Here is a 57,671-nt window from a genome sequence, read left to right as displayed (position 1 = left end):
TATTAATGCGCAAGAATCAGCATTAAAAGCAACTGTTAGTAAAAACAAACTAGGTGTTAACCAACGTTTACGTGTTGAGTTTTCGACCAACAAACAAGGAGCGGATAATTTTAAAGCGCCTAACTTTAAAAACTTCAAAATAGTTGGTGGCCCAAGTCAATCTGTTAGTCAATCTTGGATAAACGGAAAAGTTACCTTCTCTAAATCTTACACTTATATTATTCAGCCCAAACGAAAAGGTGAATTTAATATTCCACCAGCAACTATAGAAATTGGTGGGGAAATTATAAAATCGAATACCGTAAAAGTTATTGTTTTAGGCGCTGTTGATATTCCTAAAAACCCTAACGACCCGAATTATATAGCACAACAAAACATCCATTTAGTTGCAGAACTTTCTAAGTCGCAACCTTATGTTGGAGAAAGTGTTTATGTCGAATATCGCCTTTATTTTAGTGATAACGTTGGTATTTATGACAATGCAATTACTGAGGCTCCGCAATATAACGGCTTTTGGAATCAAGAAATAAAAAGAAACGGAACTCCTGTAAAAACAGGAATGTATAATGGTGAACGTTATAGATATGCGGTACTTCATAAAGCTTTATTAGTACCAACCAAAAACGGAAGATTAACAATAGATCCTATGAAAATGGATATTATTGTTGCCGTTCCTACAGGGCGTGCAGATTTTTTTGGGAATGTAATTACAAAACAAGTTAGAAGAGAATTTTCTTCTGCTAAAAAAGTAGTTCGCGCAAAAGCCTTACCTCTTAACAATAAACCTGAGAATTTTACAGGCGCAGTTGGTGATTTTTCTTTTGATGTTTCACTTAACAAAGGCTCTTTAAAAGCAAACGAATCTTCGTTAATAAAAGTAGAAGTTAACGGAAAAGGAAACTTAAAACTATTTGAGCTTCCTAAAATAGAAACACCTGAAGAGCTTGAAATTTATCAACCAGAAAGAAAAGAAAGAATTAGCGTTACTTCTAGCGGAATAAGCGGATCTGTTAGCGACACATACACTGTTGTACCTGAATTTAAAGGGAAATACAAGATTCCGAAAACGAGCTTTTCTTATTTTGACCCGAAGGAAAAAACGTATAAAACCATAGTTACAGATGATTTATATGTTGATGTATTAGAGGGTAAACCATTGCCAAAAAACCAGTCTGATATTGTTATAAAACAAGATGTAAAAATTACTGGAGATGATTTTAAGTACTTACAAACTACTACAAGTTTTGAACCTGTAAAAACAACTATCTTTTTTAATTCTATCTTATTTTATATTTTATTATTCCTACCAATAATTTCGATTCCTGTTGCTATTTTTATCAATAAGAAAAAAGAAGAACGAGATGTTGATATTGTTGGGAATAAAAAACGAAAAGCAGATAGATTGGCTAAAAAGTATTTATCAGAAGCACAAAAAGAATTAGGAAATAAAGAAGCATTTTATGAAGCTTTAGAAAGAGCATTACATAATTATTTAAAGGCTAAATTAGGTATAGAAACCTTGGATATAAGCACTGAAAAAATCACCTTTTTATTACAAGATAAAAAAATTGAAAACACAACTATAACTAATTTTATAGATGTTTTAAACGATTGTGATTTTGCTAGGTATACACCAATTACAAACCTACAAATGGAGCAAGAGTATGAAAAGGCAAAAGAAATAATAACACAATTAGACAAACAATTATAATGAGACAGGCTATTGTATTAATATTGTTTTTTATATCAACCGTTGTATTAGCGCAAAACGCTAATGAATTGTTTGTAACTGCAAATACGCTATATAAAGACGGAAAATACCAGGAAGCTATTAAATTATATGAAAAAATAGAAGCTTCTAAAAAGGTGTCGTCTGAATTGTATTATAATTTGGGAAATGCTTATTATAAATTAAATAAAGTCGCACCTTCTATTTACAATTACGAAAAAGCAATTCTTTTAAACCCTTTAAATGAAGACGCTAAAAATAATTTAGTTATAGCAAAAAAGTTAACTTTAGATAGAATTGAAGAATTACCTAAATCTGTTTTTCAAAGGATAAATGAAAATTTCTTACAAAAAATCACTTATAATACTTGGGCTATAATCGTTCTTTTACTTTCTTTTTCAGCGGCAATTTTATACTTGTTTTTTTACTTTTCGGATACTCCGAATAAAAAAAGGTTCTTTTTTACAACTAGTATTTTATCTTTTATACTATTAATTGCTGCTTTCGCAATTACGTATTCACAATATAATCAATCTAAAAATACCATAAACGCAATTGTTTTTTCAGAAGAAGTTGATGTAAAGAATGCGCCAACTAAAGATGCTGATGAAATTTTTATGTTGCATGAAGGTACCAAGGTTAAAGTATTAGATACGGTTGATAAATGGAACAAAATTAAACTAGTCGATGGAAAAATAGGTTGGTTACTCTCCGAAAATTTAAAGGAATTATAACATTTTAAGTCTATAAAATTGGTTAATTTTGCTTTTCATAAAAGAAACTAGTTTCATTTGAAATCTAAAATAGCATTTTTCTTTATCATTTTATTCGCAGGTATTATTATTATACCTACGGTTATATCTTTGGTTGATAAAAATCAAGACATTACTATTTTTTTAGAATTAAATGAAGAAGAGGAGAATAAAAGTCATAAAGTACTAAAGGTTTTAGATTTAAAAACCTCTTTATTGGCGAACAATACTTCTGTTTTCTTTAATGATGTTCAAAAAAAGAAAAATGTCCGTTTTAAATCAAAAAACTACATTTCTCAACATCCTAAAATATTAACTCCACCTCCGGAGCTAATATAACTTACTACATTTTTAAAAGTAACTCTCATTTATTTTGAGATTACAAACACATTTCACTATCTTTTTTATTTTAAAAAAGATTAACAATCGATTATATTTAATTTATGAAAAAATTATTCTCAAATTTCAAAGGAGATTTATTTGGTGGTATTACTGCCGGAATTGTAGCTCTACCTTTAGCATTAGCCTTTGGTGTTAGTTCTGGTTTAGGTCCGGCTGCAGGTTTATACGGAGCTATTTTTATAGCTTTTTTTGCTGCCTTATTTGGTGGTACAGACACACAAATATCAGGACCAACTGCACCGATGACGGCTGTAAGTATGGTAGTTATTGCTGGTATACTTGCCACAAATGATGGTGATGTAACAAAAGCATTACCTACAATTTTAATGGTTTTCTTACTTGCTGGTCTATTTCAAATAGCGCTAGGAGTTTTAGGCTTGGGTAAATATATCCGTTACATTCCTTATCCTGTAGTATCTGGATTTATGACTGCTATTGGAGTTATTATTTTGGTTACTCAAATTTTACCTGCAATAGGTTACTATGCAAAGGAAGACGCTAAATTTGTTGAGCAATTTAAACCCCAAGCGGAAGAGCTAATCTTAGAAAACATTTTAAAAGAAGAAGCTGGTCAGGGAATTTTAGTACTAGAAGATTTTAGAGAAACTATAAAAAGATCTGAAGCTACAACTCAAGCTGACATTTTAAAGGAAAGTGAAACTTTAGCAGGAAAAGAAGCTTCTGGTGTACTAGGTACATTAAAAGTATTGCCAAGAGCTTTAAAAAACATTAACTGGTTACAATTAGCTTTAGCGCTAGGAACCATTTTTATTATCTATGGTTTTAAACGTATTACTACTGCTGTGCCAAGTACATTAGTAGCACTAGTTGTAATGACGGGAGTTGCTTTACTGTTTTTCCCAACAAGTTATCGTCCTATACAAGAAATACCAGGCGGATTTCCGGTTCCTAACCTAGGTATTTTTACCGATTTTAGTATTGGAAATATAACACCTTATATTTTTACAGCTTTAACACTTTCTTTATTAGGAGCTATCGATTCATTGTTAACATCAGTTGTTGCTGATAATATGACTAAAACAAAGCACAAACCAAATAAAGAATTAATAGGACAAGGAATTGGTAATAGTATTGCTGCTGTTTTTGGTGGAATACCTGGTGCCGGAGCAACAATCCGTACCGTTGTAAATATTAATTCTGGTGGTAAAACCAAATTATCTGGTATGATAGCTGGTCTTATGTTATTGGTAATTTTATTAGGATTAGGTCCAATAGCTTCTTTAATACCAGCAGGTGTTTTAGCCGGTATATTAATTACAGTAGGTATTGGTGTTATGGATTATAAAGGTTTAAAAGCAATTCCTGCTTTGCCTAAAGATGCTAAAATCGGACCTTTTAAAGTAAGTTCTGAGGTTATTATTATGCTAGTTGTAATGTTATTATCTACTTTTTGGAACTTAGTATACGCAGTAGGTATTGGTTTAGTAATTGCTTCTTTAATGTTTATGAAAAAAATTGGGGATTTAACAGCCGAACGATCAGATTTAAAATCATTAGATGAAGAGGCTTGGCCAGATGAAATAAATTTCCCTAAAGAATTAAAACAAGAAATTTTTATAAAACATATAAAAGGCCCATTGTTTTTTGGTTCTACAAGCGATTTCCAAGCACTTGCAAAACAAATACCCGATACAGCTTCTACAGTAATTATGCGTTTAGGTAGAATGCAATATATGGATCAATCTGGTTTATATGCCATGGAAGATATGTTGCAGGATTTAAAGAAAAAAAATATTGACGTCTTGTTTGTTAACTTACTAAAACAACCAAGATATATGATGGAACGAATAGGTATCATTCCAAATTTTATTCCCAAAGAACACATCTTTAAAAATTTTAACACTTGTGTTAAATGGATAAAAGAAAACGTAAAAGACGAATTTAAAAATTAAAAAAAATGAGAAATACAGCAATAACTAAAAATGTGCAAAGTGCTTTAACACCTAAAGGCGTTTTACAAAACCTTTTAGAAGGTAATGAACGTTATGTTGCAAATAACTTAACCGCAAGTAATGTACCTGAATTAGTAAAGCAAACTATAGATGGGCAATTTCCAAAAGCAGTAATTTTATCTTGTATAGATTCACGTGTACCGGTAGAAATGGTTTTCGACCAAACAATTGGTGATGTTTTCGTAGCTCGTGTAGCTGGAAATTTCGAAAATGTTGACATTTTAGGATCGATGGAATATTCTTGTGCAGTTGCAGGAAGTAAATTGGTATTTGTTTTAGGTCACGAAAGTTGTGGGGCTGTAAAAGCAGCTTGTGATGGTGTAGAACTTGGTAATATTACTGCAATGTTAGATAATATTGTACCAGCTGCAAAAATGGCTTCTGAACAAGTTGATGGCGAAGCAAACTCAACAAACAGTGCGTTTGTTGCTAAAACGGTTGAAAACAATGTAAAATTAACTATGGAGCGTATTCGCGAAAAAAGTAAAATTTTACAAGAAATGGAAGATAACGGAGAAATTACCATCGTTGGTGGTGTATACTCTTTACATACAGGTAAAGTTACCATGTTGTAATACTACCTACTTTATAAAATTAAAAAATCCGAAGCTAATAACTTCGGATTTTTTTATATCTACAATTAGAATTATAGATATTATAAAACACAAATGTTAAAGAAAAGTTAACAAAAATAGGGTTACCCCTATTTAACTACCCAATACCCCTAACAAACAAATAGGGATATTGGGTATTGTATACTGTATGCTGGGACTGTATGTTTGTATAAGTAATAATTATATTTATTAAAACAAATTTACTAGCAACAACTAGTTACCTAGTAAACCAATACTTAAGCGTAATTAATTTATTGTCCGGTCTTAAACTAATCATTCAAGATCTTAAGGAGATATAAATAGTGTGAAAAAAGTAATTTTTATTTTAGCTTTTATGCTAATGGTAACCTATGCAAATAACAAAGCGAACTGTAAAGCTGCAGCTGATGCGGCAGAAGAAAACGCACGTTTAAAAGCTGCCGTTTTAGAATAGGCAGTACATAAACAAGCTCACTTTGTGAGCTTGTTTATCAAAATATGAAAAAGAATTATTACTATAAGATTAACAAATTGAACATCGTAAATGAAAAAAATAATTATACTAATATCATTATACTTTATAACCTCAACTATTTTTGGACAGAATTCTATAGAAGCGACCTACCAAGTAATTAGCAATACTAGTTACAAAGCAGTAGCTATTTTAAAAATAGATAATGATAAGTCTCATTATACTGTTTTGAAAAACAAAAATGGGTTAAAAAAAATTAAAGAAAGAGTTATAGATGGTCAATTAAATCTTTTAATTCCTGATTCTGATAGAAGACCTCAAGTTTTTACAGACATTAGCACTAAAATACTTATTAGTTCAGTACCAATGTTTAGAAAAAACAACATTCTAAAGGAACAATTACCAAAAATTAATTGGAAAATAGTTGATGAATTTAAAAAGATAGGTGACTATAACTGCCAAAAAGCAATAGGATACTTTAGAGGCAGAACCTATACTACATATTTTACAACTAAAATACCTGTACCATTTGGCCCATGGAAACTACAAGGTTTACCAGGTTTAATTATAGAAGCTACAGATGAAAAAGCACAATTTTCATTTAATGTTACTTCTATTCGTTTTAAAGAACATGAACTTACTATTAATATACCTAGTAAAGAAAAAGCAATACCATTTAGAAAATTTTTTGAAGTTATTGTACCAAATAAATTTAAAGCTCTAGATTCAAAATTTAATTCAAGAAATGGTGATAGAAATACAACTGTAACTTCAAAAATTCATAGAGATACAGATAAAGAAATGATATACGAATGGGAAGAAAAACAAAATTAAGGGCGATAACCAAATAATTTCACATCGAGTAAAAAAAGGTACAAAAATTGCAGCAATTCAATTAACAAAATTGAATAATGAACTTATATCTAATTGAAAAAGTAAAATTTCTTTAAAAAAATGAAAAACATAACTCTAAATCTATTTTTATTTTTAATAACAGCAACTGTTATGGGGCAAAACTCATTAGAGGTACAATATGATGTTATTACAAATATTAGTCACTTGTATAAAACCACTGGAGTTTTAAAAATAGATAATAATAAATCGCATTATATTGTATTAAAAACAAGTAATGGATTTAAAAAAGAGACTAAAAAAAGGGTAAATGGAAATCTTAATATTACCCTACCCGACTCTGATAATAGACCGCAAGTTTTTACTGATATTAATAAGAACCTATTATTATCTGGTTATACCAAAACAAAGTCGTCTCTTAAAGAACAATTGCCTAAAATTAATTGGAAAATAACAAATGAGTTTAAAAAGATAGGTGAATATAAATGCCAAAAAGCAACTGGGTATTTTAGAGGTAGAACCTATACTACTTGGTTTACAAATAAAATACCGGTACCATTTGGCCCGTGGAAATTACAAGGATTACCAGGTTTAATAATTGAAGTAAAAGATGATAAAAAAGAAGTGTATTTTAGGGTTACTAAAGTGAGTTTTAAAGATACTATAACTATTAACAACTTCCCTAATGAAGAAAAAGCAATACCTTTAAGAAAGTATATTGAGGTTATTGTTCCTAATAGAGATAAAGAAAGAACCGCAAAAATAAATGCAAAAAATAGCGATAGAGGCACTACTGTAATAAAATCGTCTACAGATAGAAATTCTGCTAAAGAGATTATATACGAATGGGAAGAAAAACAAAAGTAAATACTTTATTTTTTTTCTTAATATGTACTTATAGTTTTTCACAAACTATAATTTCAGGTACTTTAAAAGATAGCAAGAATAACATAATAGCAGGAAATGTAATTTTAAAAGATAGTTTACTTAAAGAATATATTTCATATACTTATTCAAACAACAAAGGTTATTATCAACTTAAAACAAATAAAACAGGAAGTTTTAATTTAGTTTTTTCATCCTTAGGATTTAAGCCTAAAACAACCCCAATAGGAGTTAATAAAAACCAAGCTAAAATTACTATTAATGCAGTTTTACAAGAGGATGCTATAAGTTTAGATGAAGTAATTATAAAGGCAGAGAAAGCTGTTTTTATACAAAAAGATACCATTCGTTTCAGAACAAAAGCATTTACCAATGGTACCGAGCAAACGGTAGAAGATTTACTTAAAAAAATACCTGGTTTAAATATTGATAGTGAAGGAAGAATAAAAGTAGGAAATCAAGAAATAGAAAAACTAATGGTTGATGGTGATGATTTTTTTGAAAAAGGCTATCAAATACTATCTAAAAACATGCCTGCACATCCTATTGAAGAAGTAGAGGTATTAAAAAGATATTCTAATAACCATCTTTTAAAAGGCATAGAAAATAGTGATAAAGTTGCTTTAAATTTAAAATTAAACGAAAAAGCAAAACGTATTTGGTTTGGTAACATCAGTTTAGGCTATGGTTTGTTTTCTGAAAATCGTTACGAAACAAAGGCCAACCTAATGAACTTCGGAAAAAAGAATAAATACTTTTTTCTAACAAGCCTTAACAATACAGGTATCGATGTTACGGGTAACATAAACCATTTAATAAACCCCACTAGTTATAACGAACCAGGTAGTATTGGTGATAATCAATCTACCAGAAACTTATTAAACTTATCTATTTTTAATTCATTTTTCGATAAAGAAAGAACCAATTTTAACAATACCGAATTGGCTTCTTTAAACGCTATTTTTAACCCATCAAAAAAACTAAAAATAAAAGCCTTAAGTTTTTTAAATTGGGATGAAAATAGTGATACCGAAACAAGTATTGATAATATAAATACTGCCAACACCAATTTTACAAACACTGAAAACACTGAGTTAAACAATGAAAATACCATTGCTTTTGGTAAAGTTGATGTAATTTATAACATCGATAAAAATAAAATGCTAACAAATACTACCAAATATAAGTTTGGTGATTTTAACGATACTTCTAATTTAACTTTTAACGGTAATAGTACTATCGAAAATTTAAAACATCAAAATAATATTTTTGATCAAAAAATAATATTTACAAATAAGCTCAATCAAAAAAACGTTTATGTAACAACAGCACGTTTTATTACTGAAAAATCACCTCAAAATTATCAAACAAATCAATTTTTATTTCAAGATTTATTTCCAAGTTCTACTAATGCAAATAACATACAACAATTAAGCGATAGCGAAATGACATTTGCTGGTTTTAATACACATTTACTAACCAGAAAAGAAAACGGTGATTTATTAGAGCTGCAATTAGGTAATGAATATAGAGCCGATAAATTAAACACACAACTTACTTTATTAGAAAATAATACAATTGTAAATACTCCAGCTGCTTATAAAAACACAACTGAGTACAAGGTTAATGATGCGTATTTAAAAAGTAAATATCATTTAAAAATTAAAAATTTGAGTCTTATTGGTAAATTAAACTTTCACAACCTTACTAACAGTTTAAATGACAATACTCTTAGTAAAAGTGAAAACTACTTTTATATAAATCCAAGTATTGGTATTAATTGGAAAATAAATGATAGCAATAAAATAACCTCTTCAATTTCTTACAATACTACAAATGCAAAAATAGTAGATGTTTATAACAATTTTGCATTAACAAGTTTCCGGTCTTTTTCTAAAGGTACCGGTAATTTTAATCAATTAAATTCATCAACTGCAAATTTAAACTACTCGCTAGGTAATTATAGTGATCGCTTTTTTGCTTATTTTAGCTTAATGTATACCAAAAATTACGATTTCTTTTCGAGCAATAGTTTAATACAACAAAACTATAATCAAGCTGAAAAAATTGTAGTAAAAGATAGAGAATATGTAAGCTTAAACTCTAAAATAGATTATTATTTTAAATCGATTTCTTCTAACCTTAAATTAGATGTTGGCTATACTAAAAGCGAGTTTAAAAATAGTGTAAACAATACTGGCTTAAGAAAAGTAACTTCTAACAATTATAATTATGGTGTAAACTTACGCTCTGGCTTTAGAAGTTTTTTTAATTATCACTTTGGTACAAAGTGGAACACTTCTAAAATACAACAATCTGGTTTTAAGAATTCATTTACAAATAATAAAAGCTTCTTAGATTTATCTTTTATTTTTAGCAAGAAATTTAATGCTGATATACAATCTGAACGCTATTATTTCGGAAACTTAGAAAAAGATGCTACTTATAATTTTATAGATGTTAGCCTTACTTACAACCTTATAGAGAATAAATTAACACTTTACCTAACGGGTAAAAACTTATTAAATACTAAAACATTTAAGAGTTTTTCTATTAGTGATATCGGAACATCAACAACAGAATACAGGCTTTTACCTAGGTTTGCATTGCTAAAATTAAAATATAGATTTTAAACAAAAAATCCGAAGTTAATAACTTCGGATTTTTTTTATACCTCAACTTCTAAAGTTTCTTCAATCTCAGGAATTGTTACTTCTCCATCATCTTTAATTATTGATGGAAAAATTGTTGGTGCTATCTTTTTAACAGGAGCATATAAAATAGATTCCTCTAAATTTTCTTTGTTTACAAACGGAATCGTATCATTCATCTTTCCGAAGAAAATAAAAACAACACTTAAAATCAAACCTATTTTTAAGGCGCCAAAAACACCGCCTAAAATTTTATTAATTATTCCTAAAGAAGCAAAATCGGCTATTTTAGTTAATATTTTACCCAATAGAGAAATTGTAATTATAATAACAATAAATGTTGCAGCAAAAGCAGCTAATGAAATATACTTCTCGTCCCAAGAAACGCTATCTTTTAACCAATCGGCAATAAAATACGAAAAATGTATTGCACCATAAACCCCAGCTACCAAAGCAACCAAAGAAGCAACCTCAACAAATAACCCCTTCATTAATCCTCTTATAAAACCGAAAAGAAGTAAAGCTGCAATAATAATATCAAACGTATTCATAAATATAAAATAATAGCATTTTAATGAAAATATACACACTAAATAATTATGTGTGCACATTCTGCACCAAATATACACAACTCATTTGTATCTTTGCTAACTCAAAAAAAACAGATGGAGAAAGAAGTTAACTTAAAGGAAAAATGGGATTTTCTGGTAAAAAATTTATCAGATCAATTTGCAGACGGTGATGAGTTAAATGTAGATGCGGTTATTTATTTAATTGGTGTACAAGAATTAGGACAAGGGCAACGTAAATTTAAAAAAGACGAAAAAGTAAATCTAATGCATATTGCTATTTGCAAGCTTTTAGAACCTTACGGATATTATGAATTTGATTTCTTTGATGAAGACGGATGGCCACATTATAAAACCTTAACAGAATTGCCAAACTTAAAACCCGGTGAACAATCCGTTTTAATAAAAGAAGCAATTATTAATTATTTTGAATTGATTGACTTTTTTAAGTAGTTTTTATAAACTCGTCATTACGAGGAAGAATAACGAAGTAATCTTTATCTCAATTAAAAAGATTGCTTCATTTTCTTAGCAATAAATTATATACCTTTTATTTAAGTAACACTTAGTTTACGAATCATTTTTGATAAAATTTTAGGAAAAAAACGTTTTACATATACGGCTAACCTTTCTTTGGCTCCGCCGATATATACTTCTTCTCGTTTATTTTTAATAGCTTTTAGCATTAGTTTAGCAAAACGGTCAGGATCAATTCCGTTTGCCGTTGCGCTGTCCATTTTATTTTGCGGAGTTCCATCTCCTGTAAGTGCATTTTTAGAAACATTGGTCGTTACAAAGCCAGGGCAAACCAACGTTACCGAAATAGTATCGTTGTGATGTTCGGCTCGTAAACTATCAAAAAAACCATGTAATGCATGTTTTGTTGCCGCATAAGATGATCGTAACGGAGTACCAATTTTACCAACAATACTTGTAGTTACCACAAAATGACCAGATTTATTTTTAATAAAATAAGGTAATAATGCTTTTGTTAACGCCACGGTTCCTAAATAATTAACATCCATTAAGCGTTTATCTACAGAAATATCAGTGTTTACAACCAATGAACGTTGACTTAAACCTCCGTTATTTACTAGAACATTAATCGCTCCAAAGCACAATAATGCCTCTTTAACTTTAGAATTCATATTTTCATATTTCTCTAAATCAAGCGTAACTATTTTTACTTTCGATATGTTTTTACACTTATTTTTAACCTCTTCCAACGCATTTTTATTTCTTGATGATAAAATTAAATTCACATCGTAGTTAGATAATTCTATTGCTAGAGATTTACCAATGCCCGATGAAGCTCCGGTAATCCAAAACACTTTGTTTTTCAGCTGCATATTTCTATTTTATAAATAAACTTTTCTAAAAATAAGCAAGAAAAAATAAAATTGGTACACTTCTTGGAAAGAAGTTAGCAAATGATTAGTTTTAAATCCTATTTACAAACCTTTAAATTATAATGATGAAAAAATTACTGGCGCTATTAATACTTGCCACTTCTATAGCTAACGCTCAATATACAGTTAAAGGAACCTTAACTCCACCTGAGAAAACCGACTGGGTTATTCTTTATAAAATAGAAGGAGCTAAGCAAAAATTCGTAGCAAATACGACTATAGAATTTGATACTATTGCAGTTGGTGGAGAAAATCAAGTGTTAGGTAGGTTTCAATTCGAGTTAAAAGACGATGCTAAACCTGGTGCATATAGAGCTACTTACAGAAATAAAGGTGCTGGTTTTGTAGATTTTTATTTTAATAAAGAAAATGTAGAATTTATATTCAACCCTAAATACCCAGATCAATCTGTTGTATTTACTGCTTCTAGAGAGAACAAATTATTAAACGAATACTCAATAGCTTACGCAGAAATTCAAAATAAAGTTGACCTAAACCAAGCAACTTTTATAACTGAAGAAAATAAAGATGCCAAAAAAGCTTACAAAAAAGCATTAGATGAGCTTGAGGATTTACAAGACATGTATGAGAATAAATCGGAAGGTATGCTAGTAAATCACTTTATTAAAGCCTCTCAAAGATACAATGAGTCTAATCCGTTTGATAATATGGAAGAGTATTTAGCTGCTACAAATGAGAACTTTTTTAAATATATTGATTTTAAAAGTGATGCTCTTTACAATTCTTCTTTTTTAGTTGATCGTATTTCTGATTTTGTTTTTTACCTAAATTCATCTGAAGATAGCCAAATGCAAAGAAAGTTATTAAGACGATCTATTCTTAAAGTTATGGATGAAGTTCCTAATGGTAAATTAAGAAAAGCTGTTACCGAATTTTTAATTACTTCTTTAACAGATAAACGTAATGGTGAAGCTGTAGATTGGTTATTTGAAAAATACTATGATGTTTTACCAGCCGATCAGTTTGATGCTGAATTTAAAAAAGAAAAAGTACAGTTATTAAGTGCAACTGTTGGTAGAATTGCTCCTGATTTTTCTTGGAAAGAAGGTGATAAAGAAATGAAATTATCTACTTTAAATGATGGTGAAAAATACTTATTAGTATTTTGGAGTACCGGTTGCCCTCATTGTGTTGATGAAGTTCCTGAACTACATGATTATATGAATGCAAACCATGAAAATGTTTCAGTAATTACATTCGGAATTGAAAATGACGAAGCAGATTGGACAGCGTTTATTAAGAAATTACCACATTCTCATAACGCAATAGGAACGCATCCTGATTATAAGTTTGATAATGAAACAGTGCAAAAATATAATTTATTAGGTACGCCTTCTTATTTTATATTAGATGCCAACAAAAAAATAATTGCAATGCCTAACTTGTTAGATGATGTAAAAAATTATTTAAATAAGTAATCCTACTTAACAAAAACAAAAAGCCCAACAATTTAATTGTTGGGCTTTTTTGTGTTTAAAAATATAAGAAAGCGTCTTCTATATGATGTATCTTATAAGTATCTTTATTTTTTAATACAGCAATAATATCAAACCGAACCTCTATATCCAAATCTTTTTCGATTACATAATTATCTATCGCCATAACTAGTAATTTTATTTTCTTTGGGTGTACAAAATCTTGTGGATTTCCGAAATAAGTACTCGATCGTGTTTTAACTTCTATCGCTACTAAAACACCTTCTTTTTGTGCAATAATATCAACCTCAGCTTTTTTAAATCGGTAGTTTTTTTCAATAATAGCATAGCCATTATCCTGCAAATAAGTAATTGCTAACTCCTCCCCTTTTTTACCAAGATCGTTATGCTGTGCCACTATTTAAAAATTTACCGTTGCTGTTTTTTCTTTGATGTTTAACGTAATATTTCTTCCCATAATTAAAGCTCTATTATCAGGTTCATGACCTGCAGGGAAATTAAATAATACTGGTACATCATTCGGAATCACATCTAAAATTAATTGCTCTATTGAAGTTCCCCAAAGCGTAGTATTTTTCTTAACCTTAGTCATATCACCAACAATAATTCCTTTTACTTTCGTAAAATAGCCTGCACGCTTTAAGCTTTGCAGCATACGATCAATAGAATATTTATATTCGCCTATTTCTTCAATAAATAAAATTTTACCATCCGTAGACATTTGACTCGTTGATCCTAACATAGATGCTAAAATGGCAATATTCCCTCCTACTAATTCTCCATTTATTCTTCCTAATCGATTGTGTTTTGAATTCGAAATTTCATACGCTAAACTCTCTCCAAACAATGCTCTTTTAAGCGATTCAACACTTTTTGCTATTACTTCAGGCGCATCTTGCATGCTTGTTCCCATAATTCCGTGAATGGTTTCTACACCCACATTATGAATATGATTATGAAAAGCTGTTATATCAGAATAACCAATCACCCATTTCGGCTTTTCTTTAAACTTCGTGAAATCTAATTTATCTAATATCCGAACAGAACCATAACCTCCTCGAGCCGCCCAAATTGCTTTTATATTCGGATTATCTAAAGCTTTTTGAAAATCTTCACAACGCTCTTCATCAGTTCCTGCAAAATGATGCGCTTGGTTAAACAAATGCTTTCCGTACACAACTTCTAAACCCCAACTTTGCGCTAATTTCTTTGCTTTATCTATAACATGCTTTCTGTTTTTTAATATTCCTGCAGGTGCTACAATCGCAATTGTATCTCCTTTTTGTAAAGAAGGCGGCGTTATTAATTTCATAGTTTTTGTTTGCGAAAAAGCTATTAAAGCTGTTAAGAAAAAAGATAATACTAGTACACTTCTCTTCAAAATAGTGTCTTATTTTTTTATGCTATTAATATATAAAGTCTAATCTATCAAATGTACCCATTTTATAACAGTTTAAAAAATTGCTTTTTCGTACTTTTGCACTTTAATTTTAGCAGAAGAAAATGAGTACACCAAAAAGATATACAATTACAGCAGCATTACCTTATACAAACGGACCAATTCATATTGGTCATTTAGCAGGTGTGTATGTTCCTGGAGATATTTATACACGTTTTTTACGTCAAAAAGGTAAAGATGTAATTTACATTTGTGGTTCTGATGAACACGGTGTAGCGATACCGATGCGTGCAAAAAAAGAAGGTGTTACTCCGCAAAATATTATTGATAAATACCACGGAATCATCAAAAAATCTTTTGTTGATTTCGGAATTTCATTTGACAACTATTCTCGTACATCATCTGAAATTCATCATAAAACAGCCTCTGATTTTTTTATAAAGATGTACAATGATGGTGAGTTTATCGAAGAAGTTACAGAGCAGTTATACGATGCCGAAGCGAACCAATATTTAGCAGATCGTTTTGTTGTTGGTACGTGTCCGAAATGCGGAAACGAAGAAAGCTACGGTGATCAATGTGAAAAATGTGGTACAAGTCATAATGCCACTGATTTAATCAACCCTAAATCGGCAATTACAGGAAATGTTCCTTCTTTAAAAGAAACAAAACACTGGTTTTTACCTTTAGATAAACACGAAGATTTTTTACGTAAATGGATCGTTGAAGGTCATAAACATGATTGGAAACCTAATGTTTTAGGACAATGTAAATCTTGGATTGATGACGGATTACGCCCAAGAGCTGTAACACGCGATTTAGATTGGGGAATTCCGGTGCCTATTGAAGGAGCAGACGGAAAAGTACTATATGTTTGGTTTGATGCGCCTATCGGATATATTTCTGCCACCAAAGAATGGGCAGCTCGCGAAGGCAAAAACTGGGAGGATTATTGGAAAAAAGACGACACGAAATTAGTACACTTTATTGGTAAAGATAATATTGTATTTCACTGTTTAATTTTTCCATCGATGTTAAAAGCACATGGCGATTTTATTTTACCAGAAAATGTGCCAGCAAACGAGTTTTTAAATTTAGAAGGAAATAAATTATCAACGTCTAAAAACTGGGCGGTTTGGTTACACGAATATTTAGAAGATTTTCCGAATCAGCAAGATGTTTTACGTTATACTTTAACGGCAAATGCTCCAGAAAGCAAAGACAACGATTTTACTTGGAAAGATTTTCAAGCAAAAAATAATAACGAATTAGTAGCTATCTTCGGTAACTTTATAAACCGTGTAGTTGTTTTAACGAATAAATATTACAACGGGCAAGTTCCTGCTGCAGGAGAATTTTCTGAAGTTGATGAAGATACTTTAGCGAGCTTAAAAGAATTTCCGAATGTAATTGCAAAATCTATTGAGCGTTATCGTTTTAGAGAAGCATCTCAAGAATTAATGAATTTAGCGCGTTTAGGTAACAAATATTTAGCTGATGAAGAGCCTTGGAAAATGATTAAGGTTGATGCAGAACGTACTAAAACGATTATGAATGTAGCTTTACAAATTGCTGCTGGATTAGCAGTTTTATCAGAACCTTTTTTACCGTTTACTTCTGCTAAATTGAAAAACATCTTAAATATTCGTCATAACGAGGAGTTTTCCGACGAAGTTATCTCTTCTGATAATGAGATTGCCACATCAAGCAGAAAAAACTTGACTCGCAATGACGAATTAACTTGGTCAGCTATTTCTGAAAAAAATATTTTAATTGCTGATAATCATCAAATAAATAAAGCTGAATTATTATTCGCTAAAATTGAAGATACTGAAATTCAGGCGCAATTAGATAAGTTAGAAGCTACCAAAAAAGCAAACGAAGCTGAAAACAGAGTTTTAGAGCCTCAAAAAGAAACCATTGAATTTGATGATTATACAAAAATAGACATTCGTGTTGGTACAATTATCGAAGCTGAAAAAGTAGCCAAGACTAAAAAGCTTTTAAAACTTACAGTTGATGTTGGCTTAGATACAAGAACCATCGTTTCTGGTATTGCCGAAAGCTTCAAACCTGCCGATATTATTGGACAACAAGTTAGTGTAGTTTGTAATTTAGCACCACGTAAATTAAAAGGTATAGAAAGTCAAGGAATGATTTTAATGACCGATACTCCTGATGGTAAATTAGCCTTTGTACAACCTTCTGAAAAGGTAACGAACGGTGAATTTATTTCTTAGATAAAAACAACATTTTAGTATATTCGTAACCTCGCAAATTATTGCGAGGTTTTTTTATTTTTCAAACATTACGCTATGCAACTCCTCAATTATATAATTTCTCATACAACTATTTCACAAAAATCAATTCAAAGTACTATTGAATTGTTAAATGAAGATTGTACCATTCCGTTTATTGCGCGTTACCGAAAAGAAAAAACTGAGAATTTAAACGAAGTTGAAATCGGACAAATAGTACAGTTAAAAGAACAATTTGAAGCTTTAGAAAAAAGAAAAGCTACAATTCTTAAAGCACTGGAAGAACAAGATGTTTTAACCAATGAGTTAAAAGCTAAAATCGAAAAAACTAGCGATCTTACTGCGTTAGAAGATATTTATCTCCCATATAAAAAGAAACGTAAAACCAAAGCCGAAACTGCACGTAAAAACGGGTTAGAACCGTTGGCTAAGATGATTATGAGTCAGCGCGTAAATGATTTAGAATTTACCGCTTCGAAATATATAAATGATGCAGTAGATTCGGAAGACAAAGTTTTAGAAGGTGCTCGCCATATTATTGCTGAATGGATTAATGAACGTACTGATATTCGTAACAATATCCGTCATCAATTAGAACGTTATGCTTCCATTTCTACAAAGATCATCAAAACTAAAATAACCGAAGAGAAAGCACAGAAATTCAAAGATTATTTTGAGTGGGAAGAAAATCTAAATCGCATTCCGTCTCACCGATTATTAGCCATTCTTCGTGCCGAAAAAGAAGGCTTTATCCGTGTAAAAATCGCTATTGATAATGAAAGAACGCTTCAGAAAATTGAAAATAGAATTATAAACTCTCAAAACGATTGTGCTACTCAAATTGAGTTAGCAGTTGCAGATGCTTATAAGCGATTACTATTACCTTCTTTAACCAACGAAGCAATGACGCTTGCAAAGGATAAAGCGGATGAAAACGCGATAACCGTATTCGCTAAAAATTTACAACAATTGTTATTAGGTTCTCCTTTAGGTGAAAAACGAATTTTAGCAATAGATCCTGGTTTTAGATCGGGTTGTAAAGTGGTTTGCTTAAACCAACAAGGTGATTTATTACATAACGAAAATATTTACCCACATGCACCTCAAAATCAATCTACAGAGGCTAAAAATAAAATTAATTCACTAGTTGATAAACATCAAATAGAAGCAATTGCTATTGGTAACGGAACCGCATCAAGAGAAACTGAACAATTAATAAAAAGTATTCCGTTTAAAAACAATGTTGATATTTTTGTGATAAGTGAAGCCGGAGCTTCTATTTATTCAGCCTCTGAAATTGCAAGAGATGAGTTTCCTGATTATGATGTTACCGTTCGTGGAGCAATTTCTATCGGAAGAAGATTAGCAGATCCTTTAGCTGAATTGGTAAAGATTGATGCAAAATCAATCGGAGTTGGGCAGTATCAACACGATGTAGAACAATCAAAATTAAATAAATCGTTAGATACCGTTGTAGAGCATTGTGTAAATAAAGTAGGTGTTAATATAAATACAGCAAGTGCTTCGTTGTTAAGTTATGTTTCTGGTATTGGTCCGAAATTAGCAGAAAACATTGTGAATTATCGAAACGAGAATGGCGCATTTAAAAATAGAATTGGCATTAAAAAAGTGCCACGTTTAGGCGGAAAAGCATTTGAGCAATCTGCCGGATTTTTACGTATTAAAAACAGCGATAATCCTCTAGATAATTCTGCCGTACACCCAGAACGTTATACTTTAATAAAACAAATGGCAAAAGATACTGGTTGTAAATTAGCAGATTTAATAGGCAATACAACTGCTTTAAAACAATTAAAACTACAACACTATATTACTGACTCTTTCGGCTTACCTACGTTACAAGATATTGTAAAAGAATTAGAAAAACCCGGACTAGATCCGCGGGAAAAAGCAAAAGCATTTAGTTTTAACGAACATATTAAAACCATCGATGATGTAAGATCTGGAATGATACTTCCGGGAATCGTAAACAACATTACTAACTTTGGTTGTTTTGTAGATATTGGCGTTAAAGAAAGTGGCTTAGTACACGTTTCTAACCTTTCTAATACATTTGTTAAAGATGTTAGTGAGCATGTAAGCTTGCAACAACATGTAGAAGTAAAAGTGATAGAAGTTGATGTTCAAAGAAAAAGAATACAGCTTTCTATGAGTTATAGCCATTCTTAAAAAACTGTTTTATCTCTCTAAATAACCTTAACACCTCAATTTATTATAAAAAAATAAGCTCAGCGTTAAAATTAACGCTGAGCTTATTTATATAAAAATATTACTTTCTTGTTACCTTAGTTATTAATTATCCATGAAAAATAATATAATTTACCAATTTGTCCAGTTCCTGGAGCAACAAAGTATTCTTTACCAAACAAGTTCGTTCCACCTATTTTAAATTTAGATTTCATTGATGGTATTTTATAATTTAATTGTGCATCTATAACTGTTCTTGCATCTACTTGACCTTTTACAAAAGTTGAAACCCATCTAAATTCGTCTTGCCATCTTGCATTTACATTAAATCCAAAATTTTTAAAAAGCTTCTCATTTCCAAATTGAGCTTTTACAGTGTGCTTAGGTGTATTAAAATTTGGCTCAAATGATCCAAAATCTAAATCCTCTTTCATTTCATAATTTGCGAAATTATAGTTGAAACCTAAACTGTAATTTTTAAACATTTTTGTTTGCACACCTAAACCTAATCCATATGAGTGCACTTGTGATTTAGCATTTGTAATTAAATTAAACTCACTTACATTACCAATTAATACTGCATTATTTGCATCAGCATCTAATTGTCCTGTTGCTATAACTTCACCAATATTAGGAACAGTAATATCTTGATAAAATACAAAATCGTTATGAAAACTATAATAAGTATTAAAATCTAAATATAAATTTGACCCTGCAACATTTAAAAGCCCTCTATAACCTAGCTCAAAAGTTTTAACTTCTTCTGCCACTATACTATTGTATTCTGACTTAATTAAGAACTGGTTATTTGTTATAAACTCTTGGTCATAAATTGATCTTGTTAACAATGCGTTATTAATTAAATCACCCCCCGTTACAGCTGTTGTAGTTCCATCAATTCTTCTTAGATTGTCATAAACAGAACCTACAGTAGTTTTCCTTGCTGAAGGAGCGAACATATATTGCTCTTGAATAGTAGGGTTTCTAAATCCCGTCTGAAAAGAAGCTCTTACAATTTGATCATTGCTTTCTCCTAATGCATAATTAAGTGCAACTCTTGGTGAATAATTGGCTTTAAAATTTTCAGACTTATCATAACGAATAGACCCTGTGAACTTTAATTTATCATCTAAAAATTTCTTTTGAATTTGCGTGTAAAAACCATACTCTTCAATACTAATTTCTTCTACGGCATCATTAAAAATAGTTCCTTTAGAATCAGGATTGTAATTTCTATAAGATCCTCCTAACTGAACGTCAGCCCAATCATCCAATAAACTTTTAAGGTTGTAATTACCATCAACATGCGAATAAGAACTTCTGTCATAAATCTTACTTCCTCCTTCAGTTACCAATGTTGAAGTAACTGAATTAAATCCATTATTAAACTCTTGCGTACCTGGGTTTAATCTATATTGATCTGCTGATGCTCTAGCTAATATCCTTACACTCTGGTCCACATCACTCACATTAAATGGATTACCTGAAGGTCCAATAAGTCCTGAGTAATTAGAAACTAAAGCATCTATATAGTTAACCGCATAATTATCACCCCAAGTTGGTATGTAACCTGTTGTACCAGCTAAAACTGGTATTTTAGCATCTGCTAATCTATTTAATCCTTGAGCTGTTCTTGTTAAATCATAAGTATCTCCTGCATCATTACGAGTGTAATATCCTCTAACAAAAAAGTTATCTCCTTTTATTTCTAACTTAGATTGGCCTATATAATAATTACGTTGTGCAAATCTTGATGTTATTCCTTGAAACATATTATCTCCCTTAGCCAATCTCGTTGCTAAAATAACCTCTAATGATTCATCTTTAAAAGGACGGTAATGTAAAGATGTTGAAAACTTCAAATTCTTAGATTTATAATCTCTTAGTAGCTCTCTTTCTGTATATCCTTTTCTACTTACATGAGTTCCTGTAGGGAAATTAAACGTTGAGTCTGGATCTGATGATGAAGCTGGTAAATAACCTAAAAAAACAAGTATTGGAGTCGAGCTTGCTAAATCAGCAAAATCTTCATCGCCATAAGTATTAATCCCGTCATAATCCACTGGAGTATCAAGACGTCCATCAATCATTTCATTAGTATCAATCTTCTTATTTCTAGAATCCGTAGCATGCCATTCTTCAGCCTCGTAATATGAAAAATTTACTTTAGCTGCAAAAGCATCACTAAACTTATATGCCATACGAACTGTAGCGTCATAAAAAGGGTTATTACCTGCTGCTTTCTGACTAGTAGTACCACTTTTTAACAAGAAACTTATTCCTGAATAATCAAAAGGGTTCTTAGTATTCATTAGCATAATACCATTATAAGCATTTGCACCATATAATGCTGAAGATGCTCCTGGTAATACTTCTACACTCTTAATATCTAGCTCTGAAATACCTGATAAGTTACCTGCACTAAAGTTTAAAGCAGGTGCTGCCGTATCCATACCATCAACTAATTGCACAAATCTTGAGTTACCAAAATCTGCGAAACCTCTAGTGTTTATAGATTTGTATCCATAACTAATTTCTCTAGCATCTACTCCTTTTAAATTGGCTAATCCGTCGTAAAAAGAATTTGAACTACTCTTTTTTATATCTGTTAAACCTAATCGTTCAATTGTAACCGGAGATTCTATAATTCTCTCTGGCACTCTTGATGCAGATATAACTACTTGATCTAATAAAAGATTTTCTTTAAGAATTACATTTACACTATTTTCTGATGTAACCACAATAGTCTCTGTTCTATAACCAAAAGCAGAAACATTTATTGTTTGAGGAAATTTACCATCTAATAAAATTGTAAACACACCCTCTTCATCTGATGTTGTACCTTTATTACCTCCTACAATTTCAGCACCGTAAAATGGCTCTAAATACTCATCATATACTATTCCTTTTATTTTTACTTGTGAATACATTGTTGCAATGCACAAAGTAAAAACAATAATCATTAATTGTTTTTTTAACATTTTTTAAATTATTATAAAGTTTTGAAAAATTATTCTTCTAATGAAAAGTTTATAGGAAAACCATATTTAACAGATACTGTTTTTCCATTGTTTTTGGCTGGTTTGAAATTAGGTAATTCAAACACAACTCTCTTTGCTTCTTCGTTTAATATCTCCCCATTATTTGGGCCAATAGCTTTTACGTTTCTTACATAACCGTTTTTATCGATTATAAAACGAACCCAAACCTCACCTTGTATTTGGCTTCTAATTGCCTCACTAGGATAAACAAAATACTTGTTAATATGTTTAATCATCTCTGCATTAAAGCAATCTAACTCCTCACTTTTTTTAGTATTTAAACACCCTTTAAATGTAGGAATATTATCTACGTAATAAAGTTTTGATGCTTTCATAACCTCTTCCTTCGATAACTTCTCTTTTAAGCTATTAATACTTTTTTTCAGAGTATAAATAGCTTTTTGACCATTATTCTTATTGATACTTTCAGAAACATTTACCGCTGTTTTTTTAGCTTCTATTATTTCTGTTGGCTCAACAGGAACATTAGCCTTTATTCCATTCTCTAGTAATTTTACTGGCTTTGCAATTTGTGCTATTTTTACAACCTTTCTTTTCTTTAAAAATCGTCTGTTTGCTGATATTTTAACTTTTATCTGCCTATTTTTATTTTTATTTGAATCTTTAACAGGCTCAATAGAACATTTTGTTACAGATATACTGTTCATATCTATAGAAGATTCATCTGGAGTTAAACAGACCTCGTTTTGGCCATAGAAGTTTAAAATAGTGAACATAAACACTATAAGGGAAAATTGTTTTTTCATTTTTTTATATGTAATGTTAATTCATTTATTAAAGGGGGTGCAAATTTACATTTAAATAAATTCATAAAAAATAAAATAAAACACTATTAATCATCGACTTACTAAAAGCGTCTATTTTTAAAAACCTACTTATTACCTAACATTAAAAGTTCGCTTACCACAACTTCGGTTATATAACGTTTTTCACCTGCTGAAGTTTCATAAGACCTTGATGTTAGTTTACCTTCAATCATTATTTCTCTTCCTTTGGTTAAATACTTTTCTACAATATCTGCTGTTTTATTCCAAGCAACTAAATTATGCCATTGTGTATCGGTAATTTTTTCTCCTGCAGCGTTTTTATAAGTTTCATTCGTTGCTATTGATAGTTTTGCTACTTTTTTCCCGCTTTCTAAAGTAATAATTTCTGGGTCATTACCTAAGTTTCCTATTAACTGTACTTTGTTTCTTAACGTATTCATAAGATAAGTTTTAAATGGTTATTATTTGCCAATTCGTTTTGACACTGCAAAGATGAAGTACCATGCTAATTAAAAACGGTTAGTAATCATTTGTTTTCGTTTGTAAATGAATGTAAATGTTTAATTAGATTTAATATCTTTGTTTATCAAACACTTAACTTATGGAATTTCATTTAGAAACTGATCGATTAATTTTAAGAGAAATACGAAAAACAGATACTAACGGAATGTTCGAGTTAGATTCTAATGAAAAAGTGTACGAATATTTAGGCAAAAACCCCATAAATACAATTCTACAAGCTGAAGAGAATATTCAGTTTATTCATCAGCAATATCAAGAGTTAGGTATCGGGCGATTTGCCTGTATTGAAAAAGAAACTGGAGAATTTATAGGTTGGTCTGGCTTAAAATTAAATACAGGCACAAAAGAAGCGTTAAACGGTTATCAAGATTTTGTGGATATCGGTTATCGTTTTATTCCGCGTTTTTGGGGTAAAGGATATGCCTCTGAAACTGCTTTTGCTTCTTTAGAATTCGGATTTAAAAAAATGAATTATGATGTTATTTACGGTGCCGCAGACACCAATAATATTGGGTCGAATAAAATTTTAAACAAAATCGGATTGCAGTTTGTAAATCAATTTAATTACAAAGAAGTAAAAGTAAATTGGTATGAACTTAAAAAAGCTAACTATGGAAAATAAAAAATGTTTAGAGTGCGAAGAAAAAGTAATTGGGAGAGTTGATAAAAAATTCTGCTCAGATTATTGCCGAAATTCTTACAATAACAAAGTAAATAAAGACAGTAAAAACCTTATTAGAAATACCAATAATCGCTTACGAAAAAACTATAAAATTCTTACAGATTTAAATATTTCTGGTAAAACAAAAGTAAGCAGACGTAAGTTGTTTGATAAGGGTTTCGACTTTAAATTTATTACCTCTATTTATCACACAAAAACAGGCAACACTTATTACTATGTCTATGATCAAGGTTATTTAGAACTCGAAAGTGAATTGTTTTTATTGGTAAAACAAGATTAACTTCCCCAAGTATTTCCTTTAATTTTTAATGCTGCTTTTAACACATCCTTCTGGCTAATTTGCCCAACTAATTTTCCGTTTTCCACAATAGGAAAACGCCTTCTCTTAGATTCTAAGAACTTATTTGCAGCATCAAATATGTTCATATTACCATCAATGGTTTCTACTTTTTTAACCATTGCTTTTTCAACTGTATTATTTTTATCAATAGGTAAATTATGATACCTACTATCTGATATTTGTTTTAAACAGTCTCCTTCAGAGATAATACCAATCAATTCATTATTTTCATTTACTACCGGACCACCAGAAATTTTATTTTTAATTAATAAATCAATAACTTGCTCTATAGATTCATTTTCTTTAAACGTTATTAAATCTTTGGTCATATAGTCTGAAACCAAAAATGGTTCTGTTTTATTTCCTGATTGATTTGTTCGTTTTCCTTGAAAATTTTTAATTGCCATAAATATTATTTTTTTACACTTTAAATATACTGATTTTTAGTCGGTTAATTATTCAACCACTTAAAAGATAATTTTCCTTATTTTTATACTCACATAAAATCTACTATGAAATCATCAAACAATTTTATTGCAGTAATAATTATTCTTTTAACTGTTTATTGGAGTTTTAGCGATATAACACCTACAGTTATGGCTGCTGATGAAGAATTAAAAACAACTGATTTCTCATTAGTTAATGCGCTTTATCATTTAAAAAACATCTCTCAAAAAACACACCATACAGGTTCTCCTGAACATAAAGTAGTACAAGATTATATTGTAAACGAACTTCATAAATTAGGATTAGAAACCGAAATTCAGCAAAAAACAGTAATTAATAAAAAATGGAGAGCAAGTACAACTCCCCAAAATATTATTGCCAAAATTAAAGGTACCGAAAACGGAAAATCATTGTTGCTTTTAACACATTACGATTCGAATCCGCATTCTTCCTTAGGTGCTAGCGATGCTGGTTCTGGCGTTGTAACCATTTTAGAAGGTCTTCGTGCTTTTTTAGCTAAAAAAGAGCAACCTAAAAACGATATTATTATCCTTTTTTCTGATGCTGAAGAATTAGGATTACTCGGTGCTCAGGCTTTTGTGGAAAACCATCCTCTTGCAAAAAATATTGGATTGGTTTTAAATTTTGAAGCCAGAGGTAGTGGTGGTGCTAGTTATATGCTAATGGAAACAAACGGTAAGAATAAAACAATATTAACCGAATTTTTAAACTCTAACCCTAAGTATCCTGCTGCAAATTCTTTAATGTACAGCATCTATAAAAAATTGCCAAACGATACAGATTTAACGGTTTTTAGAGAAAACGGAAACATAAACGGCTTTAATTTTGCCTTTATTGATGATCACTTTGATTATCATACAGCGCAAGATTCTTATGAAAGACTCGATAGGGAAACACTACAGCATCAAGCAGAATACTTTACAACATCGTTAAATTATTTTTCGAATTCTGATTTAACAAATACCAATAGTGATGAAGATTATATATATGTAAATTTTCCTTTTACAAAGCTTTTAACGTATCCGTTTTCTTGGGTTTTACCCATGTTTATAATCGCTTTATTAATTTTTATAGCTTTAATTTTCTTCGGATTAAAAAGAGAAAAAATAACTATTAACGGATTATTAAAAGGTTTTATTCCCTATACAATAGCGCTAATTATTTGCATTGGTTTATCATATGGATTATGGTTATTAATTTTAATGATACATCCCCAATATGCCGATATGCTACATGGTTTTACCTATAATGGATATCAATATATAATGGCATTTGTATGTTTAAATAGTTGGATTTTGTTTAAAATATATAACACCTGTAAAGAAGCTAAAACTACCGATTTATTTATCGCTCCGATTTTTATGGGGCTTGTTTTAAATTATTTAATAACACAATATTTACCAGGTGCAGGATTTTTTATCATTCCTATTTATGCTTCTTTATTAATGCTAGCTATTTTAATTTTCCTGAACATTAATACTAGAACAAGTGCTACCTTATTTGCCATTATAGCAATACCTACAATATATATAATTGCACCTATGTTACAATTATTTCCTGTTGCATTAGGTTTAAAAATACTATTTGTATCTGCTTTTTTATTGGTACTAATATTCGGATTTATTTTACCTGTTTTTCATCAACAAAAAAAGAAAAACAACTGGCAAAAAATTACAGGATTAGCAACTATTTTTCTCTTCGGATTAGCAACTTTTAATAGCGGGTTTTCAATTGATAATAAAAAACCCAACAGCATTGTTTTTATACAAAACTCTGATACCGATACTTCTTATTGGGCAACCTACAACAAAACCTTAGATGGTTTTATAAAACAAGTTTTTAAAGATGATTTTACAGAAGGAAACCTACCTTCTATAAAAGGAAAAAGCAAATACAATACGAACTTTAGTTTTCATAAAAAAACAGCAAACAAAAAATTTAGCACTTCTATTATAACCATAAACGAAGATGTTGTTATTGATAATGAAAGAAAATTAAGTTTTACGATAACACCTACTAGAAAAATAAATAGATACGAGTTTAACAACAATGAGACTATTCCTATAAAAAACCTAGAAGTAAATGGTGCTTTTTATGATAATGGAAAAGAGTTTATTGCTGATGAAGGGACGCTTTTAATTTATCAAATGGCAAATTCAGATAAAAATATTACGATGTCTTTTACAATTGATAAAAACGTAAAACCTAACATTACATTAAATGAAATATCATACGATTTGTTATCTAATAAGAAAATGAATTTAAAACCGCGAAGTGAAATTATGATGCCAATGCCATTTATAATAAATGATGCTATTATTGTTTCTAAAAAATTAACGTTTTAAAACAAAAAAGCGCTTAACTAAAATTAGTTAAGCGCTTTTTTGTGGTTTTTATAGTTTATTAATCTATGTGAGAAACACGTAATGTGTTTACCATTCCTTTTGCTTTTACAGGCATAGATGATAAATTAATCATAAAGTCACCAGTTTTAACAAACCCTTTTTCTTTACATATTTCATTAATATCTTCTAGAGTATCATCAGTACTTAATTCACGGTCGTAATAATAAGCTCTAACACCCCATAATAGATTTAACTTACCTAATATTCTTTTTTCTGAAGAAAAGGCTAGTACGTGCGATTTTGGCCTCCAGGCTGAAACCTGAAAAGCAGTATATCCACTATTTGTTAAGGTAGTAATTGCAGCTGCATTAATATCATCAGCCATTAAAGCTGCATGATGACAAACCGATTTTGTAATAAATCTGTTCGTACGAATATGTGGTGCTTCTTGTGGCACTTTAATTAAATCAGAAAATTCAACACTACCAATAATTTCTGTCATCTTTTTAATAACACGTATTGGGTGTTTTCCTACAGATGTTTCTCCAGAAAGCATTACTGCATCTGCTCCATCCATAATTGAATTTGCAACATCATTTACCTCTGCTCTTGTTGGCACCGCATTTTCAATCATTGTTTCCATCATTTGCGTTGCAATGATTACAGGAATTCTTGCTTGCTTTGCTCTTCTTACCAACATTTTCTGAATCAACGGAACGTCTTGCATTGGTACTTCTACGCCTAAATCTCCACGAGCCACCATTAATCCATCACAATACGGAATTAAAGCATCAATATTTTCAACAGCTTCTGGTTTTTCAATTTTTGCAATTACCGGAACTCTGTATCTTGATTTTTGCTTAATTAAATCGCGTAACATTCTTAAATCCTCTGGGTTTCTAACAAATGATAATGCAATCCAATCTACTTCTTGCTCTAAAGCAAAAACAGCATCTTTTTTATCTTTTTCTGTTAATGCTGGTAATGATATATTGGTGTTTGGTAAATTAACTCCTTTTTTAGATTTTAAAGCACCACCTACAATAACCTTGGTAACAACTTCTGTTCTCTTATCTGTAGAAACTACTTCGAATAATAATTTACCGTCATCAACTAAAATTTGTTCACCTGCTTTTACGTCTTTCGGAAAACGCTGATAGGTCATAAAAGCTTTTTCTTTGGTTCCTTTACATTCTTCTGTCGTAAAAGTAAAAGTATCTCCTGCTTTTAATTCTACTCCGTCATTCATTACTCCAACTCTAAGCTTAGGTCCTTGTAAATCTGCTAAAATAGCTACATTATAACCTTGCTCTTCATTAATTTCTCGTATTTGACGAATACGTTGTTTTACATCTTCATAATCGGCATGAGAAAAATTAACTCTAAAAACATTTACTCCAGAAGCTGCCATTTCAGCTAAAATTTCTTTTGTATTTGTTGCAGGTCCTAGGGTTGCTACAATTTTTGTTTTTTTGTTATGTGGCATAATTTAAAATATTAAAAAATCTTTCGACTTTAGGGATTCTACTTCTATTTTATAAGAAGTAATAATTTGAGGTATTTTATTTATCATATCAATTGTTTTCACAATGTATTCTAAATCAAAATCTCCTTCTATTTTTAAAAAGAAATCAACTTTTTTTTTCTCAGGAACAAGATGTGTTATTGAGTCGCTCTCAGAGAAAAAACCTGCTGTTACTGTTTTTTGGGTTAACTTATAAACATTGGCTATTAAAAACCAATCGTTATCTAACTCTGTATTTGTATATTCATATACCGAGTAAAAAGATTGCGTATTTTTTTTTGTGAAATCTAAATCATAACTCGCTTTACTAAAGCTGGTATGTAAATACTTATTTAGTAAATACGCTAGTTTATACTCATTAAGTACCGTATGAATACCTATTAATGCATAATCACTTGCACAAAACTCGTTAATATTCAATGTATAAGTAGCCATAAAAACAACTATTTGCTTTTGGCTAAATTACTGAATGTATCTAAAATATAATGTGAAATTTATGAAAACGTTTTCGTGCTAATGTTAAGAATTTTCCATTTGACTTTGCATTGCAAAATATACTCTTTTTGCAGCAATTTCTTCGGCTTTCTTTTTAGAGGTAGCTCTTCCTTTACCTATAATGTTTCCATCAATACTAACGCGCACACTAAAGTGTCTCTTACTTTGGTTTCCGGAATCTTCGTATGATTCGAATTTATACTTTTTCTTATTCTTTTGGCACCATTCTATAACAAATCCTTTATAACTAGATATTTTTCCCTCTAACCTTTCAATATCTACATAAGGCAATACTACTTGATCGTAAATAAATTGATTACAATAATTATAACCTCTATCTAAATAAATAGCACCAATTAGTGCCTCAAATATATTACCGTAAATATTATTACTAATATTAGCTGGTGGAATGTTACTTTTTACAAAACGAAGTAATTCTAAATCTTTACCTAAAGTATTTAAATGTGCCCTACTTACAACTTTAGATCGCATTTGAGTTAAATATCCTTCATCTCCTTCAGGAACTTTTTTATACAGATAAGACGCCATTACTGACCCTAAAATAGCATCTCCTAAAAACTCTAATCGTTCGTAATTAATGGGGTGTCCTTTTTCATCTATTAATTTTAATGACCTATGGGTAAACGCTTTCTTATAATGTGAAAGTGTTATAGGTTTAAAATTGAGCAGCTCTTTTAATTCGTAGTAAAAATTTTCATCCTCTTTATTTTGTGGCTTAACTATTCTACGAAGAAAATTCATAAGAAATTAATCTAATTTTCTAAATACTACACAAGCATTATGACCACCAAAACCAAACGTGTTACTCATTGCTACTTTAACCTCTCTCTTTTGAGGTTTGTTTAACGTTAAGTTTAACTCAGAATTGATATTTTCATCAACATTTACATGATTAATTGTTGGAGGGATAACTCCGTGTTCCATCGCTAATATAGAAGCAATCGACTCTACCGCTCCAGCAGCACCAAGTAAGTGCCCTGTCATAGATTTTGTTGAATTAATATTGATGTTTTTAGCGTGTTCACCAAAAACTTCAGATATCGCTTTTAATTCTGCAACATCACCTAAAGGTGTAGAAGTACCATGTGTATTAATATGGTCTACATCTTCTGGCTTTAAACCTGCATTTTCAAGACAATTTTTCATTACAGCTATTACACCAATTCCATCAGGATGTGGTGCTGTCATATGGTAAGCGTCAGATGACATTCCTCCACCAATAACTTCTGCATAAATTTTTGCTCCACGTGCCTTAGCATGTTCGTATTCTTCTAACACAAGCGCTCCTGCTCCTTCTCCTAAAACAAAACCATCACGTTCGCCATCAAAAGGTTTTGAGGCTGATTTATAGTTTTCATTATTTGTAGAAAGTGCGTGCATTGCATTAAAACCTCCAACACCTGCATATGTAATAGCAGCTTCACTACCACCTGTTACAATAACATCACAGTGTCCGAGTCTTATGTAATTTAATGCATCGATCATCGCGTTTGCTGATGATGCACATGCAGATACCGTTGTATAATTAGGTCCCATAAATCCATTTTTAATAGAAATATGACCTGGTGCGATATCAGCAATCATTTTAGGAATAAAAAATGGGTTAAATCTTGGTGTACCGTCTCCAGCACCAAACTCCATAGCTTCGTTTTGAAAAGTTTCTAAACCTCCAATACCAGCTCCCCAAATTACTCCTACTCTAAACTTGTTAATTTCGTCTAGGTTTAGTTTCGAATCTACTATTGCTTCATCAGAAGCTACCATAGCATATTGCGTAAACCTATCCATTTTACGCGCATCTTTTCTGTTGATGAAATCTGTCGCGTTAAAGTTTTTTAACTCACATGCAAAACGAGTTTTGAACTTGGCAGCATCGAAATACGTTATAGGCGCAGCTCCGCTAACTCCGTTAAGCAAGCTATCCCAATACTCTTCTATATTGTTTCCTATTGGCGTTAATGCGCCAAGTCCAGTTACTACAACTCGTTTTAATTGCATATAAATATTATTTTTTAGCTTCTTCGATATAGCTTACTGCCTGACCTACTGTACCAATGTTTTCTGCTTGATCGTCTGGAATTTGGATATCAAATTCTTTTTCGAATTCCATGATTAATTCAACAGTATCTAAAGAATCTGCTCCTAAATCATTTGTGAAGCTTGCTTCGTTTGTTACTTCGTTATCGTCTACTCCTAATTTATCTACGATAATCGCTTTTACTCTTGATGCTATGTCTGACATAATTTGTTTGTTTTAAAATTTAAAATCGATGCAAAAATACAAATCTTAGTTATTAATTCTAACTTTTGCTCGAAAATGTGTGGTCTAATATAAAAAAAATATTGAATATTTTGCTACAAACACCACCGTTGTTAATAATTATTCTTTTTTTTGTAGTAACAAAATACTTCTATTTATCATGAAACGTATCGTAATTTTTGCTTCTGGTTCTGGTTCTAATGCCGAAAACATCATAAAACACTTTCAAAATTCCAATATTGCTACTGTTACTCACGTGTTATCTAACAATGAACATGCCAAGGTTTTTGAAAGATGCGAACGTTTAAATGTTAATGCATCTTTGTTTGATAAAGAAAATTTTGAGAAAGAAGATACTGTTTTAAACTTTTTACATGTTGAAGCTGATATAATTATACTCGCTGGTTTTTTATGGCGTATTCCTGCTAAAATAGTTGCTGCTTTTCCTAATAAAATAATTAATATTCACCCTGCATTATTACCAAAATACGGCGGAAAAGGCATGTATGGCATGAATGTTCATAAGGCTGTAAAAGAAAACAATGAAACAGAAACGGGAATTACAATTCATTATGTAAACGAGAATTATGACGAAGGTGCTATTATTTCTCAAACAAAAACTGCACTTACAAATACCGATACTACTGCTGATATTGCAAATAAAATTCACCTGTTAGAACAAGAGCATTTCCCTAAAGTTATTGAAAATATAATTTTACAAAATGTCTAAAAAGAAAAAATACTACGTTGTTTGGAGAGGTAAAAAAACAGGTGTTTTTAACTCTTGGGATGTTTGCAAAAAACAAATCACAGGTTTTGAAAACGCACAGTATAAAGCCTTCATAGACAAAACTGCTGCTGAAATTGCTTTTACAAAAAGCTATAATGAATACATAGGTAAAGACACTAAAAAAGTTATTTTATCTGCTGAAGAAAAAGCCAAATGCGGAATTCCTGATTTAGAAAGTATTTCTGTAGATGCTGCTTGTGCTGGAAATCCTGGCGTAATGGAATACCGAGGAGTTTTAACAAAAACTAAAAAAGAAATCTTTAAAATGGGACCTTATAAAAAAGGAACCAATAATATTGGTGAGTTTTTGGCTTTGGTGCACGGAATTGCGCTCTTAAAGAATAAAAAAATGGATAATTATCCTATTTATTCAGATTCTAGAACAGCAATGAGTTGGGTTAAAAAAAAACAATGTAGAACTAACGTAACTTTTGACGCCAGTAATAAAGAGATTTTAGATCTAATAAAACGTGCCGAAAAATGGCTCAAAGAAAACACCTTTACAAACCCAATATTAAAATGGGAAACGAAGGCTTGGGGAGAGATTCCTGCTGATTTTGGTAGAAAATAAAATAACCGAGTAAAAAACTCGGTTATTTATATAAATCAATAAACTAATTAAATACTATTTAACTGCCATTTTTGTTTCTTCTCTCCAGGTCTGAACACTCGCTATAACATTATCTGAGTAATCAATTTCCTTTAAACCATCTTCTTTCCACATAAACCACTTCCCTACTTTTTTACCAGCATTGTAGTGTGCAATTGTTTTTTTATTTCCACTGGCATCAAAAGACGTCCAAGTTCCTGATAATTTTTTATCCTTAAAAAACCCTTGCTCTTTTACCTTACCATCTTTATAAAAATAAGTTGCTTTTACTAAATCACCTGATTTTTCAAATTTTGGTTCTATATCTTGAGCTTGTAGTAATGATACTGATAAAATACAAGCTGCTATTATTAATTTTTTCATATCTAAATTTTTATAATTAACACTTATAATCCAAATATATAAAAATATTTACATAATACAAACATTTAGATAACATTAATTTAACATTGCGATTATTCTTTTATGAATGAGTATTAATTTTTAAATTTGATTTTTAATGACTTAATCTTATAATTTTATTTACAACATGAATATTTCACAATATATTTTAACAGGGTTGGTTGCTTTAATTCATATATACATTATGATTTTAGAAATGGTTTTATGGACAAGACCTAAAGGAATAAAAACGTTTGGTTTAAAAAATAAAGAATTTGCTGAAGAAACAAAAGTACTCGCAGCAAACCAGGGTTTGTATAATGGTTTTTTAGCTGCTGGTTTAATTTGGGCTATATGCTCACAAAAAACAGATGTCGCTATTTTCTTTTTAACTTGTGTTTTTATAGCAGGTATTTATGGTTCTTATTCTACAAAAAAACCTAGAATTTTTATTATTCAATCTGTACCTGCTTTAATTGGTATTGTCTTGTTGATGCTGTAAATTGCAGGCACATAAAAGAAATAGTACTCGATACTAACTTTATTTATTAATTTTTAAATTATATACATGAAAGAATATTTAGATGAACTTCAAGTTTTATTAATAGAATACACTCCAAAACTTATAACGGCTATTGCTATTTTAGTTATTGGTTTGTTTATGATTAAAATGATGGTTAAGCTTTCTAAAAAAGTAATGACCAAACAAAATGTCGATCTAACGCTTCAAAAGTTTCTAGGTGATTTAGTTAGCTGGTCACTTAAAGCCTTATTGTTTGTTACCGTTATATCTCAACTAGGTGTTGCAACTACATCATTTGCTGCTATTTTAGGAGCCGCTGGTTTAGCCGTTGGTTTAGCATTACAAGGATCACTTGCTAATTTTGCTGGTGGTGCTTTAATTATGATGTTTAAGCCGTTTAAAATTGGTGATTTAATAGAAGCTCAAGGAATAACAGGTGTCGTAAAAGAAATACAAATCTTTAAAACTCATGTAAATACTCCTGGTAATAAATTAGCTATTATTCCTAACGGATCATTATCTAACGGGAACATTATTAATTATACTGCAGAAGGAAACTTAAGAGTAGATTTAACTTTTGGTGTTTCTTACGATGCAGATATTAAAAAGACTAAAGAAGTTTTTATGAAAGTTTTAACTTCTAATCCTAAAGTATTAAAAGATCCTGCACCGACTGCAAAAGTATCTGAGTTAGCAGATAGTTCTGTAAACTTTGCAGTTAGACCTTGGGTAAAAACTGAAGATTATTGGGAAGTACATTTTGAAACTATCGAAAGTGTAAAACTTGCATTAGACGAAGCTGGAATAGACATTCCTTATCCACATACTGTTGAAATTCAGAAACAAGGTTAAACTTTCTTTTTTTCAGGAATAGCAATAAAATCTTTTAAGTAAAAGGGTTCAAAATAAGCGACATCTTCGATGTCGTTTTTTTTGTACTTATTGTAACTTAATACTGCCATTTCTTTTGCTGACGGAAATTCATCTTCAATAAATACAGCGTTATCATGAATAATTACCTCTTTACATTTAGCTGCTCCATCACCTAAAAAATAAACTTTTCCTTTTGATAATTCCTCTTTAAAAGAATCTTCAGTAATTATTTCAGCTTTAATTTCTCTTACTTGCTCGTAAATTGAATTATAAACAGCTGAATATACTTCCATTCTTCGCGCATCTAGTAATGGCACTATCAATCCTTCTTCAATAGAAATACTATGTGCAAGTGATTTTAAAGTTTCTATAGAAATTAATGGCTTATCAATAGCAAAACACATTCCTTTTGCTGCAGAAACTCCTATGCGAAGCCCTGTATAAGACCCAGGACCTTTACTAACTGCTACTGCATCAAGATTACTTGTTATTACGTTAGCTTCTTTTAAAAGATCTTGAATAAAAGGGTGTAATTTTTCTGCATGAGAATAATTACCATCATTTAATTCTCTAATAGCTAAAACTTCTCCGTTTTTAGCCAAACTAACCGAACAATTTTTAGTTGCAGTTTCTATGTTAAGTATCAATGCCAAGTTGTAAAATTTTGAGCAAAGATAGTCTTAAAAAACAAAAAACTCATCAGCTAAAAAGCGATGAGTTTTATTAAAATATTGATTATGTTTTTAATCTAATAGAATATCTTCTCCGTAGTAAAACTTTAATACTTTGGTTGTAAATACGTAGTTATACTTTGCTCTAATCATTGTTCCTTCAGCGTTTACTAAACGATTACGAACCTGATCATAATCAAATTGTGTCATAGAACCATAATCATAACTTACCTGTGCATTTTTAAAAGCTTCTTTCTGTGCTTTAAGTGAAAGTTCTGATGCTTCAAATGATTTTGCTGCTGCTTTTGCATCCTGATAAGATTGCTCTATTGTTTGTTGTAATTGTAATTTTTGGCTATCTAATCTTGTTTCTGTAATTAGCTTACTAATTTTAGAACGTTGCACACTAGCATCCGTTTTAAAACCGTTAAAAATTGGAATATTAACATTAAAACCAACTCCATAACCTAAATTATTATCTAATTGAGTTAAAAAATCAGGATTAGAAAAACCTGTTGGTAAGTCTAAATTATATCCATAATTTGTTCCAACACTACCCGAAGCTGTTACAGATGGCATATATGCCGATCTTGCGATTGCAATAGAAAGATCTGCATTTTTAATATTTAATTTTGCTCTAGCAATTTCTGGCCTATTTGTTAAAGCCTTTTTATACACCTCTTCTGAAGTGCTATATAACATTGCTGAAGATGGTGAATCTATTTCTATTTTCGCTACATCAAAATTATTAAAAGGCACTTGTAATAACTGTGATATATTAAGTAATGCTAAATTCAAAGCATTTTCTTGAGTAATTACGTTTTGTGCATCATTTGCCGCGGTAGACTGTACGTTTAACAAATCGCTTTTAGGAACTGCGCCAGCATCAAATTGTGCTTTTGCTCTCTCTATTTGCTTCTGGCTAATAGTTGCTTGAGTTGTTGCGACAAGTAAGTTTTCTTTAGCAAACAAAGCATTTAAATAAGAATTAACAACTCGTAAAGCTATATCATTCTCAATTACTTGTAAATCTAACTTACTTCCTTCTACACGTAATTGTGCTTGTTTATAGGTATTTAAAACTCTGTAACCATTAAAAACAGTAATACCCGAAGACAAACCAAAAGAACCACCAAAATTACTTGTAGAAACTCTGTTGTTTGTAACAGGATCAAAACCTGAACCAAATCTTAAATTACCTCCTGTAGAAGCATTTAAAGATGGTAATTTATTTCCTTTGGCATTTTTAACATCTGTTTCTGCAATATCAATATTAAGCTGATTCTGCTTTATGGTAATATTGTTTTCTAGTGCGTGAGTAACACACTCTTTAAGTGTCCATTGTTTCTGAGAAAAACCAGCTAACGTTGTAAATAAAGCTGCTACTAATACAAATTTTGTTTTCAAGACGAATATTTTTTTGTTCATTATAGTTAGTCAATTTATGTTCCAAAAAAGGAACAAAACATAATTACCTATATGAGAGATAATTACGAAAATTGAAATCTTTTTAACTGTTTGATTATGAACGTTAATAGTCACAAAATCGAACAATTACTTTTTAGATTTTTTTATATGACGACTAAAAATAGAATTTGTTACAAAAACTCTTAGTTTAAAGTTTTATTTTTTGTCTTTTTATTATATCTGTAAATAAAGTACGCTAAAGTACCCACTAAGATATATGGAAAAACCATTAAATAGGTGATTCCGTTGTTAACTCCTTCAGCAATATCCTCACTACCACCTTCAACAACTGCCTTACACATAGCACATTGTGCTGATGCACTTGCGGAAAGAATTAGCAGAACAATAATTGAAAAATTTTTATACATAGTATGGAGATATCATTAAATATACAATTACACCAGTTACAGCAACATACAACCATAAAGGAAAAGTAATTTTTGCTATTTTTTTATGCTCAGGAAAATTCCCTAACCGTGCTCTCATAAACGTTATTAAAACAAAAGGAATTACTACGATAGATAGTATAATATGAGTTATTAAAATAAAAAAATAAATATATTTTACTACTCCTTCACCCCCAAAATTAGTAGAATCTGAGGTCATATGGTACGCTACATACATCACTAAAAATAATGCTGAACAGATAATTGCTAAGGTATTTAATTGTTCGTGTAACTTTTTATTTCCTTTTTTTATTGCAATAACTGACGCTACTAATAATACTGCTGTTAATCCGTTTACACTCGCATATATTGGAGGCAAAAATGACAACGGCTCAACGTTTGGAATTTTAATTCCGAATAAAGCTGCAACAGCTAACGGAATTACAATTGAAACGATGGTTATTAATCTTTTATATTTTTTTTCTTCAGTATTCATTTTATTCCTTCAATAATAATTTAATATCCTGTTTCAATTCTGTAATTTGATTTCCAAAACCGTGTTCATCTAATGCACGATAATACATAATCGGGTTTCCATGTTCGTCATAACGAGAACGTATGTATCCATTTTTATCAACTAAAGCAAATAAACCTGAATGTTCAAATCCGCCATGAGAAACCTCTCCTTTACCTGCAAACAATTTAAAACCTTCGTTAGATAAACCATATACCGTCTCTTCTGATTTGCCAGTTAGTAAGTGCCAATTTTTATGGTTAATTCCATTTTTTTGGGCGTACATTTTTAATTGATTTGGAGTATCAATTTCTGGTGTGATAGAAAAAGAGGCGATTCCGAAGTTAGGATTCCCCATAAATTCATTCTGAATAGTAACCATTTCAGCATTCATTAAAGGGCAAATTGTTGGACAAGTAGCAAAGAAAAACTCGACAACAAAAACCTTATTATCAAAATTCTTATTCGTAATTGTTTTACCATCTTGATTTATAAATTCAAAAGCAGGAACTTTATTGAATTTGTGTAAATCAGCAGTTTGAAAATGTTTTATAATCTTTGGTACGGCATAGATACCAAACAATAAAATAATAAAAGAAATACCTACGTATGAATATTTATTTTTTTTCATTTGAAATGCTGTTTTTTCTTCGATCATCACTACTGTTATTCTTCTTCAATGCTAACTTATATTCTACTAAAACAACGCTGATATCATCAATCATATCGTTTTTAAGTTCTGCTACAGATTTCATTGTATAGCCAAATAAGTTTTTATCTTCTAAACTATTAATAGTTGATTTACCTCTTCTTAAATTAAGTTCTTTATCTATAATATAAGCTTTTGGTGAATGAAAATTTTCATCTAAGGTACTTTTAGTTTTAAAACTTTCATGTAACGCCTGCATCTCTTCAGGAGAAGCAAATACAAAGTTCCATCGAGTTAAATCGGTATTAACACTTAACATTTTTTTCAAGTCTTCTACTGCTTCTCTTTGACTCTCGTCAACTAAAGAAATCATTTGAAAACTTACATAATTAGAAAAATTATTGTAAATTTTTTCCTTTAAATTATAAACCTCTCCTTTTACGAAGTTAATATCGTTTCCTAAAAAAGTAACTACGGTAACTCTTTTATCAAAAGAAATGCTTTTATCAATTAAAGAAATATCTATAACATCTTTAGATACTATTGGTAATTTCCCAAAATTATGTGTTCCTAATTGTAATAATACATAGAATAACAATGGCACTATAAATAGTGCAAACAAGACAATAAATTTTTTAGCTTTACCCATTTCAGTTCTAATTAAAGTCAAAAAAAGGTGGTTAAAACCACCTTTTTTTAAAAATATTATTTGATTACCATTTTACTAATGGCGCCAATGTTTCATGTAAATAACCTCCTTCTATTAAAACTATAAATAATAGATAAGAAACTAAAAAGACTAATACCCAAACAATTGCTCTTCTAAACCATGTTTTTTCACCCTCTAAGTGCATAAATGCCCAAGCAATATAGTATGCTTTTACTAGCGTTAAGATGATGAAAAACCAGTTTAACCAGCTCGTTCCCCATCCATGTAAATGCATTGCATCTGGTTTAACAATACCAAAAGCTACTTCTACAGTCGTTATAATTGTTAAGATTGCTAAAACAATCCAAATTCTTTTTTTATTTGATTCGTGTGCGTGACCCATTTTTAATATCGCTTTTAAATTATACTAAGTAGAAGAAGGTAAATACAAATACCCAAACTAAATCTACAAAGTGCCAATATAAACCTACTTTTTCTACCATTTCATAATGTCCTCTACGCTCGTATGTACCTAGTACAACGTTAAAGAAGATAATGATATTAATGATGATTCCTGATAATACGTGAAAACCATGAAAACCTGTGATAAAGAAAAAGAAATCTGCAAAGATTGGATTACCATATTCATTCACCTCTAAGTTTGCTCCTTCAACAACTTGATTTGCTAAAGCTAATTTCGCTAAACTTTCTGCTCTTGATAAAATTACTTTTTGCTTCGTTTCAGGGTTTAATTGCTCTGTTCTAATTAACAAAGATGGATCTGCTTTAAAAGCTTCTTGAACTTGTGCTACTGAATACTGAGAAATTGTTTCTTCTTTTTCAAACCACAATCCGTTTTCACGAGTATGCTCTACTCTATCATCTTTTCTCTCAACATGTACAAAGTCAGCTAAAGCGATTTGATGGTACTTAGGTTTACCTTCATCATCAACACCATCTTGCTTTGCAAACTGTAAAATATGATTGTTAGAAGTTTTAACCGCTCCGTAAGAACCGTTAATAAAATTTTTCCATTCCCATGCCTGAGATCCAACGAAAATAATTCCGAAAATAATGGTAGCAAACATGTACCAAGCTACTTTCTTCTTTTTCATTTGATGACCAGCATCAACAGCTAATACCATTGTTACCGATGATATAATTAAAATAAATGTCATTAGCGCAACATAATACATCGGTGCATGTACACCATGTAGTCCCGGAAAGTGAGTAAACACCTCATCGGCAATTGGCCATGAATCAATAAATTTAAAACGTGTTAAACCATACGCTGCTAAAAAACCTGAAAAAGTTAATGCATCAGAAACGATGAAAAACCACATCATCATTTTACCATAACTAGCGCCAAATGGTTTTTCACCACCTCCGCTCCAAGTTTCTTTGTTATCAGAATTTACAGCATTATTTGCTTCCATAAATCTCTTTTTGTTAATTTTTGTTAAAACAGTGCGCCAAAATTACGCATTTTTCATCATCTTATGAAATAGAAAAAGAAAAATAGATAAATCCATAAAACATCTACGAAATGCCAAAAGATTCCACCTAGCTCAAACCCAAGCATATCCGATGCTGAATATTTCTTTTTAAAATGATTATAAATAACCACCAAGAGCACAATTATACCCGCTAACAGGTGTAAAACGTGCATAAATGTTATTCCTAATATAAAAGATGTAGACACAGTACTCTCTGGCCCGGTAAAATATAACCCTACAGATTTTAATTCATTAAAACCTACATATTGATACCATACAAACCCTAAACCCAATATTAAAGTAACCAATAAAAGCCCTAATGAAGCTTTTAAATTATCTTTTTTTAAAAATTTTTGAGAGAAAATTAAGGTAATACTGCTTAACACAATTAAAACAGTACTAATATAAAAAGCTTGAGGTAAATCGAAACTAACCCAATCATCACGCTTCATACTTATAACATAAGCACTTGTTAATCCTGCAAAAAACATTACCATACTAATCATCGAAACCCATAACATTGGTTTTGCTGATTTTCTCTTACCTGCTTTTAATTCTTCTTGTAACGTTTGTTTACTCATTAGTGTAAAAATTTATCTACCACATAAATTATGGGTACGATTGTAATATAAAAAACACTGGCTAGCATTAATTTTCTAGCATCTGTATTTTCTTCTGATTTGTATAATTGAAAAGCGTAATACAACATTAACACACCTAGCAATAATACTATTACAGCTGTTAATGGATAAATGTAAAAACTACCTGTTACCTTTAAAACCGGAGCAACCGACATTAAAATCATAATACAGGTATAAAAAATTATTTGCACAATAGCTCCTTTGTTTTTTTTATCCATAGGAAGCATATGAAGACCTGCTTTATTATACTCTTCAAACTGTAACCAACCTATTGCCCAAAAATGTGGGAATTGCCAAAAAAACTGAATCATAAATAAAAAACCAGCTTCAACACCAAACTCGCCTGTTGCAGCAACCCATCCTAACATAAAAGGAATTGCACCAGGAATGGCACCTACAAAAACAGCTAAAGGTGTTACAGCCTTTAAAGGCGTATAAGCACTTGTGTATAAAAAAATAGAAATTGCACCAAACAAAGCACATTTAGGATCTATTACATATAATATACCAATACCTGCAATCGTAAAAACAATTGCAATTGTTAACGCTACCGTTACGCTCATTCTACCTGCTGGCAAAGGGCGATTTTTAGTACGCTGCATTAACGAATCAATATCTTTCTCTATAACTTGGTTAAATGCATTAGATGCACCTACCATTAAGTACCCTCCTAATGACAATAATAAAACTATAGTATAATCAATTGTTTCTGCCCCCAACAAATAACCTGTAACTGATGTAAAAACAACACTTATAGACAAACCAACCTTGGTTAATTGTTTAAAATCGTTAAACATTGATTTGAAAGAGGGTTTAATATGTACTGGTGAGATAGAATCCACTTCTAGTTTTATTTTTCGCAAAGATATTTCTTTCTTCTTTAATGACCATAAAAAAAAATAGTAATCGAAATATAAAAAAATTAAAAAATTATTTTGCCGTTTAAAAAAAGGTGTTATATTTGCACCCGCATTGAAAGCAATGCAACGTTCTTTAAAATAATTTTTGACTACGCGAAAGTAGCTCAGGGGTAGAGCATCACCTTGCCAAGGTGGGGGTCGCGGGTTCAAATCCCGTCTTTCGCTCTGAGACTTTCTTAAAAATATACCAAGTTTGATTGTACTGCAATCAAATCACGCTGAAGTGGTGGAATTGGTAGACACGTTGGACTTAAAATCCAATGACCCTTGGGTCGTGCGGGTTCAAGTCCCGCCTTCAGTACTAAACCTCGCTTTTATTAGCGAGGTTTATTTTAAGAAAGCAGTCAAAAACATATACATATACCAGCTGAAGTGGTGGAATTGGTAGACACGTTGGACTTAAAATCCAATGACCCTTGGGTCGTGCGGGTTCAAGTCCCGCCTTCAGTACTAAACCTTAACATTTATTTGTTAAGGTTTTTTTATTTTATAAACTTCCCTCCTATCTCTTTATATAAGATTCCTATAATTTTTGTTTCGTTTTAAAGCTTAACTCGAGTATTATCCCTAAATTAAAACCCTTAAAAAGCTAACCGATTACATGCATGCAAATTGTTTTTATTTAAAACGGCATATAATTTGTAATTAATTAGGCACCTCAACGTCTATCTTATTAGATTAAAACAAAAAATTATGCGTAAAATATTTTTATTACTAAGCTTAACTTTTTTTATAAACTCATTTGGTCAAACAAGTGTTTTTAATACTTTACTAAAAGAACATGTTAATAGCACTGGATTTGTAGATTATAAGAAACTACAAAAAGATGAAGCTAAACTTGATTCTTATTTAAGCTATTTAAATAAAACAACACCTCAAAGAAATTGGTCTGCAGCAAAAACCAAAGCCTTTTGGATAAACGCTTATAATGCTTACACGATAAAAATAATCTTAGATAACTACCCTTTAAAAAGTATTTTAAATATTAAAAAAGAAGGAAAGGATGCGTGGAATATTCCGTTTGCTAAAGTTGGAGGTAAAACATACACTCTAAATCATATTGAGCATCAAATTTTACGTAAAAATTTTAATGATCCAAAAATTCATGTTGGTGTAAATTGTGCTTCAGGTTCTTGTCCGCAATTAGGTAATTTTGCTTTTACGGAAGCAAATTACGAAAGCAAAACCAATAACTTAATGAAAAAATTCATTAATGATTCTTCAAGAAATAAGATATCAGAAAACGACGTACAGCTTTCAAAAATTTTCGAATGGTTTAAAGGAGACTTCACCAAAAAAAGCTCTTTAATCGATTTTATCAACAAATACTCTAATACCAAAGTAGATGCAAAAGCAAATGTTAGTTTTTTAAAATATGACTGGAGTTTAAACGGAAAATAAATAAGATCATATCTTTTTAACAAGGAAACCTTTAAACAATTTGTATTTTTACTTTTCAATCTAAAAAAAACACATGTCAAAAACATATTACGATCCGGCGGACTTGCGTAAGTTCGGAAAAATATCAGAATGGAATGAAGAGCTTGGTACTAAGTTTTTTGATTACTACGGAAAAGTATTTGAAGAAGGTGCTTTAACAGCTCGTGAAAAAAGTTTAATTGCCTTAGCTGTTGCACATACAGAACAATGCCCATACTGTATAGATGCTTATACAAAAGATGGTTTAGAGCGCGGAATTACTAAAGAAGAAATGATGGAAGCATTACATGTTGGTGCTGCAATTAAAAGCGGTGCAACACTAGTTCACGGAGTTCAGATGATGAATAAAGTGAATAAGTTAGAAATGTAAAAACTATCTTCAAAAGTGTCTCTTCGAGAATTACTAAAATAAAGTTAGCTTTATTGAAAGTAGTGAACGTAGTTTATCAAGAGGTAATATTTAGCTCTCGACTGCTCTCGACTTGACAGAAACTAAAATATAAAGATGAAAAAGTCCCTTCAAGCAAGAAATAACGACTTGGCAAATACACAACGTCAATTAGAAATTTTATCAAACGGAATTTTCGCTAATGGAGAATTGCCAACGTTTGCTAAAAAAATAAAGGAAACAAATCAGTTTCCGCTTCGCCCTAAAAAGCTAGAAATTCTTCAAATTAACTTAGGTTATATGTGTAACCAGGTTTGTGCGCACTGCCATGTAGATGCTGGTCCTGATCGTAAAGAGATCATGACAACCGAAACCATGCAGCAATGCTTAGATGTTATTAAAAAAACAGAAGCACATACGTTAGATTTAACAGGTGGCGCACCAGAAATGAACCCTAATTTTAGATGGTTTGTTGAAGAAGCATCAAAAGCAGGAATTAAAGATTTTATTGTGCGCTCTAACTTAACTATTATAAGGGCAAATAAAAAATACTACGATTTACCTGAGTTCTTTAAAAAACACAATGTACACGTAGTTTCTTCAATGCCGCACTGGACACGTGGAAAAACTGACAAGCAACGCGGTGATGGTGTTTTTGATAAATCTATTAAAGCGCTTCAAATGCTGAATGAAGTTGGATACGGAACTGAAGGGTCTGATTTAAAATTAGATTTAGTGTACAATCCATCAGGAGCTTTTTTACCTGGGGATCAAGCCGCTTTAGAGAACGACTTTAAAAAAGCTTTGAAAGATGATTTTAATATTGATTTTCACAATTTATTTGCCATCACAAACTTACCTATAAGTAGATTTTTAGACTATTTAATTGCTTCAGAAAATTATGAAGAATATATGCATTCTTTGGTAGAGGCTTATAATCCGATGGCTGTTGAAAACGTAATGTGTACAAATACATTATCGATAAGCTGGGACGGAAATTTGTATGACTGTGATTTTAATCAAATGTTAAACTTAAAAGTTAACTCGAAAGTAAAACACATTTCAGAATACAACGAAGAGTTATTACAAGATAGAGATATAATTATCAATCAACATTGTTATGGTTGTACTGCCGGCGCTGGTAGTAGTTGCCAAGGTGTTGTTGCTTAACTTTAATGTAACAATTTTTGTAAATAAGCCTAGCCCTGATTGAAGCATTTGTTTGAGCTCCTCGCAGAGAGCGAGTGCAGAAAGCAGGAAACAGCTTCTAATTATGTATAGTAAAATGAACAAACTTATTTTCTTTTTCTTGTTGATTTCTCTAAGCTCTTTTTCTCAGAAGGATTTAAATCAATTATTAAAAAAACACAACACTAAAAACGTTCCATATATATCTGTAGAAACTTTAGCTTTACCCAACACAAAAACCATTTTGTTAGACGCTAGAGAAGCCGAAGAATTTAAGGTTAGTCATTTAAAAAATGCCATTTTAGTGGGTTATAATAATTTTAAGCTCTCAGAAATTACACAAAAATTACCCGACGATAAAGACGCTAAAATTGTAGTTTATTGCTCTTTAGGAATTCGTTCTGAAACGATTGCTCATAAATTAATAAAAGAAGGGTATACAAATGTTTATAATCTTTACGGAGGAATTTTTGAATGGAAAAACGCAAACTTTAAAGTACAAGATACTTTAGGTAATAATACAGAAAAAATACATACTTTTAACAAACGATGGAGCAAGTGGCTCTTAAAAGGAGAAAAAGTTTATGACTAAAAACTTATTATTAATCTTCACAAGAAACCCTGAATTAGGAAAAGCAAAAACACGCTTAGCCAAAACAGTTGGTGATGAAACTGCTTTAGATATTTACAAATTCCTGCTCGATAAAACCAAAGAAGTTACAACCAATTTACCTTGCGATAAAGCGGTTTACTACTCGGTTAAAGTTCGTGAAAATGATATTTGGAATAACGATGTATTTAAAAAACACCAGCAAGAAGGCGAAGATTTAGGCATTAGAATGTTAAATGCTTTTAAAGACGGATTTGAAGCAGGTTATGAAAAAATAATGATTATTGGTAGCGATTTATACGATTTAACTCCAAATCACATCAACGATGCCTTTTCTAAACTAGATACTAATGATGTAGTAATTGGCCCTGCTGAAGATGGTGGTTATTATCTTTTAGGAATGAAAAATCTGCAATCCGCTATTTTTAAAAATAAAAAATGGGGCACAGCAACAGTAAGAAAAGACACACTTAAGGACTTACATAAAGTAAGCGTGCATTTATTAGAAGAACTTAATGATGTTGATGTTTTTGATGACATTAAAAACCACAAAGCATTTCAACACTTTTTATAAATAATGTCTTCTCGAGCGCAGTCGAGAGATTTTAATTAAGGTCTCGACTGCGCTCGACCTAACAAAAGAACTTAAATAAGTTCAGTACAAATGAAAAAACAACAACTACAAGAAACAACAGATTTTTTAAAATCTAACGGAATTATAAATCCTGAAATCGGAATTGTTTTAGGAACAGGTTTAGGAAAATTAGTTAACGAGATAAATATCGAAAAAGAAATCGCGTATGCTGATATTCCTAATTTTCCACAAGCAACAGTCGAATTTCATTCAGGTAAATTAATTTACGGAACTTTATCAGGAAAAAAAGTACTCGTGATGTCTGGGCGTTTTCATGTATACGAAGGCTACAATCTTTGGGAAGTTACCTATGGAATTAGAACAATGCATAGTTTAGGAATCAATACTCTATTAATTTCTAATGCTGCAGGTGCCATTAATCTTACTTATAAAAAAGGAGATTTAATGTTATTAGAAGATCATTTAAACCTTCAAGGAGGTTCGCCATTAGCATTTAAAGGAGCGAATGATTTCGGAAATATTTTTGCGGATATGCTTGAGCCTTATTCGAAAAAAATTAATGGTCTGCTGAAAGAAATTGCAATAGCAAACGACATTCAGTTACATGAAGGAATGTATGCAAGTGTTGTAGGTCCGCAATTAGAAACCAGAGCCGAATACCGAATGCTGCAAATTTTAGAAGCAGATGCTGTTGGTATGAGTACGGTACCAGAAGTTATTGTTGCAAAACAATTAAATTTACCATGTGCTGCTATTTCGGTTTTAACAGACGAATGTGACCCTAAGAATTTACAACCTGTAGATATTGCCGAAATTATTGCTGTTGCTGGTAAAGCAGAACCAAAAATGATTACTTTATTTAAAGAACTAATTAATAAATTATAAAGTCATTCCGAACGAAGTGAAGGAATCTATTCCCTTATTATACTTCTTCGCATTAACATAAACACAAAACAAATGAGTTACTTAGAAACCACACACAATGTATATAAAGAAGCAGCTTTAACGCCAGATGTTGGCTTGTGCTGTACCACAAATCCTATTTGGGAATTACCTGGTTTAAAAATTCCTAAAATCATGCAAGAAATGAACTACGGTTGTGGTTCTACAGTACATGCACGCGATTTAACCAACAATCCAAAAATGTTATATGTTGGTGTTGGTGGCGGAATGGAATTATTACAATTTGCCTATTTCAATAGAAATAAAGGTGGGGTTATTGGTTTAGATGTAGTTGATGAAATGTTAGAAGCATCTCGCAAAAACTTTATCGTTGCCGAAGAACAAAACGATTGGTTTAAAAGCGATTTTGTTGATTTACGTAAAGGTGATGCTATGAACTTACCTGTTGATGATAATTCAATTGATGTTGCTGCCCAAAACTGTTTATTCAACATTTTTAAATCGGATGATTTAAAGAAGGCAATTGCAGAAATGTATCGAGTAATAAAGCCTCACGGAAAATTAGTGATGAGTGATCCTACTTGCGAGCAAGAGATGAATGAAGAATTGCGTAACGACGAACGTTTACGTGCCTTATGTTTAAGCGGTAGTTTAACAATTGCCGATTATGTAAAAGCATTAACAGATGCTGGTTTCGGAACCATAGAAATTAGAGCTCGTAAGCCATACCGTATTTTAGACCCAAAGAATTATCCAACAGATGAATTAATTTATATAGAATCTATTGAGGTTGCCGCAATTAAAGATCCAATGCCAGCGGATGGTCCTTGTATTTTTACAGGAAAAGCAGCTATATATTACGGTGATGAAGATTATTTTGATGACGGATTAGGACATACTTTATTAAAAAATCAGCCACTAGCTATTTGCGATAAAACTGCCGCAGCTTTAAAAGCTTTAGGCAGAGATGATATTTTCTTCTCAGAATCTACCTATCATTATGATGGTGGTGGATGTTGTTAAAAACAGTAAAACCTATAAAGAACCTCATGTAATTATGAGGTTCTTTTTGTTTAATAAAAATAGTTTTAACCTTCACCCCTTTTCTAATAGCTTTGCATAAAATTAGCTACTAGACAATAATATTAAAAAACAACAAAAATGAGAATACTCATAGCAATTTGCATCACTGCAATACTTACTTTATCTTCTTGTAAACAAAACATCAAAAAAGATATAACAGAAATAAAACCAGCTATAGCAACAAACAATATTCAATTTAAAAACAAAGCACATCAATTAGTATATCAAACAGTAGAAAAAACAGGTAATTACAGTGAGCTTTCATCAAAAAAAGATGTAATTTATACGTATACTTATAAAACTCCGGATGGCAAAACAGATACATCAACCGAAAAATATATATTTAATAACGAGTTGTCTTATGGTTTGTATACTAAACACGAAAGAACGCTTACGCATTTATCAGGTAATATCGAGCAAGGTTATGATGGTAAAGAATTTTGGCTAAAAAATAACGGAAGAATTATTTTAGATTCTGTTGCTTTAAAAAGAGTTGCTTTTAACAGACCTACCAACTTTTATTGGTTTACCATGATTCAAAAATTATTAGATCCAGGTGTAAATTATGAATATATAAAAGAAGAAAACATTGGTAATAACGAATATGATATTGTTAAAATTACGTTTAATTCTAAAGACAATAAACCAAAGGATGTATATCAATTATACATTAATAAAAACACTAAATTAATAGACCAGTTTCTTTTTACTGTTGTTGATTTTGGTAAAACTGATCCTTTTTTAATGAAATTGCAGTACGAAAATATTGAGGGCTTACTTATACCTACAAAAAGAAAATACAAAAACTCTAATTGGAACGCAGAAGTAACCAATAAACCTTGGATATTTGTAAACTGGACAAACATAAAGTTTAACAACGGTATAAAAATTGCTGAGTTTAAAAAATAAATTAAGAGTTCTTTAAAACTCTAAGTAATAAAAATCTTGAAAAACAGAATTTGACTAATAGCCTGATGAAAACATTTAAAGAAATATACCATAAGCTTATAGAAAAGAAAACTTTAATCCGTTTATTAAAATACGTAACGGGTTTGGCTATTTTTATATTGCTATTAATAATGCTACTATTCTCTTTGGTGTATTTTGAAGTGTTTGGCGCTTTACCCAACAACGAAAAATTATCATCTGTAATAAATGAAGAAGCCTCTTTAATATATTCTTCGGATGATATAATTATCGGTAAAATCTTTACAGAAAACCGAACTAACATCAACATATCACAAATACCAAATCATTTAAAAGAAGCTTTAGTTGCTACTGAAGATAAACGTTTTTATACTCATAATGGTTACGATGGTCAGAGCTATGCAAGAGTATTATTTAAAAGTATTTTAATGCAAGATGCTTCTGGTGGTGGCGGAAGTACAATTACGCAACAATTAATTAAAAACTTATACGGACGAAAATATCACGGTTTTTTAAGCCTGCCCATAAATAAGATTAAAGAACTTATTATTGCTAGTAGAATGGAAGGCTTATATTCTAAAAACGAGATACTTCAATTGTATTTTAATTCGGTTCCTTTTGGTGAAAATATTTTTGGGATAGAATCTGCCGCTAATCGATTTTATAACAAAAAGACAAATGAGTTAAATGCTGAAGAATCTGCGGTGTTGGTTGGTATGTTAAAAGCAAACACCTATTACAACCCAAGGTTGAATCCTGAAAATGCTTTAAGCAGAAGAAATATCGTTCTTCAGCTCATGAAAAACGAACAGTATTTAACTACCAAAACTACAGACAGTTTAAAAAAATTACCACTTACACTAAGCTATAAAAACCTCGATTTAAAAACAACTGCTGGTTATTTTTCTTATCAAGTAAAGAAAAAAGCTGTTAAAATAATAGATAGCATTAATAAAACAAGAAACATAAAACACAATATAGAAGCCGACGGTTTAAAAATATACACTACGTTAAATTACAAATTTCAAAAAATCGCCGAAAAAGCGGCTAAAGAGCAACTTATAGTTAAACAAAAAGAGCTAGATAAAGAGTTACGATCGAATAGTTTAAAAAACAGCTGGTTAAAAAAGAACCGTTTTTCTTCTGAAAAAGACAAACAAAACAAAACCTTTAAGTTGTTCGACTGGGACAGCACTAAAACAATAAAAGGTACTAAAATTGATAGTTTATGGCATTATGCAAAAATGCTTAATGCGTCTGTATTAGTTACAAATCCTAAAAACGGAGCAGTAATTAGTTGGGTTGGTGGTAATAATTTTAAAATGCTTCCTTTTGATATGGTTTTATCACATCGTCAAATAGCTTCTGCTTTTAAACCCATTTTATATGCTACTGCGCTAGAAAATGATATTTCGCCTTGCGACTATTTTGACAACGAAGAAAAAACATATCCCGAATTTAATAATTGGAAACCTCAAAATGCCGATTATAAAACGACTCCAGATAATAAAGTTGCACTATGGAATGCCTTAATTCATTCTATGAATTTACCAACTATCGATCTTTATTTTAAGCTCGAAAGAGAATTATTAATCAATTACTGTGAAAAACTACAGTTTCCTAAAATTACCAATAACGCTCCGTCTATTGCTTTAGGAACCTTAGACTTATCGTTGTCTGAAATAACAAAAGCGTACGGGAGCTTTGCTAATAATGGTGCCATGAACGACTTGTACATGATTACTAAAATTACCGATAAAGAAGGTGCTATTATTTATGAAAGTAAAGAACAGAAGGCTGAAGAAGTCTTTAAAAAAGAAACTACTGAGACACTAACAGCTATTTTACAAAAAGCTGTTGACCAAGGTACGGGAGCTAAGATTAGAAACACTTATAAAATTAAAAGTCAGCTTGCTGCAAAAACAGGTACCGCACAAGATTATACCGATGCTTGGTTTCTTGCCTATACGCCCAATATTGTTTTTGGTACTTGGGTAGGAACTTCAAAAAACACCATACATTTTAAAAGCGGAAAAGGTTCTGGTTCGTCATTAGCTTTACCTATTGTTGCCAATATTATTAAAGAAATAGAGAAAGACACCGAGCTAAGTAAAAAATACTTGACGGACTTTGATATTCCGGAAGATGTTTACGAATCAATAAAATGCCCTGCTTACAGACAAAAAGGAATTAAAGGTTTTTTTAATAGACTTTTTGGAAAGAAGAAAAAGAAAGAAGATTAGTCTTTACATTTTTGAAGTGCTTAGTTTTATTTTTAACTTGTTTTCTGATAACTTAACCTAAATTATGACAAAAAAAGAAACTATAGAAAAAAGTATTTTTGATAAATTTAGAAAATCATATCCTGAATTTCCTTCGGGTAGAACTGAACATATTGATAAACCTGATTTTATTATTCACAGTAAGCAGAAAATTGGAGTAGAAATTACTCAAATATTTAAAGATGATTATAAATCTAACAAAGGATCTCTATTAAAATCAATAGAAGAAATAACTAGAAGAGTTTCGGAAGAAATCTTAAATTTATTCCGAGAGAAACAAATACCTAGATGCTATCTTATAATTCATTTAAATAAAAATGAATTCCCTCTTGTGAGTAGCCCAAATAAAATTGCTGAAATTTTCTTTAATGACATTATTAAAAACATCAACAAAAAAAAGAAAAACTACATACTAGAAATAGATAACAATGGGGATCTACCTAAAATAGTTGAATCATATAAATTAATCTTTGATGAAAAAATAAAAGATTACGAATACATCGAATTGTATTCTACGGTTGGAAAAGAAATTGATAGTTTAAAAATTCAAAACATACTAAATAAAAAAGAAAAAGCTAAAATTACATTTGAAAAATGTGATAAATATTGGTTAGTTATAAAATCAGGCGAATTATCTGCTGATTATTTACCATCTATTCAAATTACATCAAAAAGATTAAGAACAACATTCGATAAAATATTTATTTTAAAATACTTGGAAAATGAACTAATCGAAATTAAGTAAAAACAATAATCTAATATATTCTTATACTTTTTTCCTAAGCAAACAACGTAGCAAAAGCCTCTTCTATTTTACCAACCAAAACTAGTTTTATACCGTGGTTTTTAGAAGATATTTTATTGTATTTCGAGGCTACTAAAGTTTTATACCCTAGTTTTTCAGCTTCTAAAATACGCTGATCAATTTTAGAAACCGGTCGTATTTCTCCTGCCAAACCAACTTCGGCCGCAAAACAAACATTCGGATTAATCGCTAAATCTTGATTCGATGATAAAATTGCTGCAACAACCGCTAAATCTATTGCAGGATCATCTACATGAATTCCGCCTGTAACATTTAAAAAAACATCTTTTGCTCCTAATTTAAAACCTGCTCTTTTTTCTAGCACAGCTAAAATCATGTGCAATCTTTTTAAATTATAACCTGTTGTAGAGCGTTGTGGCGTACCGTAAACTGCGGTAGAAACCAAGGCCTGAATTTCGATCATTAAAGGACGAATACCTTCTAAAGTTGATGCAATTGCGGTTCCGCTTAAATCAGCATCTTTTTTTGAAATTAGTATTTCAGACGGATTAGATACTTCTCGTAATCCGGTTGATAGCATTTCGTAAATTCCGAGTTCGGCAGTAGAACCAAATCGGTTTTTCTGAGAACGTAATATTCTATAGGTATGATTTCTGTCGCCTTCAAATTGTAATACCACATCAACCATGTGTTCTAAAATTTTAGGTCCTGCAATGTGTCCTTCTTTATTAATATGACCAATTAATAATACCGGAGTTGAAGTTTCTTTGGCGAATTTTATAAGTTCTGCTGATGTTTCACGTATTTGAGAAATACTTCCCGGTGAAGCTTCAATAGAATTTGTATGTAAGGTTTGAATAGAATCAATCACCAAAACATCTGGCTTAACCTGTTCTATATTTTTAAAAATTTGCTGTGTATTGGTTTCGGTAAGAATTAAGCAATTAGAATTTGTAGCCTCTAAACGCTCGGCGCGCATTTTAATTTGCGACTGACTTTCTTCACCTGAAACGTACAATACTTTTTGCGGAATTTTTAAAGCGATTTGCAATAACAACGTCGATTTACCAATTCCGGGTTCACCACCTAATAAAACAACAGCTCCTTTTACAATTCCGCCACCTAAAACAGTGTCTAATTCGTTATTTTTTGTTTCAACACGTTCTTCAGGGTTTAACTGAATATCTTGTACTCTTAAAGGTGTAGAAACTCTTTTTTTATTGTTTTCAGGACTTTTCCAAACTCGTTTTTCTTCTTTCTGAATTACCTCTTCAACAATGGTATTCCATTCTTTACAAGTATTGCATTGTCCTGCCCATTGCGCATGTTGCGCTCCGCAGTTTTGACAGAAAAAAGTAGTTTTGGTTTTGGCCATTTAAAATAGATTGGAAGTTTTAAAATACTCTATAGTAATATTCAAAGTTACAAACTAATATCTAATACTATTGATTATTTTTAGCGTCTGTATAAATATTATTCTAAAAAATATTGATCCTTAAAACTAAATTTATTTTAGTTTCTAATTTTCCAAAGTTATGCGATGCTGAAATAAATTCAGTATGACGGTACTATGATTTTTATAATCACGAAAACAGCTTCTTAAACACGGCCGAACAAAAATAGTTTATAACTAAAATTTATAAAGAAACTGCGTTAGGGATTAAGCGGCATGTTTGAGCTCTTTTTTATTTTTTCAAAAAAAGCGAGTAGCGAAAGCGCGACCTGGAAGGTAACGCCCTATTACTTTTTATTTTTATTGTAGATAGGTAATAACAAGAATGCTAAGCCTCCAAAAACAATAATCATTGCCGTTTGGGCTGTCCACATAATCCAACCAAAAGCGGTTGCTGGTTCTTCTGCAATACCAAATAAAGCCAATGCACCTGCAACAGCTACCGGATATAAACCGATACCTCCGTTGGTTGCTGCAATACTAAATCCTCCTGCAATAAAACCAATTAAAACACCTCCTAAAGGAACACTTAAACCATCTATTGCGGGTATTGTTGCCCAAAACATAAGTATATACATTAACCAAATAAATACGGTATGAAAAATAAATGCCCATTTATTCTTCATTTTAAATATGCTCATAACTCCTTCAACTAATCCTGAAATAAAGTTTTTTATTTTTAGACCAATTCCCGATGTTGCTTTTTTTACATATCTCGAAAAGATAAATCCAGCTACGATAAGAACCGCTAATATCGCCCCTATTTTAAGTGGATTAAAATTCTTTGTTAATAATTCATATATAAAATCGAACTGTAGAAATAATGTAATTGCGATGATAGTTAACATCATAATTAAATCCGCCATTCTTTCGGCTACAATAGTTCCGAATCCTTTTTCGAAAGGAATGTTTTCATAATTTGTCATAACCGCAGCACGAGAAACCTCTCCTGCTCTTGGCACTGCGTAATTAACTAAGTATGCTACTAAAACCGCCATGGTGCTATTACCAAAATCTGGCTTATATCCCATTGGTTCTAGTAAAAACTTCCAACGATATGCTCTAGACAAGTGACTTAAAATTCCGAAAAATAACCCTAAAGCTATCCACCAATAATTTGCCTCTTTAAAGTAATCTAACAAAGTTGCTATAGACACTTTTGATAAAGAGTACCAAACCAAAAAACCTCCCAAAACGAGAGGTAGTATAATTTTTAATGCTTTTTTAATATTCAAAATTACGTAAGGGTATTATCTTCTTCGTTAGGAAAAACCAAAGAAGGTTTAAAATTTTTAGCCTCTTCAAGTTCCATAAAAGCGTATACGATTAGTATTAACACATCGCCTTTTGCTACTTTTCTGGCAGCTGCACCGTTTAAGGTAATTTCTCCACTATTTCTTGGTCCTGGAATTGCATATGTTTCTAAACGTTCGCCATTATTGTTATTCACAATCTGAACACGTTCGCCTTCAATAATTCCCGCTGCATCCATTAAATCTTCATCAATGGTAATGCTTCCTATATAATTTAAATCGGCACCCGTAACTTTTACGCGGTGGATTTTAGATTTTACTACTTGTACTAACATAGTGCAAAAATAGTTTTTTAATGATTAATGAGTTGTTTTTGAATGATTTTATTTTAAACGGATATTATCTATCAATCTAATTTCTCCTGCAAAAACAGCAATAAAAGCTCTATATTTATGTTCAGGCTCTTTTTTTACAATGGTCTCTAACGTTTTTTCATTAGCTATTGTAAAATACTCTAATTCTAATAAAGAATGTTTATGAAACTGTTTTTGTACCCATTCAGTAACTTCTACTGCACTATTTATGCCAAATTTCTTCTTTGCTTTTTTAAGTGTTTTATATATAAAAGGAGCTAATTTTCGATGTTCTTTTGTTAATCTTGTATTACGTGAGCTCATTGCTAAACCATCTTCTTCTCTATAAATATTACAACCTTTTATCTTTACCGGAAGCGCATTTTTTTCAACCATCTTTTTGATGATTTGTAACTGCTGAAAATCTTTTTTCCCGAAATAAGCAACGTCAGGTTCCACAATTTCGAATAATGTTTTTACAATAGTTCCGACTCCGTTAAAATGACCATCACGAAATTTCCCTTCCATTTGATGCTCTAAACCATCGAAACTAAAAGACTCTGATTCAATATTTTCACTATACATTTCTTCTACAGACGGAAAAAACAAAACATCGCAATCAACACTTTCCAAAAGCATAAAATCGTTATCAAATGTTTTTGGGTACTTAACTAAATCCTCCTTATTATCAAATTGAGTAGGGTTCACAAAAATACTCACAACCGTTATGTCGTTCTTTTGTTTTGCCTTTTCAACAAGTGATAAATGCCCTTCGTGCAAAGCACCCATAGTAGGAACGAATCCGATAGATTTATTCTTGATTTTTACTTTTGATAAAAATTCTTTTAATTCTGATTTAGTTTTATAAACTTTCATTCTATTACAGTTGAAATGCGTGCAAAATTAGCAATTTAACATCATTTTAGCATAAATTTTCGTATTTTTGCATCTTCAATAAAATAGACGAATTTAATGAAGGATAAGAGAATATTATATGTTTCATCAGAGGTAATACCTTATTTACCTGAAACAGAATTATCATCTACTGCATTTAATGTTGCTAAAAACGCACATTCTAAAGGAGTTCAAACCCGTATTTTTATGCCTCGTTATGGGGTAATAAATGAGCGAAGACATCAATTACATGAAGTAATTCGTTTATCTGGTATGAATTTAATAATTAATGATATGGATATGCCATTGATTATTAAAGTTGCTTCTATTCCGAAAGAAAGAATGCAAGTGTATTTCATTGATAACGACGAATACTTTAAGCGTAAAGCTGTATATTCTGATGAAGATGACAAAATGTTTAGTGATAACGACGAACGTATGATTTTCTTTGCTAAAGGAGTCGTAGAAACCGTTAAAAAACTAAATTGGGCACCAGATATTATTCATGTTCATGGATGGATGGCCTCTTTACTTCCATTATATTTAAAGGAATTTTACAAAGAAGAACCACTTTTTACAGAAAGTAAAATTGTAACTTCTATTTACAACAATAATTTTGAAGGTGAATTAGAAGGCGATCTAGCCAAAAAGGTTCGTTTTGATAAAGTTAATGAATCTAAAATAACAACTTTAGCTACTCCAAACGAAATTAGCATCTTAAAAAGTGCTATTGAAAACTCTGACGCTATTATAAAAGGTAGTGAAGTGTTGCCAGATGAAATTAATGCTTTTATCGATGAAAAAGATACAAAAGTTTTAGAATATCAATCTGAAGAAGTTTTATCAGAAGCTTACTTACAATTTTATAAA

General features: G+C 30.8%; 59 protein-coding genes and 3 tRNA genes (2 of these 62 running past the window's edge). 34 read left to right on the top strand and 28 right to left on the bottom strand.

Annotated elements, in window-relative coordinates; genetic code table 11:
* The 9 genes from H0I30_RS11815 to H0I30_RS11780 form a co-directional block, all read left to right on the top strand.
* On the top strand, window positions 1-1,711 hold the 3' portion of the coding sequence (locus H0I30_RS11815) for a BatD family protein (RefSeq protein WP_218772061.1). The gene continues 50 nt to the left of window position 1, outside the view; 1,711 of the gene's 1,761 nt are visible here — the last part of the coding sequence; the start codon falls outside the window, past its left edge; its stop codon occupies window positions 1,709-1,711.
* Window positions 1,711-2,463 (top strand): tetratricopeptide repeat protein, encoded by a 753-nt coding sequence (locus H0I30_RS11810; RefSeq protein WP_218772060.1) that lies wholly within the window; start codon window positions 1,711-1,713, stop codon window positions 2,461-2,463. Before H0I30_RS11815 ends, H0I30_RS11810 begins: the two co-directional genes overlap by 1 nt.
* A 57-nt stretch (window positions 2,464-2,520) precedes the next feature.
* A complete protein-coding gene (locus H0I30_RS11805) occupies window positions 2,521-2,820 on the top strand; it encodes a hypothetical protein (protein ID WP_255554295.1) in 300 nt (99 codons plus the stop codon).
* Between the two features lie 104 nt (window positions 2,821-2,924).
* On the top strand, window positions 2,925-4,796 hold the full coding sequence (locus tag H0I30_RS11800; RefSeq protein WP_218772059.1) for a SulP family inorganic anion transporter: 1,872 nt from the start codon (window positions 2,925-2,927) through the stop codon (window positions 4,794-4,796).
* Between the two features lie 5 nt (window positions 4,797-4,801).
* Complete coding sequence (locus H0I30_RS11795; protein WP_218772058.1) at window positions 4,802-5,431, top strand: carbonic anhydrase family protein; 630 nt, start codon at window positions 4,802-4,804, stop codon at window positions 5,429-5,431.
* 343 nt (window positions 5,432-5,774) lie between these two features.
* Window positions 5,775-5,903, top strand: coding sequence for a hypothetical protein (locus H0I30_RS13060; protein ID WP_255554384.1), 129 nt, complete (start codon window positions 5,775-5,777; stop codon window positions 5,901-5,903).
* Between the two features lie 90 nt (window positions 5,904-5,993).
* Window positions 5,994-6,755, top strand: coding sequence for a GLPGLI family protein (locus tag H0I30_RS11790; protein ID WP_218772057.1), 762 nt, complete (start codon window positions 5,994-5,996; stop codon window positions 6,753-6,755).
* 120 nt (window positions 6,756-6,875) lie between these two features.
* Window positions 6,876-7,640: a GLPGLI family protein gene (locus tag H0I30_RS11785; protein ID WP_218772056.1), complete on the top strand. Its 765-nt coding sequence runs from the start codon at window positions 6,876-6,878 to the stop codon at window positions 7,638-7,640.
* Complete coding sequence (locus H0I30_RS11780; protein WP_218772055.1) at window positions 7,619-10,291, top strand: carboxypeptidase-like regulatory domain-containing protein; 2,673 nt, start codon at window positions 7,619-7,621, stop codon at window positions 10,289-10,291. The genes H0I30_RS11785 and H0I30_RS11780 overlap by 22 nt, the downstream gene beginning before the upstream one ends.
* A gap of 35 nt (window positions 10,292-10,326) precedes the next feature.
* Here H0I30_RS11780 and H0I30_RS11775 read toward each other — a convergent pair whose 3' ends face one another.
* A complete protein-coding gene (locus tag H0I30_RS11775) occupies window positions 10,327-10,860 on the bottom strand; it encodes a CvpA family protein (RefSeq protein ID WP_218772054.1) in 534 nt (177 codons plus the stop codon).
* A gap of 114 nt (window positions 10,861-10,974) precedes the next feature.
* Between H0I30_RS11775 and H0I30_RS11770 the strand changes: the two genes are divergently transcribed.
* Window positions 10,975-11,331 carry a hypothetical protein gene (locus H0I30_RS11770; protein WP_218772053.1) on the top strand — a complete coding sequence of 119 codons (357 nt, stop codon included), beginning with the start codon at window positions 10,975-10,977 and terminating at the stop codon, window positions 11,329-11,331.
* Window positions 11,332-11,432: 101 nt separating this feature from the next.
* Here the strand turns inward: H0I30_RS11770 and H0I30_RS11765 are convergent, their stop codons facing one another.
* Window positions 11,433-12,227: an SDR family oxidoreductase gene (locus H0I30_RS11765; protein WP_218772052.1), complete on the bottom strand. Its 795-nt coding sequence runs from the start codon at window positions 12,225-12,227 to the stop codon at window positions 11,433-11,435.
* Between the two features lie 125 nt (window positions 12,228-12,352).
* Between H0I30_RS11765 and H0I30_RS11760 the strand changes: the two genes are divergently transcribed.
* Window positions 12,353-13,726: a TlpA disulfide reductase family protein gene (locus H0I30_RS11760; RefSeq protein WP_218772051.1), complete on the top strand. Its 1,374-nt coding sequence runs from the start codon at window positions 12,353-12,355 to the stop codon at window positions 13,724-13,726.
* A 55-nt stretch (window positions 13,727-13,781) separates the two neighbouring features.
* Here the strand turns inward: H0I30_RS11760 and H0I30_RS11755 are convergent, their stop codons facing one another.
* The gene (locus H0I30_RS11755) at window positions 13,782-14,141 is read right to left on the bottom strand and encodes a YraN family protein (RefSeq protein WP_218772050.1); all 360 of its coding nucleotides are present in this window, start codon (window positions 14,139-14,141) and stop codon (window positions 13,782-13,784) included.
* 3 nt (window positions 14,142-14,144) lie between these two features.
* The gene (locus H0I30_RS11750) at window positions 14,145-15,056 is read right to left on the bottom strand and encodes an LD-carboxypeptidase (RefSeq protein WP_218772049.1); all 912 of its coding nucleotides are present in this window, start codon (window positions 15,054-15,056) and stop codon (window positions 14,145-14,147) included.
* Between the two features lie 191 nt (window positions 15,057-15,247).
* Here H0I30_RS11750 and metG point away from each other — a divergent pair, with 191 nt between their 5' ends.
* The gene (metG, locus tag H0I30_RS11745) at window positions 15,248-17,383 is read left to right on the top strand and encodes a methionine--tRNA ligase (RefSeq protein WP_218772048.1); all 2,136 of its coding nucleotides are present in this window, start codon (window positions 15,248-15,250) and stop codon (window positions 17,381-17,383) included.
* Window positions 17,384-17,458: 75 nt separating this feature from the next.
* A complete protein-coding gene (locus tag H0I30_RS11740; protein ID WP_218772047.1) occupies window positions 17,459-19,591 on the top strand; it encodes a Tex family protein in 2,133 nt (710 codons plus the stop codon).
* A 116-nt stretch (window positions 19,592-19,707) separates the two neighbouring features.
* Here H0I30_RS11740 and H0I30_RS11735 read toward each other — a convergent pair whose 3' ends face one another.
* The 3 genes from H0I30_RS11735 to H0I30_RS11725 all read right to left on the bottom strand — a co-directional run bounded on the left by H0I30_RS11735 (window position 19,708) and on the right by H0I30_RS11725 (window position 23,878).
* Window positions 19,708-22,590, bottom strand: a complete 2,883-nt coding sequence (locus H0I30_RS11735; protein ID WP_218772046.1) for a TonB-dependent receptor plug domain-containing protein — start codon at window positions 22,588-22,590, stop codon at window positions 19,708-19,710.
* Window positions 22,591-22,619: 29 nt separating this feature from the next.
* Window positions 22,620-23,417, bottom strand: coding sequence for an energy transducer TonB (locus H0I30_RS11730; protein ID WP_218772045.1), 798 nt, complete (start codon window positions 23,415-23,417; stop codon window positions 22,620-22,622).
* A gap of 125 nt (window positions 23,418-23,542) precedes the next feature.
* Window positions 23,543-23,878 (bottom strand): single-stranded DNA-binding protein, encoded by a 336-nt coding sequence (locus H0I30_RS11725; protein WP_218772044.1) that lies wholly within the window; start codon window positions 23,876-23,878, stop codon window positions 23,543-23,545.
* 161 nt (window positions 23,879-24,039) lie between these two features.
* On the opposite strand from H0I30_RS11725, the gene H0I30_RS11720 reads away from it, so the two are divergent.
* Entirely contained in the window at window positions 24,040-24,582 is a 543-nt protein-coding gene (locus tag H0I30_RS11720; RefSeq protein ID WP_218772043.1) for a GNAT family N-acetyltransferase, read from the top strand.
* Entirely contained in the window at window positions 24,572-24,922 is a 351-nt protein-coding gene (locus tag H0I30_RS11715) for a hypothetical protein (protein ID WP_218772042.1), read from the top strand. The genes H0I30_RS11720 and H0I30_RS11715 overlap by 11 nt, the downstream gene beginning before the upstream one ends.
* Here H0I30_RS11715 and H0I30_RS11710 read toward each other — a convergent pair.
* Window positions 24,919-25,389 (bottom strand): CBS domain-containing protein, encoded by a 471-nt coding sequence (locus H0I30_RS11710; protein ID WP_218772041.1) that lies wholly within the window; start codon window positions 25,387-25,389, stop codon window positions 24,919-24,921. The two genes, H0I30_RS11715 and H0I30_RS11710, sit on opposite strands and share 4 nt — an antisense overlap.
* 105 nt (window positions 25,390-25,494) lie before the next feature.
* On the opposite strand from H0I30_RS11710, the gene H0I30_RS11705 reads away from it, so the two are divergent.
* A complete protein-coding gene (locus H0I30_RS11705) occupies window positions 25,495-27,795 on the top strand; it encodes a M20/M25/M40 family metallo-hydrolase (RefSeq protein ID WP_218772040.1) in 2,301 nt (766 codons plus the stop codon).
* A 58-nt stretch (window positions 27,796-27,853) separates the two neighbouring features.
* On the opposite strand, the gene pyk is transcribed toward H0I30_RS11705, so the two are convergent.
* From pyk to H0I30_RS11680, 5 genes are all read right to left on the bottom strand, one after another.
* On the bottom strand, window positions 27,854-29,281 hold the full coding sequence (pyk, locus tag H0I30_RS11700) for a pyruvate kinase (RefSeq protein WP_218772039.1): 1,428 nt from the start codon (window positions 29,279-29,281) through the stop codon (window positions 27,854-27,856).
* Between the two features lie 3 nt (window positions 29,282-29,284).
* Window positions 29,285-29,755, bottom strand: a complete 471-nt coding sequence (locus H0I30_RS11695) for an IPExxxVDY family protein (protein WP_218772038.1) — start codon at window positions 29,753-29,755, stop codon at window positions 29,285-29,287.
* Window positions 29,756-29,839: 84 nt separating this feature from the next.
* Entirely contained in the window at window positions 29,840-30,577 is a 738-nt protein-coding gene (gene rnc / locus H0I30_RS11690) for a ribonuclease III (RefSeq protein WP_218772037.1), read from the bottom strand.
* Window positions 30,578-30,583: 6 nt separating this feature from the next.
* Window positions 30,584-31,834 (bottom strand): beta-ketoacyl-ACP synthase II, encoded by a 1,251-nt coding sequence (gene fabF, locus H0I30_RS11685; RefSeq protein WP_218772036.1) that lies wholly within the window; start codon window positions 31,832-31,834, stop codon window positions 30,584-30,586.
* A gap of 7 nt (window positions 31,835-31,841) precedes the next feature.
* Window positions 31,842-32,078, bottom strand: coding sequence for an acyl carrier protein (locus H0I30_RS11680; RefSeq protein WP_068702406.1), 237 nt, complete (start codon window positions 32,076-32,078; stop codon window positions 31,842-31,844).
* A gap of 178 nt (window positions 32,079-32,256) precedes the next feature.
* Here H0I30_RS11680 and H0I30_RS11675 point away from each other — a divergent pair, with 178 nt between their 5' ends.
* Both H0I30_RS11675 and H0I30_RS11670 read left to right on the top strand, forming a co-directional pair.
* A complete protein-coding gene (locus H0I30_RS11675) occupies window positions 32,257-32,826 on the top strand; it encodes a phosphoribosylglycinamide formyltransferase (RefSeq protein ID WP_218772035.1) in 570 nt (189 codons plus the stop codon).
* A complete protein-coding gene (locus H0I30_RS11670) occupies window positions 32,819-33,457 on the top strand; it encodes a viroplasmin family protein (protein WP_218772034.1) in 639 nt (212 codons plus the stop codon). The genes H0I30_RS11675 and H0I30_RS11670 overlap by 8 nt, the downstream gene beginning before the upstream one ends.
* Before the next feature lie 54 nt (window positions 33,458-33,511).
* Here H0I30_RS11670 and H0I30_RS11665 read toward each other — a convergent pair whose 3' ends face one another.
* The gene (locus H0I30_RS11665; protein ID WP_218772033.1) at window positions 33,512-33,859 is read right to left on the bottom strand and encodes a toxin-antitoxin system YwqK family antitoxin; all 348 of its coding nucleotides are present in this window, start codon (window positions 33,857-33,859) and stop codon (window positions 33,512-33,514) included.
* Between the two features lie 166 nt (window positions 33,860-34,025).
* On the opposite strand from H0I30_RS11665, the gene H0I30_RS11660 reads away from it, so the two are divergent.
* The gene (locus H0I30_RS11660; RefSeq protein WP_218772032.1) at window positions 34,026-34,379 is read left to right on the top strand and encodes a DUF1304 domain-containing protein; all 354 of its coding nucleotides are present in this window, start codon (window positions 34,026-34,028) and stop codon (window positions 34,377-34,379) included.
* A 66-nt stretch (window positions 34,380-34,445) separates the two neighbouring features.
* A complete protein-coding gene (locus tag H0I30_RS11655) occupies window positions 34,446-35,252 on the top strand; it encodes a mechanosensitive ion channel family protein (protein WP_218772031.1) in 807 nt (268 codons plus the stop codon).
* Here H0I30_RS11655 and tsaB read toward each other — a convergent pair.
* The 10 genes from tsaB to cyoE all read right to left on the bottom strand — a co-directional run bounded on the left by tsaB (window position 35,249) and on the right by cyoE (window position 42,543).
* Complete coding sequence (gene tsaB / locus H0I30_RS11650) at window positions 35,249-35,926, bottom strand: tRNA (adenosine(37)-N6)-threonylcarbamoyltransferase complex dimerization subunit type 1 TsaB (RefSeq protein ID WP_218772030.1); 678 nt, start codon at window positions 35,924-35,926, stop codon at window positions 35,249-35,251. The genes H0I30_RS11655 and tsaB overlap by 4 nt on opposite strands.
* A 90-nt stretch (window positions 35,927-36,016) precedes the next feature.
* Entirely contained in the window at window positions 36,017-37,351 is a 1,335-nt protein-coding gene (locus H0I30_RS11645) for a TolC family protein (RefSeq protein WP_255554383.1), read from the bottom strand.
* A 203-nt stretch (window positions 37,352-37,554) separates the two neighbouring features.
* Window positions 37,555-37,779 (bottom strand): hypothetical protein, encoded by a 225-nt coding sequence (locus tag H0I30_RS11640; protein WP_218772028.1) that lies wholly within the window; start codon window positions 37,777-37,779, stop codon window positions 37,555-37,557.
* Window positions 37,772-38,293: a DUF420 domain-containing protein gene (locus tag H0I30_RS11635; protein WP_218772027.1), complete on the bottom strand. Its 522-nt coding sequence runs from the start codon at window positions 38,291-38,293 to the stop codon at window positions 37,772-37,774. The genes H0I30_RS11640 and H0I30_RS11635 overlap by 8 nt, the downstream gene beginning before the upstream one ends.
* Before the next feature lies 1 nt (window position 38,294).
* A complete protein-coding gene (locus H0I30_RS11630; RefSeq protein ID WP_218772026.1) occupies window positions 38,295-38,942 on the bottom strand; it encodes an SCO family protein in 648 nt (215 codons plus the stop codon).
* Window positions 38,929-39,630: a hypothetical protein gene (locus H0I30_RS11625; RefSeq protein WP_218772025.1), complete on the bottom strand. Its 702-nt coding sequence runs from the start codon at window positions 39,628-39,630 to the stop codon at window positions 38,929-38,931. Before H0I30_RS11625 ends, H0I30_RS11630 begins: the two co-directional genes overlap by 14 nt.
* A gap of 43 nt (window positions 39,631-39,673) precedes the next feature.
* Window positions 39,674-40,012, bottom strand: coding sequence for a cytochrome C oxidase subunit IV family protein (locus tag H0I30_RS11620; protein WP_218772024.1), 339 nt, complete (start codon window positions 40,010-40,012; stop codon window positions 39,674-39,676).
* Between the two features lie 19 nt (window positions 40,013-40,031).
* Window positions 40,032-41,045 (bottom strand): cytochrome c oxidase subunit 3, encoded by a 1,014-nt coding sequence (locus tag H0I30_RS11615; protein ID WP_218772023.1) that lies wholly within the window; start codon window positions 41,043-41,045, stop codon window positions 40,032-40,034.
* Between the two features lie 56 nt (window positions 41,046-41,101).
* Window positions 41,102-41,686 carry a cytochrome c oxidase subunit 3 gene (locus H0I30_RS11610; protein ID WP_218772022.1) on the bottom strand — a complete coding sequence of 195 codons (585 nt, stop codon included), beginning with the start codon at window positions 41,684-41,686 and terminating at the stop codon, window positions 41,102-41,104.
* The gene (cyoE, locus tag H0I30_RS11605; protein WP_218772021.1) at window positions 41,686-42,543 is read right to left on the bottom strand and encodes a heme o synthase; all 858 of its coding nucleotides are present in this window, start codon (window positions 42,541-42,543) and stop codon (window positions 41,686-41,688) included. Before cyoE ends, H0I30_RS11610 begins: the two co-directional genes overlap by 1 nt.
* Window positions 42,544-42,759: 216 nt before the next feature.
* On the opposite strand from cyoE, the gene H0I30_RS11600 reads away from it, so the two are divergent.
* The 13 genes from H0I30_RS11600 to H0I30_RS11540 all read left to right on the top strand — a co-directional run bounded on the left by H0I30_RS11600 (window position 42,760) and on the right by H0I30_RS11540 (window position 52,827).
* Window positions 42,760-42,831 (top strand) — tRNA-Gly (locus H0I30_RS11600).
* 52 nt (window positions 42,832-42,883) lie between these two features.
* Window positions 42,884-42,967, top strand: a tRNA-Leu gene (locus H0I30_RS11595).
* Window positions 42,968-43,032: 65 nt separating this feature from the next.
* A tRNA-Leu gene (locus H0I30_RS11590) sits at window positions 43,033-43,116 on the top strand.
* 243 nt (window positions 43,117-43,359) lie between these two features.
* Window positions 43,360-44,067: a DUF547 domain-containing protein gene (locus tag H0I30_RS11585; RefSeq protein ID WP_218772020.1), complete on the top strand. Its 708-nt coding sequence runs from the start codon at window positions 43,360-43,362 to the stop codon at window positions 44,065-44,067.
* A 73-nt stretch (window positions 44,068-44,140) separates the two neighbouring features.
* Entirely contained in the window at window positions 44,141-44,476 is a 336-nt protein-coding gene (locus H0I30_RS11580) for an arsenosugar biosynthesis-associated peroxidase-like protein (RefSeq protein ID WP_218772019.1), read from the top strand.
* A 135-nt stretch (window positions 44,477-44,611) separates the two neighbouring features.
* Complete coding sequence (arsS, locus tag H0I30_RS11575) at window positions 44,612-45,664, top strand: arsenosugar biosynthesis radical SAM (seleno)protein ArsS (RefSeq protein WP_218772018.1); 1,053 nt, start codon at window positions 44,612-44,614, stop codon at window positions 45,662-45,664.
* 115 nt (window positions 45,665-45,779) lie between these two features.
* On the top strand, window positions 45,780-46,274 hold the full coding sequence (locus H0I30_RS11570) for a rhodanese-like domain-containing protein (RefSeq protein ID WP_218772017.1): 495 nt from the start codon (window positions 45,780-45,782) through the stop codon (window positions 46,272-46,274).
* The gene (locus tag H0I30_RS11565) at window positions 46,267-46,866 is read left to right on the top strand and encodes a TIGR04282 family arsenosugar biosynthesis glycosyltransferase (RefSeq protein ID WP_218772016.1); all 600 of its coding nucleotides are present in this window, start codon (window positions 46,267-46,269) and stop codon (window positions 46,864-46,866) included. The genes H0I30_RS11570 and H0I30_RS11565 overlap by 8 nt, the downstream gene beginning before the upstream one ends.
* A gap of 90 nt (window positions 46,867-46,956) precedes the next feature.
* Window positions 46,957-47,772, top strand: coding sequence for a purine-nucleoside phosphorylase (locus H0I30_RS11560; RefSeq protein WP_218772015.1), 816 nt, complete (start codon window positions 46,957-46,959; stop codon window positions 47,770-47,772).
* Window positions 47,773-47,844: 72 nt separating this feature from the next.
* Window positions 47,845-48,813, top strand: a complete 969-nt coding sequence (arsM, locus tag H0I30_RS11555; RefSeq protein ID WP_218772014.1) for an arsenosugar biosynthesis arsenite methyltransferase ArsM — start codon at window positions 47,845-47,847, stop codon at window positions 48,811-48,813.
* 138 nt (window positions 48,814-48,951) lie between these two features.
* Window positions 48,952-49,782, top strand: a complete 831-nt coding sequence (locus H0I30_RS11550) for a hypothetical protein (protein WP_218772013.1) — start codon at window positions 48,952-48,954, stop codon at window positions 49,780-49,782.
* 65 nt (window positions 49,783-49,847) lie between these two features.
* The gene (locus H0I30_RS11545; RefSeq protein WP_218772012.1) at window positions 49,848-52,043 is read left to right on the top strand and encodes a transglycosylase domain-containing protein; all 2,196 of its coding nucleotides are present in this window, start codon (window positions 49,848-49,850) and stop codon (window positions 52,041-52,043) included.
* A gap of 64 nt (window positions 52,044-52,107) precedes the next feature.
* Window positions 52,108-52,827, top strand: coding sequence for a hypothetical protein (locus H0I30_RS11540; RefSeq protein WP_218772011.1), 720 nt, complete (start codon window positions 52,108-52,110; stop codon window positions 52,825-52,827).
* A 34-nt stretch (window positions 52,828-52,861) separates the two neighbouring features.
* On the opposite strand, the gene radA is transcribed toward H0I30_RS11540, so the two are convergent.
* The 4 genes from radA to panC form a co-directional block, all read right to left on the bottom strand.
* Window positions 52,862-54,223, bottom strand: coding sequence for a DNA repair protein RadA (gene radA, locus H0I30_RS11535; RefSeq protein ID WP_218772010.1), 1,362 nt, complete (start codon window positions 54,221-54,223; stop codon window positions 52,862-52,864).
* A gap of 365 nt (window positions 54,224-54,588) precedes the next feature.
* Window positions 54,589-55,536: a lysylphosphatidylglycerol synthase transmembrane domain-containing protein gene (locus tag H0I30_RS11530; protein ID WP_218772009.1), complete on the bottom strand. Its 948-nt coding sequence runs from the start codon at window positions 55,534-55,536 to the stop codon at window positions 54,589-54,591.
* Between the two features lie 2 nt (window positions 55,537-55,538).
* Window positions 55,539-55,889, bottom strand: coding sequence for an aspartate 1-decarboxylase (gene panD, locus H0I30_RS11525; protein WP_218772008.1), 351 nt, complete (start codon window positions 55,887-55,889; stop codon window positions 55,539-55,541).
* Between the two features lie 48 nt (window positions 55,890-55,937).
* On the bottom strand, window positions 55,938-56,783 hold the full coding sequence (gene panC, locus H0I30_RS11520) for a pantoate--beta-alanine ligase (RefSeq protein ID WP_218772007.1): 846 nt from the start codon (window positions 56,781-56,783) through the stop codon (window positions 55,938-55,940).
* A gap of 96 nt (window positions 56,784-56,879) precedes the next feature.
* Here panC and H0I30_RS11515 point away from each other — a divergent pair, with 96 nt between their 5' ends.
* A protein-coding gene (locus H0I30_RS11515; RefSeq protein ID WP_218772006.1) for a glycogen/starch synthase crosses the window boundary here: on the top strand, window positions 56,880-57,671 show its 5' portion. It continues 27 nt past the right edge of the window; the window shows 792 of its 819 coding nt (coding positions 1-792); it begins with the start codon at window positions 56,880-56,882; the stop codon falls past the right edge of the window.

It is taken from the genome of Tenacibaculum sp. AHE14PA, assembly GCF_019278465.1.
GTDB classification, from domain to species: domain Bacteria; phylum Bacteroidota; class Bacteroidia; order Flavobacteriales; family Flavobacteriaceae; genus Polaribacter; species Polaribacter bernardetii.
The sequence above is the reverse complement of the archived record's forward strand: the minus strand, read 5'-3'. Positions and strand labels throughout refer to the sequence as shown.

Bases quoted from the DNA above. Each gene is read 5' to 3' on its own strand.
- H0I30_RS11660 (WP_218772032.1), top strand. From the start codon at position 34,026: ATGAATATTTCACAATATATTTTAACAGGGTTGGTTGCTTTAATTCAT.
- H0I30_RS11680 (WP_068702406.1), bottom strand. From the start codon at position 32,078: ATGTCAGACATAGCATCAAGAGTAAAAGCGATTATCGTAGATAAATTA.
- H0I30_RS11765 (WP_218772052.1), bottom strand. From the start codon at position 12,227: ATGCAGCTGAAAAACAAAGTGTTTTGGATTACCGGAGCTTCATCGGGC.
- H0I30_RS11780 (WP_218772055.1), top strand. From the start codon at position 7,619: ATGGGAAGAAAAACAAAAGTAAATACTTTATTTTTTTTCTTAATATGT.
- H0I30_RS11550 (WP_218772013.1), top strand. From the start codon at position 48,952: ATGAGAATACTCATAGCAATTTGCATCACTGCAATACTTACTTTATCT.
- H0I30_RS11655 (WP_218772031.1), top strand. From the start codon at position 34,446: ATGAAAGAATATTTAGATGAACTTCAAGTTTTATTAATAGAATACACT.
- H0I30_RS11740 (WP_218772047.1), top strand. From the start codon at position 17,459: ATGCAACTCCTCAATTATATAATTTCTCATACAACTATTTCACAAAAA.
- H0I30_RS11565 (WP_218772016.1), top strand. From the start codon at position 46,267: ATGACTAAAAACTTATTATTAATCTTCACAAGAAACCCTGAATTAGGA.
- H0I30_RS11630 (WP_218772026.1), bottom strand. From the start codon at position 38,942: ATGAAAAAAAATAAATATTCATACGTAGGTATTTCTTTTATTATTTTA.
- H0I30_RS11695 (WP_218772038.1), bottom strand. From the start codon at position 29,755: ATGGCTACTTATACATTGAATATTAACGAGTTTTGTGCAAGTGATTAT.
- fabF (WP_218772036.1), bottom strand. From the start codon at position 31,834: ATGCAATTAAAACGAGTTGTAGTAACTGGACTTGGCGCATTAACGCCA.
- H0I30_RS11615 (WP_218772023.1), bottom strand. From the start codon at position 41,045: ATGGAAGCAAATAATGCTGTAAATTCTGATAACAAAGAAACTTGGAGC.
- H0I30_RS11545 (WP_218772012.1), top strand. From the start codon at position 49,848: ATGAAAACATTTAAAGAAATATACCATAAGCTTATAGAAAAGAAAACT.
- H0I30_RS11570 (WP_218772017.1), top strand. From the start codon at position 45,780: ATGAACAAACTTATTTTCTTTTTCTTGTTGATTTCTCTAAGCTCTTTT.
- H0I30_RS11775 (WP_218772054.1), bottom strand. From the start codon at position 10,860: ATGAATACGTTTGATATTATTATTGCAGCTTTACTTCTTTTCGGTTTT.
- H0I30_RS11710 (WP_218772041.1), bottom strand. From the start codon at position 25,389: ATGGCAATTAAAAATTTTCAAGGAAAACGAACAAATCAATCAGGAAAT.
- H0I30_RS11620 (WP_218772024.1), bottom strand. From the start codon at position 40,012: ATGGGTCACGCACACGAATCAAATAAAAAAAGAATTTGGATTGTTTTA.
- H0I30_RS11725 (WP_218772044.1), bottom strand. From the start codon at position 23,878: ATGAATACGTTAAGAAACAAAGTACAGTTAATAGGAAACTTAGGTAAT.
- arsS (WP_218772018.1), top strand. From the start codon at position 44,612: ATGAAAAAGTCCCTTCAAGCAAGAAATAACGACTTGGCAAATACACAA.
- arsM (WP_218772014.1), top strand. From the start codon at position 47,845: ATGAGTTACTTAGAAACCACACACAATGTATATAAAGAAGCAGCTTTA.
- H0I30_RS11675 (WP_218772035.1), top strand. From the start codon at position 32,257: ATGAAACGTATCGTAATTTTTGCTTCTGGTTCTGGTTCTAATGCCGAA.
- panD (WP_218772008.1), bottom strand. From the start codon at position 55,889: ATGTTAGTACAAGTAGTAAAATCTAAAATCCACCGCGTAAAAGTTACG.
- H0I30_RS11785 (WP_218772056.1), top strand. From the start codon at position 6,876: ATGAAAAACATAACTCTAAATCTATTTTTATTTTTAATAACAGCAACT.
- cyoE (WP_218772021.1), bottom strand. From the start codon at position 42,543: ATGTTTAACGATTTTAAACAATTAACCAAGGTTGGTTTGTCTATAAGT.
- H0I30_RS11715 (WP_218772042.1), top strand. From the start codon at position 24,572: ATGGAAAATAAAAAATGTTTAGAGTGCGAAGAAAAAGTAATTGGGAGA.
- H0I30_RS11585 (WP_218772020.1), top strand. From the start codon at position 43,360: ATGCGTAAAATATTTTTATTACTAAGCTTAACTTTTTTTATAAACTCA.
- panC (WP_218772007.1), bottom strand. From the start codon at position 56,783: ATGAAAGTTTATAAAACTAAATCAGAATTAAAAGAATTTTTATCAAAA.
- pyk (WP_218772039.1), bottom strand. From the start codon at position 29,281: ATGCCACATAACAAAAAAACAAAAATTGTAGCAACCCTAGGACCTGCA.
- rnc (WP_218772037.1), bottom strand. From the start codon at position 30,577: ATGAATTTTCTTCGTAGAATAGTTAAGCCACAAAATAAAGAGGATGAA.
- H0I30_RS11720 (WP_218772043.1), top strand. From the start codon at position 24,040: ATGGAATTTCATTTAGAAACTGATCGATTAATTTTAAGAGAAATACGA.
- H0I30_RS11640 (WP_218772028.1), bottom strand. From the start codon at position 37,779: ATGTATAAAAATTTTTCAATTATTGTTCTGCTAATTCTTTCCGCAAGT.
- H0I30_RS11665 (WP_218772033.1), bottom strand. From the start codon at position 33,859: ATGAAAAAATTAATAATAGCAGCTTGTATTTTATCAGTATCATTACTA.
- H0I30_RS11795 (WP_218772058.1), top strand. From the start codon at position 4,802: ATGAGAAATACAGCAATAACTAAAAATGTGCAAAGTGCTTTAACACCT.
- H0I30_RS11560 (WP_218772015.1), top strand. From the start codon at position 46,957: ATGAAAAAACAACAACTACAAGAAACAACAGATTTTTTAAAATCTAAC.
- H0I30_RS11670 (WP_218772034.1), top strand. From the start codon at position 32,819: ATGTCTAAAAAGAAAAAATACTACGTTGTTTGGAGAGGTAAAAAAACA.
- H0I30_RS11760 (WP_218772051.1), top strand. From the start codon at position 12,353: ATGAAAAAATTACTGGCGCTATTAATACTTGCCACTTCTATAGCTAAC.
- H0I30_RS11750 (WP_218772049.1), bottom strand. From the start codon at position 15,056: ATGAAATTAATAACGCCGCCTTCTTTACAAAAAGGAGATACAATTGCG.
- H0I30_RS11810 (WP_218772060.1), top strand. From the start codon at position 1,711: ATGAGACAGGCTATTGTATTAATATTGTTTTTTATATCAACCGTTGTA.
- H0I30_RS11790 (WP_218772057.1), top strand. From the start codon at position 5,994: ATGAAAAAAATAATTATACTAATATCATTATACTTTATAACCTCAACT.
- H0I30_RS11770 (WP_218772053.1), top strand. From the start codon at position 10,975: ATGGAGAAAGAAGTTAACTTAAAGGAAAAATGGGATTTTCTGGTAAAA.
- H0I30_RS11635 (WP_218772027.1), bottom strand. From the start codon at position 38,293: ATGAATACTGAAGAAAAAAAATATAAAAGATTAATAACCATCGTTTCA.
- radA (WP_218772010.1), bottom strand. From the start codon at position 54,223: ATGGCCAAAACCAAAACTACTTTTTTCTGTCAAAACTGCGGAGCGCAA.
- H0I30_RS11730 (WP_218772045.1), bottom strand. From the start codon at position 23,417: ATGAAAAAACAATTTTCCCTTATAGTGTTTATGTTCACTATTTTAAAC.
- H0I30_RS11705 (WP_218772040.1), top strand. From the start codon at position 25,495: ATGAAATCATCAAACAATTTTATTGCAGTAATAATTATTCTTTTAACT.
- H0I30_RS11540 (WP_218772011.1), top strand. From the start codon at position 52,108: ATGACAAAAAAAGAAACTATAGAAAAAAGTATTTTTGATAAATTTAGA.
- H0I30_RS11800 (WP_218772059.1), top strand. From the start codon at position 2,925: ATGAAAAAATTATTCTCAAATTTCAAAGGAGATTTATTTGGTGGTATT.
- H0I30_RS11580 (WP_218772019.1), top strand. From the start codon at position 44,141: ATGTCAAAAACATATTACGATCCGGCGGACTTGCGTAAGTTCGGAAAA.
- metG (WP_218772048.1), top strand. From the start codon at position 15,248: ATGAGTACACCAAAAAGATATACAATTACAGCAGCATTACCTTATACA.
- H0I30_RS11610 (WP_218772022.1), bottom strand. From the start codon at position 41,686: ATGAGTAAACAAACGTTACAAGAAGAATTAAAAGCAGGTAAGAGAAAA.
- H0I30_RS11735 (WP_218772046.1), bottom strand. From the start codon at position 22,590: ATGTTAAAAAAACAATTAATGATTATTGTTTTTACTTTGTGCATTGCA.